Source organism: Vreelandella sp. EE27 (assembly GCF_968206495.1).
Window position 1 is genome coordinate 1290957 of sequence record NZ_OZ309109.1, and the last position, 57671, is coordinate 1348627.

At 60.6% G+C, this 57671-nt stretch carries 48 protein-coding genes, 4 tRNA genes and 3 rRNA genes (2 of these 55 cut by a window edge); 35 read left to right on the forward strand and 20 right to left on the reverse strand.

Going from position 1 to position 57671, the window contains the following annotated elements:
* Positions 1 to 245 carry the 5' portion of an integration host factor subunit beta gene (locus ACWHVV_RS06215; RefSeq protein WP_447928566.1) on the reverse strand. The gene continues 52 nt to the left of window position 1, outside the view, so only the first 245 of its 297 coding nucleotides appear in the window; it begins with the start codon at positions 243 to 245; its stop codon lies beyond the left edge, outside the window.
* Positions 246 to 450: 205 nt separating this feature from the next.
* On the opposite strand from ACWHVV_RS06215, the gene ACWHVV_RS06220 reads away from it, so the two are divergent.
* Entirely contained in the window at positions 451 to 744 is a 294-nt protein-coding gene (locus tag ACWHVV_RS06220; RefSeq protein WP_447528293.1) for an FAD assembly factor SdhE, read from the forward strand.
* A complete protein-coding gene (locus tag ACWHVV_RS06225) occupies positions 704 to 1102 on the forward strand; it encodes a hypothetical protein (protein WP_447928567.1) in 399 nt (132 codons plus the stop codon). The genes ACWHVV_RS06220 and ACWHVV_RS06225 overlap by 41 nt, the downstream gene beginning before the upstream one ends.
* A 127-nt stretch (positions 1103 to 1229) precedes the next feature.
* Here ACWHVV_RS06225 and ACWHVV_RS06230 read toward each other — a convergent pair.
* From ACWHVV_RS06230 to uvrY, 6 genes are all read right to left on the reverse strand, one after another.
* A tRNA-Leu gene (locus ACWHVV_RS06230) sits at positions 1230 to 1316 on the reverse strand.
* A gap of 48 nt (positions 1317 to 1364) precedes the next feature.
* A tRNA-Cys gene (locus tag ACWHVV_RS06235) sits at positions 1365 to 1438 on the reverse strand.
* A gap of 82 nt (positions 1439 to 1520) precedes the next feature.
* Positions 1521 to 1595 (reverse strand) — tRNA-Gly (locus ACWHVV_RS06240).
* Between the two features lie 128 nt (positions 1596 to 1723).
* On the reverse strand, positions 1724 to 2272 hold the full coding sequence (gene pgsA, locus ACWHVV_RS06245) for a CDP-diacylglycerol--glycerol-3-phosphate 3-phosphatidyltransferase (RefSeq protein WP_447528295.1): 549 nt from the start codon (positions 2270 to 2272) through the stop codon (positions 1724 to 1726).
* Positions 2273 to 2366: 94 nt separating this feature from the next.
* Complete coding sequence (gene uvrC, locus ACWHVV_RS06250; protein WP_447928568.1) at positions 2367 to 4181, reverse strand: excinuclease ABC subunit UvrC; 1815 nt, start codon at positions 4179 to 4181, stop codon at positions 2367 to 2369.
* Between the two features lie 41 nt (positions 4182 to 4222).
* Positions 4223 to 4873 (reverse strand): UvrY/SirA/GacA family response regulator transcription factor, encoded by a 651-nt coding sequence (gene uvrY / locus ACWHVV_RS06255; RefSeq protein ID WP_447528297.1) that lies wholly within the window; start codon positions 4871 to 4873, stop codon positions 4223 to 4225.
* A 196-nt stretch (positions 4874 to 5069) separates the two neighbouring features.
* Between uvrY and ACWHVV_RS06260 the strand changes: the two genes are divergently transcribed.
* A tRNA-Ala gene (locus tag ACWHVV_RS06260) sits at positions 5070 to 5145 on the forward strand.
* A gap of 92 nt (positions 5146 to 5237) precedes the next feature.
* On the opposite strand, the gene argF is transcribed toward ACWHVV_RS06260, so the two are convergent.
* Positions 5238 to 6155 carry an ornithine carbamoyltransferase gene (argF, locus tag ACWHVV_RS06265; protein ID WP_447928569.1) on the reverse strand — a complete coding sequence of 306 codons (918 nt, stop codon included), beginning with the start codon at positions 6153 to 6155 and terminating at the stop codon, positions 5238 to 5240.
* A 198-nt stretch (positions 6156 to 6353) separates the two neighbouring features.
* Between argF and grxD the strand changes: the two genes are divergently transcribed.
* The 8 genes from grxD (at position 6354) to ACWHVV_RS06305 (ending at position 12408) form a co-directional block, all read left to right on the forward strand.
* Entirely contained in the window at positions 6354 to 6710 is a 357-nt protein-coding gene (gene grxD, locus ACWHVV_RS06270; RefSeq protein WP_447528299.1) for a Grx4 family monothiol glutaredoxin, read from the forward strand.
* 136 nt (positions 6711 to 6846) lie between these two features.
* Positions 6847 to 8847, forward strand: a complete 2001-nt coding sequence (gene dnaX, locus ACWHVV_RS06275; RefSeq protein ID WP_447928570.1) for a DNA polymerase III subunit gamma/tau — start codon at positions 6847 to 6849, stop codon at positions 8845 to 8847.
* A gap of 68 nt (positions 8848 to 8915) precedes the next feature.
* Entirely contained in the window at positions 8916 to 9242 is a 327-nt protein-coding gene (locus ACWHVV_RS06280) for a YbaB/EbfC family nucleoid-associated protein (RefSeq protein ID WP_447528301.1), read from the forward strand.
* A 3-nt stretch (positions 9243 to 9245) separates the two neighbouring features.
* Entirely contained in the window at positions 9246 to 9851 is a 606-nt protein-coding gene (gene recR / locus ACWHVV_RS06285; protein ID WP_447928571.1) for a recombination mediator RecR, read from the forward strand.
* A 73-nt stretch (positions 9852 to 9924) separates the two neighbouring features.
* On the forward strand, positions 9925 to 11055 hold the full coding sequence (rnd, locus tag ACWHVV_RS06290) for a ribonuclease D (protein ID WP_447928572.1): 1131 nt from the start codon (positions 9925 to 9927) through the stop codon (positions 11053 to 11055).
* The gene (locus ACWHVV_RS06295) at positions 11052 to 11345 is read left to right on the forward strand and encodes a YcgL domain-containing protein (protein WP_447928573.1); all 294 of its coding nucleotides are present in this window, start codon (positions 11052 to 11054) and stop codon (positions 11343 to 11345) included. The genes rnd and ACWHVV_RS06295 overlap by 4 nt, the downstream gene beginning before the upstream one ends.
* Positions 11342 to 11908, forward strand: a complete 567-nt coding sequence (locus ACWHVV_RS06300; protein WP_447928574.1) for an acyl carrier protein phosphodiesterase — start codon at positions 11342 to 11344, stop codon at positions 11906 to 11908. The genes ACWHVV_RS06295 and ACWHVV_RS06300 overlap by 4 nt, the downstream gene beginning before the upstream one ends.
* 53 nt (positions 11909 to 11961) lie before the next feature.
* Positions 11962 to 12408: a YcgN family cysteine cluster protein gene (locus ACWHVV_RS06305; protein ID WP_447895601.1), complete on the forward strand. Its 447-nt coding sequence runs from the start codon at positions 11962 to 11964 to the stop codon at positions 12406 to 12408.
* A gap of 18 nt (positions 12409 to 12426) precedes the next feature.
* Here the strand turns inward: ACWHVV_RS06305 and ACWHVV_RS06310 are convergent, their stop codons facing one another.
* Positions 12427 to 12561 carry a hypothetical protein gene (locus ACWHVV_RS06310; protein WP_447928575.1) on the reverse strand — a complete coding sequence of 45 codons (135 nt, stop codon included), beginning with the start codon at positions 12559 to 12561 and terminating at the stop codon, positions 12427 to 12429.
* A gap of 210 nt (positions 12562 to 12771) precedes the next feature.
* Positions 12772 to 14850, reverse strand: a complete 2079-nt coding sequence (locus tag ACWHVV_RS06315) for a S9 family peptidase (protein WP_447928576.1) — start codon at positions 14848 to 14850, stop codon at positions 12772 to 12774.
* A 61-nt stretch (positions 14851 to 14911) separates the two neighbouring features.
* Between ACWHVV_RS06315 and ACWHVV_RS06320 the strand changes: the two genes are divergently transcribed.
* From ACWHVV_RS06320 to ACWHVV_RS06355, 8 genes are all read left to right on the forward strand, one after another.
* Positions 14912 to 15397, forward strand: coding sequence for a hypothetical protein (locus tag ACWHVV_RS06320; RefSeq protein ID WP_447928577.1), 486 nt, complete (start codon positions 14912 to 14914; stop codon positions 15395 to 15397).
* 28 nt (positions 15398 to 15425) lie between these two features.
* The gene (locus tag ACWHVV_RS06325; RefSeq protein WP_447928578.1) at positions 15426 to 16208 is read left to right on the forward strand and encodes a class II glutamine amidotransferase; all 783 of its coding nucleotides are present in this window, start codon (positions 15426 to 15428) and stop codon (positions 16206 to 16208) included.
* Positions 16209 to 16431: 223 nt separating this feature from the next.
* Entirely contained in the window at positions 16432 to 18120 is a 1689-nt protein-coding gene (locus tag ACWHVV_RS06330; RefSeq protein WP_447928579.1) for an AMP-binding protein, read from the forward strand.
* 106 nt (positions 18121 to 18226) lie between these two features.
* Complete coding sequence (gene hrpA / locus ACWHVV_RS06335) at positions 18227 to 22228, forward strand: ATP-dependent RNA helicase HrpA (RefSeq protein ID WP_447928580.1); 4002 nt, start codon at positions 18227 to 18229, stop codon at positions 22226 to 22228.
* 47 nt (positions 22229 to 22275) lie between these two features.
* Positions 22276 to 23397, forward strand: coding sequence for a beta-ketoacyl-ACP synthase III (locus tag ACWHVV_RS06340; RefSeq protein ID WP_447928581.1), 1122 nt, complete (start codon positions 22276 to 22278; stop codon positions 23395 to 23397).
* A gap of 49 nt (positions 23398 to 23446) precedes the next feature.
* Entirely contained in the window at positions 23447 to 24247 is an 801-nt protein-coding gene (locus tag ACWHVV_RS06345) for an MlaA family lipoprotein (protein WP_447895609.1), read from the forward strand.
* A gap of 8 nt (positions 24248 to 24255) precedes the next feature.
* Positions 24256 to 25449, forward strand: a complete 1194-nt coding sequence (locus ACWHVV_RS06350; RefSeq protein ID WP_447928582.1) for a PP2C family protein-serine/threonine phosphatase — start codon at positions 24256 to 24258, stop codon at positions 25447 to 25449.
* The gene (locus ACWHVV_RS06355; RefSeq protein WP_447928583.1) at positions 25439 to 25948 is read left to right on the forward strand and encodes an STAS domain-containing protein; all 510 of its coding nucleotides are present in this window, start codon (positions 25439 to 25441) and stop codon (positions 25946 to 25948) included. The genes ACWHVV_RS06350 and ACWHVV_RS06355 overlap by 11 nt, the downstream gene beginning before the upstream one ends.
* 78 nt (positions 25949 to 26026) lie before the next feature.
* Here the strand turns inward: ACWHVV_RS06355 and tal are convergent, their stop codons facing one another.
* Positions 26027 to 26965: a transaldolase gene (tal, locus tag ACWHVV_RS06360; protein WP_447528317.1), complete on the reverse strand. Its 939-nt coding sequence runs from the start codon at positions 26963 to 26965 to the stop codon at positions 26027 to 26029.
* 28 nt (positions 26966 to 26993) lie between these two features.
* Positions 26994 to 28637 (reverse strand): methyl-accepting chemotaxis protein, encoded by a 1644-nt coding sequence (locus tag ACWHVV_RS06365; RefSeq protein WP_447928584.1) that lies wholly within the window; start codon positions 28635 to 28637, stop codon positions 26994 to 26996.
* 169 nt (positions 28638 to 28806) lie between these two features.
* Between ACWHVV_RS06365 and ACWHVV_RS06370 the strand changes: the two genes are divergently transcribed.
* The 5 genes from ACWHVV_RS06370 to pstB all read left to right on the forward strand — a co-directional run bounded on the left by ACWHVV_RS06370 (position 28807) and on the right by pstB (position 34855).
* A complete protein-coding gene (locus ACWHVV_RS06370; RefSeq protein ID WP_447928585.1) occupies positions 28807 to 30000 on the forward strand; it encodes a multidrug effflux MFS transporter in 1194 nt (397 codons plus the stop codon).
* A gap of 146 nt (positions 30001 to 30146) precedes the next feature.
* Complete coding sequence (locus ACWHVV_RS06375; protein WP_447928586.1) at positions 30147 to 31163, forward strand: substrate-binding domain-containing protein; 1017 nt, start codon at positions 30147 to 30149, stop codon at positions 31161 to 31163.
* 101 nt (positions 31164 to 31264) lie between these two features.
* Positions 31265 to 32644 (forward strand): phosphate ABC transporter permease subunit PstC, encoded by a 1380-nt coding sequence (gene pstC, locus ACWHVV_RS06380; protein ID WP_447928587.1) that lies wholly within the window; start codon positions 31265 to 31267, stop codon positions 32642 to 32644.
* Positions 32645 to 32650: 6 nt separating this feature from the next.
* A complete protein-coding gene (gene pstA / locus ACWHVV_RS06385) occupies positions 32651 to 34009 on the forward strand; it encodes a phosphate ABC transporter permease PstA (RefSeq protein ID WP_447928588.1) in 1359 nt (452 codons plus the stop codon).
* A 36-nt stretch (positions 34010 to 34045) separates the two neighbouring features.
* Positions 34046 to 34855: a phosphate ABC transporter ATP-binding protein PstB gene (gene pstB / locus ACWHVV_RS06390; RefSeq protein ID WP_447929122.1), complete on the forward strand. Its 810-nt coding sequence runs from the start codon at positions 34046 to 34048 to the stop codon at positions 34853 to 34855.
* A gap of 84 nt (positions 34856 to 34939) precedes the next feature.
* Here the strand turns inward: pstB and ACWHVV_RS06395 are convergent, their stop codons facing one another.
* Positions 34940 to 36127, reverse strand: coding sequence for an acetyl-CoA C-acyltransferase (locus tag ACWHVV_RS06395; RefSeq protein ID WP_447928589.1), 1188 nt, complete (start codon positions 36125 to 36127; stop codon positions 34940 to 34942).
* 287 nt (positions 36128 to 36414) lie between these two features.
* Between ACWHVV_RS06395 and ACWHVV_RS06400 the strand changes: the two genes are divergently transcribed.
* The 7 genes from ACWHVV_RS06400 (at position 36415) to rlmM (ending at position 47793) form a co-directional block, all read left to right on the forward strand.
* Positions 36415 to 38103, forward strand: a complete 1689-nt coding sequence (locus tag ACWHVV_RS06400; RefSeq protein ID WP_447928590.1) for an AMP-binding protein — start codon at positions 36415 to 36417, stop codon at positions 38101 to 38103.
* Between the two features lies 1 nt (position 38104).
* Positions 38105 to 38872 carry an SDR family NAD(P)-dependent oxidoreductase gene (locus tag ACWHVV_RS06405; protein WP_447928591.1) on the forward strand — a complete coding sequence of 256 codons (768 nt, stop codon included), beginning with the start codon at positions 38105 to 38107 and terminating at the stop codon, positions 38870 to 38872.
* 254 nt (positions 38873 to 39126) lie between these two features.
* On the forward strand, positions 39127 to 40935 hold the full coding sequence (locus tag ACWHVV_RS06410; protein ID WP_447528327.1) for an acyl-CoA dehydrogenase C-terminal domain-containing protein: 1809 nt from the start codon (positions 39127 to 39129) through the stop codon (positions 40933 to 40935).
* A 566-nt stretch (positions 40936 to 41501) separates the two neighbouring features.
* A 16S ribosomal RNA gene (locus ACWHVV_RS06415) occupies positions 41502 to 43034 on the forward strand.
* Positions 43035 to 43323: 289 nt separating this feature from the next.
* A 23S ribosomal RNA gene (locus tag ACWHVV_RS06420) occupies positions 43324 to 46215 on the forward strand.
* Positions 46216 to 46321: 106 nt separating this feature from the next.
* A 5S ribosomal RNA gene (gene rrf / locus ACWHVV_RS06425) occupies positions 46322 to 46437 on the forward strand.
* Together the 16S, 23S and 5S rRNA genes form the textbook arrangement of a ribosomal RNA operon.
* Before the next feature lie 288 nt (positions 46438 to 46725).
* The gene (gene rlmM, locus ACWHVV_RS06430; protein ID WP_447928592.1) at positions 46726 to 47793 is read left to right on the forward strand and encodes a 23S rRNA (cytidine(2498)-2'-O)-methyltransferase RlmM; all 1068 of its coding nucleotides are present in this window, start codon (positions 46726 to 46728) and stop codon (positions 47791 to 47793) included.
* A 21-nt stretch (positions 47794 to 47814) separates the two neighbouring features.
* On the opposite strand, the gene ACWHVV_RS06435 is transcribed toward rlmM, so the two are convergent.
* The gene (locus ACWHVV_RS06435; RefSeq protein ID WP_447928593.1) at positions 47815 to 48102 is read right to left on the reverse strand and encodes an antibiotic biosynthesis monooxygenase family protein; all 288 of its coding nucleotides are present in this window, start codon (positions 48100 to 48102) and stop codon (positions 47815 to 47817) included.
* A gap of 27 nt (positions 48103 to 48129) precedes the next feature.
* Here ACWHVV_RS06435 and tusA point away from each other — a divergent pair, with 27 nt between their 5' ends.
* Complete coding sequence (gene tusA / locus ACWHVV_RS06440; RefSeq protein ID WP_447928594.1) at positions 48130 to 48372, forward strand: sulfurtransferase TusA; 243 nt, start codon at positions 48130 to 48132, stop codon at positions 48370 to 48372.
* A 30-nt stretch (positions 48373 to 48402) separates the two neighbouring features.
* Here the strand turns inward: tusA and ACWHVV_RS06445 are convergent, their stop codons facing one another.
* From ACWHVV_RS06445 to ACWHVV_RS06455, 3 genes are all read right to left on the reverse strand, one after another.
* The gene (locus ACWHVV_RS06445) at positions 48403 to 49107 is read right to left on the reverse strand and encodes a hypothetical protein (protein ID WP_447928595.1); all 705 of its coding nucleotides are present in this window, start codon (positions 49105 to 49107) and stop codon (positions 48403 to 48405) included.
* Positions 49108 to 49215: 108 nt separating this feature from the next.
* Complete coding sequence (locus ACWHVV_RS06450; protein ID WP_447928596.1) at positions 49216 to 50214, reverse strand: DUF3080 family protein; 999 nt, start codon at positions 50212 to 50214, stop codon at positions 49216 to 49218.
* A gap of 8 nt (positions 50215 to 50222) precedes the next feature.
* Complete coding sequence (locus ACWHVV_RS06455; RefSeq protein ID WP_447928597.1) at positions 50223 to 51635, reverse strand: MATE family efflux transporter; 1413 nt, start codon at positions 51633 to 51635, stop codon at positions 50223 to 50225.
* Positions 51636 to 51789: 154 nt separating this feature from the next.
* On the opposite strand from ACWHVV_RS06455, the gene ACWHVV_RS06460 reads away from it, so the two are divergent.
* Positions 51790 to 52350: an elongation factor P hydroxylase gene (locus ACWHVV_RS06460; RefSeq protein WP_447928598.1), complete on the forward strand. Its 561-nt coding sequence runs from the start codon at positions 51790 to 51792 to the stop codon at positions 52348 to 52350.
* Here the strand turns inward: ACWHVV_RS06460 and ACWHVV_RS06465 are convergent.
* On the reverse strand, positions 52347 to 52832 hold the full coding sequence (locus ACWHVV_RS06465; protein WP_447928599.1) for a hypothetical protein: 486 nt from the start codon (positions 52830 to 52832) through the stop codon (positions 52347 to 52349). The two genes, ACWHVV_RS06460 and ACWHVV_RS06465, sit on opposite strands and share 4 nt — an antisense overlap.
* A gap of 2 nt (positions 52833 to 52834) precedes the next feature.
* Positions 52835 to 53695: a TatD family hydrolase gene (locus ACWHVV_RS06470; RefSeq protein ID WP_447928600.1), complete on the reverse strand. Its 861-nt coding sequence runs from the start codon at positions 53693 to 53695 to the stop codon at positions 52835 to 52837.
* A gap of 186 nt (positions 53696 to 53881) precedes the next feature.
* On the opposite strand from ACWHVV_RS06470, the gene ACWHVV_RS06475 reads away from it, so the two are divergent.
* Positions 53882 to 55534 (forward strand): fatty acid--CoA ligase, encoded by a 1653-nt coding sequence (locus ACWHVV_RS06475; protein ID WP_447928601.1) that lies wholly within the window; start codon positions 53882 to 53884, stop codon positions 55532 to 55534.
* A gap of 89 nt (positions 55535 to 55623) precedes the next feature.
* Positions 55624 to 57540, forward strand: coding sequence for an ATP-binding cassette domain-containing protein (locus ACWHVV_RS06480; RefSeq protein WP_447928602.1), 1917 nt, complete (start codon positions 55624 to 55626; stop codon positions 57538 to 57540).
* Positions 57541 to 57584: 44 nt separating this feature from the next.
* On the opposite strand, the gene ACWHVV_RS06485 is transcribed toward ACWHVV_RS06480, so the two are convergent.
* On the reverse strand, positions 57585 to 57671 hold the 3' end of the coding sequence (locus tag ACWHVV_RS06485; RefSeq protein WP_447928603.1) for a universal stress protein. It continues 366 nt past the right edge of the window; only the last 87 of its 453 coding nucleotides appear in the window; its start codon lies off the right edge, out of view — the gene reads right to left on this strand; its stop codon occupies positions 57585 to 57587.

Consider the following 57671-nt stretch of genomic DNA (forward strand, 5'->3'; position numbering starts at 1 on the left):
GGTTTGAAGTGGGGAACATACTTGCCCTCCAGGTCCACCGGGTCGCCGGTTTTGGGGTTGCGGCCCATGCGCGGCTCGCGGTAGTGCAGCGAAAAGCTGCCAAAGCCGCGGATTTCGACCCGCCCACCGCTTGCGAGGGCGTCGGTCATGTCATCCAAAATAATACGAACCGCCGTTTCGACTTCCTTGGCGGATAGCTCCGGTTGACGCATCGCGATTTGTTCGATTAATTCAGATTTGGTCATCGGTTGGCTCCCTGCAAACGTTAAAGGTCGTAAAAGCTTACGGCCTCAATAACATCCATCTCAGCATACTGCGCATTGTGTTATAAAACAATTTAGATAAAACAAGGTACTAGGTCGAATAACAGCATAGGCGAAGCGGGGCGCTGGCGCGACCCTACAGCTCAGGTATACTGACTTTTCACTTTCGAATTCGTAGAGGTCCACGTTGAGCGACGATACATCCCCGGAGGCCATTCTCCGTAAACGGCTTTACTGGCATTCACGCCGCGGCATGTGGGAGCTGGATCTATTGCTTATTCCTTTCCTCGAAAACCGCTTCGACTCGCTCTCTGCAGAAGATCGGTCGACCTACCAGCGCCTGATCGAAGAAGAGGATCAGGACCTGTTCGTTTGGCTGATGCATCGCGAGTGGCCAGCCGACCCTGACCTTCGCCGCCTGGTTCAAATGATCGTCGAGCATGCCGAAACCACCGATAACAGTGCCTATCGCACGCTCTAACTACCCGGCCCTGATTCATTCGGCGCTGGCGGCGGGGCTTTTAGGCGTAAGCCTCGCTTTCGCTTCGCCGCTTTGGGTGCTTTGCGCTTTGCCGGTCGTGCTTTTTTTGATCGCCCATAATGCCCGCCGCCAGCCGGCGGGTACGCTTTACATCCAGCCGCTTGACGATGCGCTCTACGCGCGCTGGGTGCTCGCCAGTGGCGATCTCGACGACCAGCAGCCGCTTCGCTGCCACTACCTGGGGCCATGGCTTTTGGGGCTGGAGGTGGGAGGGGAGCGGCTCTGGCTCTGGCCGGATAGTCTGCGGGGCGAAAACCATCGGGCGCTGCGGCGGCTACTGCATCGCCCGGGCCGTTAAAGCGTGAGGCAAAAGTAGCGCAGCACAAAGCGCCTGGCGATAGGGTCTAAAGCGTTACGAGGGGGAGTGATACACAAAGAAGCCCGGCAAAGTGGCCGTGAGCGTATCGGGAAAACGAGAGAAAAGGTGGTGCCCGGAGCCGGACTTGAACCGGCACGGGGTTGCCCCCGAGAGATTTTAAGTCTCTTGCGTCTACCGATTTCGCCATCCGGGCGTATAACAGCGTCTACGATGGAGGATATCGCGACACTGTCATGGGATATGGAGGCTGGAGTCGGAATCGAACCGGCGTACACGGAGTTGCAGTCCGCTGCATAACCACTCTGCCATCCAGCCTTGGAGTCGATGGAGCGGTAAAGAGATTCGATCGGACTGGCGCACCAGCTTTCGACCCACTGCTTAAACCTGCTATCCAAAATGGAGCGGGAAAAGAGATTCGAACTCTCGACCCTCGCCTTGGCAAGGCGATGCTCTACCACTGAGCTATTCCCGCTCGACTCGAGGGCGAATTATACGCACTGACGCAGACTTGTCAATCGAAGAAATGCTCAATACGTACAATAAGATACTGCATTTACCGAGCCTGGGCGTGGGCCGCTGTGTAGGCCACGCCTTGGGCTATTACATCGAACGGCTCAGGTGTGGCCAGGCCGCGTGTAGATACTGGAGCATCGACCAGAGCGTCAAGATCGCCGCCGCGTAAAGGATGGCCACACCGACCATGGCGATGTCGTGTCCCGGTGGAAACACCAGTAGTACCAAAAGTGCCACCATCTGCAGGGTGGTTTTGAGCTTGCCGATCCAGGAAACCGCGACCATGCCGCGCTTGCCCATCTCCGCCATCCACTCGCGCAGCGCCGAAATGACGATTTCGCGCCCGATAATCACCAGCGCCGGCAGAGTCAACAGGGCGCTGTCGAAGCGTTCGATGAGCAAGGCCAGCGCCACTGCGACCATCAGCTTATCCGCCACCGGGTCGAGGAAGGCGCCGAACGGGGTCGACTGATTCCAGAGTCTGGCCAAGTAGCCATCCAGCCAGTCGGTGACCGACGCCAGGGCGAACAGCCCCGCCGCCAGCGGCATGCTCCAGCCATAGGGCAGGTAGAAGAGCACCACCAAAAGGGGGATGAAAACGATTCTTGCCAGAGTCAATATGTTGGGTATATTCATCGCAGGGCGCGATCCTTGCCGGAGAATCAGGGAATCAAACGTATGTAGGGCTATTCTATCCGCCTTGAGGCGCGGCATCCATGCCGGTGTCGGATTATCCGTTTAGCGCCTGATAGATAGTCGCCGCCATGGCCGCGCTGATCCCCGGTACTCGGGCAAGCTCATCCTTGCTTGCTTTCTGAATGCCCTGCAATCCACCAAAAAAGCGCAGCAGCTCCCGCCGGCGTTTGGGGCCCACGCCGGGTATGTCCTGCAAGGTGGATGTGCGCCGGGCCTTGTCGCGCTGAGCACGGTGGCCGGCAATCGCAAAGCGGTGCGATTCGTCGCGAATGTGCTGAATCAGATGCAGGGCGGGCGAGGCCGGGTCCATCGGGAGCGGATTGTCGCTGCTTTCCAGAAACAGCGTCTCGAGCCCGGCCTTGCGTGTCGTGCCCTTCGCTACACCGAGTAAAATGATGCCATCGACCCCGAGCTCGCCGATAACGCCCCGGGCCATATTGAGCTGCCCCTTACCGCCATCGACGATCAAAATATCCGGTGCGACGGCTTCGCCGCTTTTGACCCGCTTCAAGCGCCTCGTCAGTGCCTGCTGCATGGCAGCGTAGTCGTCGCCAGCCGCCACGCCTTCGATACGAAAATGGCGGTAATCGCTTTTGCGCGGGCCCTGCTGGTCGAATACCACGCACGACGCCACCGTTGCCTCACCCTGGCTGTGGCTGATGTCGAAGCACTCCAGCCGCTCGGGCGCTTTCTCCAGATCCAGCGCTTTCTGCAGCGCCTCGAAACGTGCCATGAGCTGCGTCTTGTTGGCGAGCTGGGAGGCCAATTGCTGCTCGGCGTTGGTCATCGCCAGTTTTTGCCATTGGGCACGGTGGCCGCGTACCTGGTGGGCTACGCGTACTCGCTTGCCGGCCTGCTGGCTCAGCGCGTCGGCAATCAGCTGGCTATCGTCCAGGGCGTGGCTGGTGATGACCTCGGCGGGCACGTTATGCGGCTGGCCGAAGTAGTATTGGCTGACGACGTTGGTCAGGAGCATCTCATCGGTTAGTTCCAGGTCGTTTTTGGGCGTGTGATGGCGGGCGCCTAAAAGCCGCCCATCGCGAATGCTCATGACCGAAATACCCTGGGCGCCGGGGCGATGGGCAAGCGCGAAAATATCCGCGTCGCCGCTTTCGTTATCCACGAACTGACGCTGCTGAAGCTGTCTGAGCTTGACGATCTGGTCGCGCAGCCGCCCGGCTTCTTCGAAGTCGAGCGCCTGGCTTGCGGCTTCCATTTGATCGCTGAGCGTTTGGGTGACGTGCTCGCTTTTCCCCTCCAAACACATAACGGCGTGCTCGACGTCGCGCTGATACTCTTGTTGAGAAATATAGTCGACGCAGGGGGCGCTGCAGCGGTCGATCTGGTACTGAAGGCAGGGCCGGCTGCGGTTGGCGAACACGCTGTCTTCGCAGTTGCGGATGCGAAAGATTTTTTGCATCAGCGTCAGGCTCTCCTTCACCGCGCCGCTACTCGGGTACGGGCCCAGGTAGCGGCCGTCACCCCGGCGCTGGCGCGCGCGCTTGTACTCAAGGGCAGGATAAGGATGGCGGTCGGTAACGAAAACGAAGGGGTAGGACTTGTCGTCGCGCAGCAGGATGTTATAGGGCGGACGCAGTTCCTTGATCAGGGTTTGCTCGAGCAGCAGCGCTTCGGTTTCGGTGCGGGTGACGGTCACTTGCACGTCGGCAATGCGCGCCACCATCGCCTGGGTCTTGGCGTTGAGTTGGCCGCGGAAATAACTCGACAGGCGCGCCTTGAGACGCTTCGCCTTGCCGACGTAAAGCGTGTTTTGCTGGTCATCGAGCATCCGGTAAACACCCGGGGAGGTGCTTACCGAGCTTAAAAATTGCTTGGCATCGAAAGTCATAGAGCGCTTAGAAGTGCTGGGGCAGGAACTGGATGGTAGGCCTATCCCTGGCGCGCGTCAAAGCCCTCCACCAGCCCGTAGCGCAGCGCTAAATGGGTGAGCTCGACGTCGCTGGCCACTTCCAGCTTTTCGAACAGCCTATAGCGGTAGGTGTTGACCGTTTTGGGGCTCAGGTGGAGGCGGTCGGAAATGTCCTGCACGCGCTGACAGTTGACGATCATCAGCGCGATCTGAAGCTCCCGCGGCGAGAGGTTTTGAAACGGGCTGTCTTCTTCGGTGAAATGGGCCAATGCCAGGCGTTGGGCGATCTCCTGGCTTACGTAGCGCCCACCGCTATCGATTTGACGGATGGCCTCGATCATCTCCGTGGCGTCGGCCCCCTTGCTTAAAAAGCCTGACGCGCCGGCCTCCAGCATACGCCTTAACGTGCTGTCTTCTACGTAGGCGGTCAGAATCAGTACGCGCACGTTTTTCATGGTGCGACAGATGCGCCGGGTTGCCTCGAGCCCGCCAATGCCGGGCATACGGATATCCATGAGCACCAGGTCCGGCTTCAGCTTGCGACAAAGCGAGACAGCGCTTTCGCCATCGTCGGCTTCGCCCGCAATATGAATATCGCACTCTTCGTCCAGCAAGTGCGCGATACTGCTCCTCACCAGGTGGTGGTCATCAGCGATGAGTACGTTAATCACGAGGGTGCTCCTGATACAATGCGCTTAAAACCTGGTATCGGCTTTGCCGTAGAGTGCCATAGCTTGTATTGAAGGAAAATTAGTATTTACTGTTCAATAAAGCGTCTTGACTTGGGTCTGGATCTGCTCTAATATTCGCCGCGCACTTGGAAGCAATTGCATCGATCCAGTCGCTATATAAGCGCTGGTTTGATAAGGGGCCTTAGCTCAGCTGGGAGAGCGCAACACTGGCAGTGTTGAGGTCAGCGGTTCGATCCCGCTAGGCTCCACCAAATTTCCAAAAGCCTCGTTTTTCAACGAGGCTTTTTTGTGCCTGTCGTTTGGCTTTATACAAAAGCGCCCGGCACCCGGCCGGGCGCGGCGCTCAGGTAATTTTACCCAGTAGTAAAAACTCCATTAGCGCTTTTTGCGCGTGCAGGCGGTTACCGGCTTCCTGCCAGACCACGGCGCGCGGGTCGTCGAGCAGGGTTTCGCTGATCTCCTCGCCGCGGTGGGCGGGCAGGCAGTGCAAAAACAGCGCATCCGCTTTGGCATTATCGAGCATTGCCTCGGTCACCTGGAAGCCGGCGAAGTCCGCTTCGCGCTTGGCTTGCTCCTCTTCCTGGCCCATCGAGGCCCAGACGTCGGTGGTGATCAGGTCAACGCCGCGGGTCGCCTCGACCGGGTCGTGGAAAATCGTCACCCGATCTCCGGCGGCCTCTAGAATGTCGGCGCGAGGCTCGTAGCCCTTCGGGCAGCAAACGTGCAGGTTGAAGTCGAACTGGCGCGCGGCGTTGATCCACGAGTGGCACATGTTGTTGCCATCCCCCACCCAAACCGCCGTGCGGCCTTCGACGCTGCCGCGGTGCTCGATCCAGGTCATGACGTCAGCCAACAGCTGGCAGGGGTGATAGTCGTCGCTGAGCGCGTTGATCACCGGCACGGTGCTGGCCGCTGCGAAGGTTTCGATGCCTGCGTGGGAAAAGGTGCGAATCATGACCGCATCGACCATTTCCGAGAGCACACGAGCGGTATCTTCGATCGGCTCGCCGCGACCGAGCTGGCTGTCCCGGGGGGAAAGAAACAGCGCGTGGCCGCCGAACTGGGTCATACCCGTCTCGAAAGAGACCCGGGTACGCGTGGAGGATTTTTCGAAAATCATCGCAAGCGTTCGGTTTTTGAACGGTGTGTAGATCGGCCCCTGGGCTTTTAGCTCGGTTTTGATCAAAATGGCGCGCTGCATCAAGTAGGCGAGCTCATCCTGGCTTAAGTCCATCAGGGTCAGAAAATGGCGGGTCGCCATGGTACGTCTCTCCACGTAAATACCCCATCCTAGCGAGGGCGCAGGGGATGCGCAACGCCATCGGCATGGGTAGAATAGGGGGATTGGTAAAGCCGAGTAGTTTACTCAGGTATCGCCATTATGTTGCGGTAGGGTTAAACAGATACTTTGAGTCGCGTAAACTAGCGCCGACCGCGCCACCGATCGAAGGAGTACGTCATGAGCACTACGGTTGAGAATATTCAGCGTCAAATCGGCGAAAACCCGATTCTTATCTACATGAAAGGCACGCCTCAGCTGCCGCAATGCGGGTTTTCGGCCCAAACCGTTCAGGCACTGATGAGCTGCGGCGAGCGCTTTGCTTTCGTCAACGTGCTGGACAACCCGGATATTCGCAGCGAGCTGCCCAAGGTTGCCAACTGGCCGACCTTCCCTCAGCTTTGGGTCGAAGGCGAGCTGGTGGGCGGCTGCGATATCGTGATGGAAATGCACCAAAGCGGCGAGCTCGAAAAGCTCATCAAGGATGCCGGTCAGCGCGCCACCGCCAACGAGGGCAGCGACGCCCCGAGCGAGTAACGCGTGCCAAGCGGCTGGCGGGCTCTCATTCAGCCGCTAGCATGGCGTTTTGCCATCGCTTGACGTTACTCGATGTGTGTTCATCCGGCGCCAGGCCGCGCCGGATGAGTTAGCCCGCCCAAGGAAGTAATGCTCAATGAGCTATCAGGTTCTGGCCCGCAAATGGCGCCCGCGTACATTTCACGAGCTGGTGGGGCAGACCCATGTTCAGCGTGCGCTGGTCAACGCCCTCGACCAAGGGCGCCTTCACCACGCCTATCTGTTTACCGGTACCCGCGGGGTCGGTAAGACCACCCTGGCGCGTATACTCGCCAAGTGCCTGAACTGCACCGCGGGCGGTGACGGCGACGAAGGCATTACCTCCACGCCTTGTGGTGCGTGCGATAGCTGCCGCGCCATCGACGAGGGGCGCTTTGTCGACCTGATCGAAGTCGACGCCGCCTCGCGCACCAAGGTGGAAGACACCCGCGAGCTTCTCGACAACGTTCAGTACGCGCCGACGCAGGGACGCTACAAGGTGTATCTCATCGATGAGGTGCACATGCTCTCGACCAGCAGTTTCAACGCGCTGCTGAAAACGCTGGAAGAGCCGCCGCCCCACGTCAAGTTCCTGCTCGCCACCACCGACCCGCAGAAGCTGCCGCCCACGGTGCTCTCGCGCTGTTTGCAGTTCACCTTGAAGCACATGCCGCCGGAACGGGTGGTCGAGCATCTGACGTTCGTGCTGGGACAAGAGGGCGTCGAGTTCGAAGAGAGCGCCCTGTGGCTTTTGGGTAAGGCCGCTGAAGGCTCGATGCGCGATGCCATGAGCCTGACCGACCAGGCGATCGCCTTCGGCCAGGGGACGGTGCGCCACGCCGACGTAGCGGCGATGCTCGGCACCCTCGACCATCGCCATATCATGGCGCTGGCCCAGGCACTGGCGGATGTCGACGTTCAGGCGCTGCTGGCACAAGTCGCCATGCTTTCGGAGCAGGGGCCGGACTTCGCCGCGGTGCTCGACGAGCTGAGCGCTATTTTGCACCGCCTGGCGGTCGCCCAGATGGTCCCCGGTGCCGTGGACAACAGCCACGGCGATCGTGACACGATTCTCACGCTTGCCAAGCGTTTCACCGCCGAGGATATCCAGCTCTACTACCAGATCGGTATTCAGGGCCGCGGTGATATGGAACACGCCCCGGACTTGCGCAGCGCGCTGGAAATGACGCTTCTGCGTATGCTGGCGTTTCGCCCTCAGGGCGTTCCCAGGCCGCCGCGTACGCCGCTGCCGCTGCGCGCCGAGCCCGCCGGCGAGCACGCCCCTGCGCTTCAAAACGAGCAAGCCAGCGCCTCGCCAGAAGCGGTCGAGCCAAAAAAGCCTGAGCCTGCACCGGCGCCCGAGGCGCCTTCGCCCGCGCCGGTGCAGGACATGCCGGTGCAGGCCACTCAAAAGAGCGAGCCTGCCGATCAGGCGCCGCCGCCCTGGGCGATGGACGAACCGGCCCCCTACGGCGACACCCCCGAGAGCGCTTTCGATGCGCAAGCCTCGCAGCGGGCAGAAGAACCCTTGCAAGAGGGTGCGCCGAACGAGCCGGCTTCGGAGGCGCCCGAGTTCGACTATCCGGATGCGCCAGAGCCAGAGCCAGAGCACGCGCCGGAACCAAAGCACCAGGACGACGTTACTCCCGAGCCCGTTGAGGCTCCCGCTGCCCAGCCCGCACCCGCGGCATCCGAGGTGCCGCTCGATGCCGATACCCGGCTCGACCACGCCCGCTGGCTGAACCTTTTCGATACGCTGGGCCTTGGCGGGCTTACGCGTAATCTGGCCGCCCACTGCCAGTTGGCCAGTGACGACGGGCAGACCATTACATTGCAGCTCGACCCAAGTCAGTCGGCAATGCAGGCGGATGTCCACCAAACCCGCATCGAAAAAGCGCTGGGCGAGCAGGGGCTCAAGCGCCGGGTCAGCTTCGAGGTGGCCGAGCTCGACAGTGGCGTGGAAACCGCGCGGGATCAGACGCTTCGCTTTCAGCGCGAGCGGCACAAAGAGGCCGTTGATCTATTGCAACGCGACCCCAATATACAGAAATTACAGCAAGCCTTCGGGGCAACGCTCAACGAATCCAGCGTCAAGCCAAAAACCCCGGAGTCGCCATGACAGCCGGACGGTTACGGCTTACGCTTATGCTGGTAACGCACTGATCTATTATCCAGGGAGAGAACGCCATGATGAAAGGTGGAATGGGCAACTTGATGAAGCAAGCCCAGGAAATGCAGGAAAAAATGCAGAAGGTCCAGGAAGAGGCGGCCAAGGCCGAGGTGTTCGGTGAAGCCGGCGCGGGCATGGTCAAGGTGACCATGAACGGTCGTCACGATGTCAGCGATGTCACCATCGACCCAAGCGTTCTGGAAGAAGACAAGGAGCTGCTCGAAGACCTGCTGGCCGCGGCGGTCAACGATGCTGTGCGCAAGGTCGAAGCTCACTCCAAGGCGCAAATGGAAGAGGCCACTGCCGGTCTTAACCTGCCGCCCGGCTTCAAGATGCCGTTTTAAGCGATGCGTTTTTCCCCGCTGATCGAGCAGCTCATCGAAGCATTTCGCGTGCTGCCAGGCGTTGGGCCCAAAACGGCCCAGCGCATGGCCATGCATTTGCTCGAGCGTGAGCGCGAGGGCGGTAAGCATTTGGCCGGGGTGATCGAGCGCGCCATCGACGAGGTCGGCTACTGCCAGCAGTGCCGTACCTTGACCGAGGCCGAGGTCTGCGCGCTATGTGAAAGCCGCCGGCGCGACGATTCTCTGCTTTGTGTGGTGGAGTCACCCGCCGACCAGCTCGCCATCGAAGAGGCCGGTGGCTTTCACGGGCGCTATTTCGTGCTTCACGGTCATCTCTCGCCGCTGGACGGCGTGGGTCCGGAGGCCATCGGCCTGGGGTTGCTCGAAAACCGTGTCAGCGAAGGTCTCATCAAGGAGATCGTGCTGGCGACCAACCCGACCGTCGAAGGCGAGGCGACCGCGCACTATATTGCCTCTCAGCTGGCCCAGTACGGGGTCGCTTTTTCGCGCCTTGCTTACGGGGTGCCCATGGGCGGCGAGCTCGAATATGTGGACGGCGGCACCTTGAGCCGCGCGTTCAACGGCCGTTTGCCGTTCGGGCTCAAGTAACACCGCCCGCCGGATTTTGTACCACTGTCACTACCGTAGCCTTCAGGCTGCGGCCCCCACAGGGAAGCCTACCGTGTCCGCTATAAGTAACCCGTCCTATCGATGGATTGAGACCGCCGATCAGCTCGATGCCGCCTGTCAGGAGGTCGAAGCTGCCAGCGTGATCGCCCTGGATACGGAGTTTTTCCGCGAAAACACCTTTTTTCCGATCCCGGCGCTGATCCAGTTCGCCGCCGGTGAGCTTGCGTATCTGATCGATCCGGTCACCACACCCTGCACGCCGGCCTTCAAAGCGCTGCTGCAAAACGATGCGGTCAAGCTGCTCCACGCTTGCAGCGAAGATCTCGAAATATTCCAGCTGTGGGCGGGCGTGATGCCAGCCCCGCTGGTGGATACCCAGATCGCCCAGGCGCTTTTGGGTGAGGTGCCCGCCATGGGGTATCAAAAGCTCGTCGAATTCTGGGTCGGAGAAACCTTGCCCAAGGAAGAGACGCGCTCAAACTGGCTGACCCGGCCACTGACGACCGGCCAGTGCGAGTACGCCGCGCTCGACGTCATCTATTTGCTCGAGGTGTGGGCGCTGCAGGCCGAAAAGCTCGAGCGCCTCGGCCGTCGGGCGTGGCTTTTCGAGGAGTGCGCCGCCCAGCTCGATCAGGCCGAGCGCAGCAGCGAGAGCGATGCGCTCTGGTACACCCGCCAGCGCCAGCTTTGGCGGCTTGCGCCGCGCCAGCTAGAGGCGTACCGGCTGATGACGACCTGGCGCGAAGGTGAAACCCGGCGACGCGATCTTCCGCGCAACTGGTTGGCCAGCGACAAGCTGCTATTTGCCATCGCCGAGGTGATGCCCAAAAACCGCTTCGAACTGGCCGCTATCGAGGGCGTCAAGCCGACGTTGGTCAAAAAAGAGGGCGATACGCTGCTGGAGCTGGTCAAAAATGCCCAGCACTGCCCGGAGACGTCGCTGCTCGAGCGCTGGCCCGACCCGGCAGAGGCGGGCTTCAAGCGTCGTTTCAAGGCGCTCAAGAAAGTGCTCAACGCCCAGGCGGCGGCGCTGGAAATTGCGCCTGAAGTGTTGATGCGCCGCCGGGATATCGAAGCGCTGGTCATGCAGCACCAGGCCAACGAGGCGCTCACGCTGCCCGGCGGCTGGCGCGGCGAGCGTTTGAACGACGATCTGCGTTTGGCCCTGGAGGAGTCGGCATGAGCGATAAATTGCTGTGCGAGATTTTCAAAAGTTCGCGCAAGGAAGAGATGTATCTCTACGTGGACAAGCGCCAGGGCCTCGAGCCGGTGCCCGAGGCGCTGCTTGCCACCTTCGGCAAGCCCGTGGCGGTGCTGACCATGATCCTGACCGCCGATAAAAAGCTCGCCCGGGTCGCTACTCAGGATGTCATCGCGGCGATCGAGGAGCAGGGCTTTTACCTGCAAATGCCGCCGGCCAAGGAAGAGCACCTGTTGGACGTTCACCGGGCCCACGTTGACCGCTTTTCATGAACTTTCTTGCCCACGCCTGGCTTGCCCGGCTGGGGGAAGATGGCTTCTTGCTGGGTAACGTGATTGCCGACGGCATCAAGGGTAGCGACCTGTCCGGCTGGCCGGATGCTGTGGCCGCGGGCGTTCGCCACCACCGCCGGGTCGATGCCTTCGTGGATAGCCATGACGTCATCAAGCGCGCTAGACAGCGCGCCCCCGTGGGTCAGCGCCGCGTGGCCGGCATCGCGCTGGATATCCTGTGGGATCACTTTCTGGCACGGTCACTGATCGGCACGCCGGAGTTCGACGCGCTGCTCGAGCGCTTGTATGCGCTTTTGGCGCGGGAGCCCGCGCCGAACCGGCTGGCGCTCATGATGCCGTCACTGATCGAGCACGACTGGCTGCGCGGCTACGCTGACTTCGGCTTTACCTGCCGGGCGATTGCCGGGCTTGGGCGCAGGCTTTCCGGCCCGAACCGGCTGGCGGAGATAACGCCCTGGCTTGCGCGCGACTATCGCTGGCTGGAAGACCATTTTCACCCCCTCTGGAACGAGTGCGCCGCCAGGCTGACCAGTGCCGGTTAGCTTTGCGTGAGCGCCTGGACCAGGCCGGGAAAGGACGACGAGACGAGGGTGCTATGCGCGAACGCTTCTGGGAACGATACGCGCTCGAAGAGCTTACCGATGACGAGTGGGAGGCGCTTTGCGACGGGTGCGGGCAGTGCTGTCTGCTGAAATTTCACGACGACGATACCCAGGAGCTGGCCGTGCTCAACGTAGCGTGCCGCCTGCTGGATACGCACAGCTGTCAGTGCAGCGATTACGAGAACCGCTTCGATACGGTGCCCGACTGTACGCAACTGACCCCGGCGTTGGTTCGCGAATTCACCTGGCTACCTGCTACCTGCGGCTACCGCCGGGTGGCGGAGGGGCGAAAGCTAGCCGGTTGGCATCCGCTTTTGAGTAACGACGCGGAACGGGTGCACCGCAAGGGCGTAAGCGTACGCAGCTTTGCGGTATCCGAGCTCGACGTGCCCGAGCGCGAATGGGACGAACACATCATTGCCGTACTGCCCATTCACTAGCGTTTTAAAGCGTGGGGCTTAGCGCTTTAGCGCAACCAGTAGGGCCGCCAGGCGCCTGGTAAACGATAGGCGCGCCGGGGCGGTCTTTTCGGACCGAGTGGCCTGGGGGGCCGGGGTATCCCAAATGGTAAGAAATTGTTCCTGATGTTTCATGGAGCTCTCCTGGCGCCGGGGCGCGTGGTGTTCTCGACCTAACCGAATGTTGGCGCTATTCATGTTAGACGTTGGTCTATACAACTAACGGCTAGTATGGCGCAACCGGTTTTTTATGGAAAGCTTTTTCACAAAATAAAAAAGCACCCGCGGTCGCCCCGCGGGTGCTTTTTTTGCGCCTAATGGCTTCAGGCCTGGGCTTTCAGCGCGTTAGTCGGCAAGCCCCATTGCCCAAAGGATGAAGGCGTCCTGGCGGGCGCTATCTTTCCAGGCCTTGAAGCGCCCAGAAGCGCCGCCGTGGCCGCTGTCCATGTCGGTGTACAGTAATACCGGGGCGCTGCCTGTTTGCACACGGCTGACCTGGGCGTAAAACTTGGCTGGTTCCCAGTAGCTCACTCGAGTATCGAACCAGCTCCCCTCGACCCAAAGCGCCGGATAGGCTTGCTCGGTGATGTTATCCACCGGCGAGTAGTCGCGTATGCGGGCCTCGACCTCGGGCTCGGCCGGGTTGCCCCATTCGCTGTACTCGGCGGTGGTCAGCGGAAGATCCGGGTTTTGCATGGTGCGCAGCACGTCGAGAAACGGCACATCCAGCACCGCGGCGCAGAATGCCTCGGGGGCGCGGTTGATGCACGTACCCACCAGCAGGCCACCAGCGCTGGCCCCATACGCCACGACTTTGTCGTCAAGGCTTAGCCCTTCATCGACCAGCGCCTGGCGGGCGGCCAAAAAGTCGTCAAAGCTGTGCTCCTTTTGTGCCATCTTGCCGTCGAGATACCAGGGCTCGCCGCGCTCGCCGCCGCCGCGTACGTGGGCCACCGCAAAGGCAACGCCGCGCTCCAGAAGCGACAGCCTGGCGATCGAGAACCAGGGGTCCAGCGGCTCGCCGTAGGCGCCGTAGCCATAGAGCAGCGTGGGTAGCGGCTGACCGATCAAATCCGCGCGGGCAACGATGGACACCGGCACCTGCTCGCCGTCCGCGCTGGTGGCCCAGAGGCGTTTGCTGGCCAGCGCCTCGGGCCGGAGCGCGCCATGCACCGGCAGGGTTTTTAAAAGCGTTCGCTCGCCGCTTTCAAGGTCCAGGGTGTACCAGCTGGCCGGTCGGGTAAACGACTCTTCGCGCAGGCGCAGGATTTGCGTATCGAAGTGCGGGGAGTCCTCCAGTAATTGCGAGCAGGGGGTTTCCGGCAGCGCGATGAGCTCATTGGTGGTGATCGTGTCGTCGCCTTCGAGCACCAGGCGCCTAAGCCGGGTTTGCGCCTCTTGATGGCTGCGCTCGGCGACCATGAGCCCCCAGGCAAAAGCGTCCACGCCCTCCAGGGTTTGCTCCTCCTGGTGGGGGATCAACGTTTGCCACTCGGCGTCTTCATCCCACGCGTGCTCGGCCAGTACGTCGAGGGCGAAGTGGGGGCCGGCCTGGTTTTGCAGCCGGTAAAACGCCCCGGGGCGGTGGTCGATACTGACTTCGACCCCTTTGCTGCGCCGGTGCAAAACCCGCGGCGCCGTGGCCGGGGCATCGGCGGGAATCGCCAGAATCTCGGTGGTGTCCTTGGCGGCGGTCTCGATGAAAAGCCAGGTCCTGGAGCGGGTTTTACCGATCCCCAACCAGAACTCGGCGTCGTCTTCGCGCATCACAAGCGTTGCCGGAGGATCGAGCGCTGGGCGGGCGAAGCTCACGTCGCAGCGCCATAGGCTGTCCGGGCGCTGGGTGGCGTCGAAGCGGGTGAAAAACAGCGTCGCGCTTTGAGGCGTTTGGTCTTCGGCCCAACAAAGGTCCGGACCGATGTCGCTGGCAAGCTTGCGCGGTTCGCCGTTGGGCAGCGCCTTGAGCCACAGCGTGTAGCGCTCGTCGCCCTGGGTGTCCTCGCTCCAGGCAAGCCACTGCTCATCCGGGGTGAGCGCCATGTCGCCGATATCGAAAAAGGCGTGCTCGCCGGCGCGGGCGACCAGGTCAAAAAAGCACTCCGGTGCGCCAGGGTCATCGATCGGCGCGCGCCACCAGCGAGGGTAGTCGTCGTGCTCGCCGGTTTCGCTCCAGATCGTAAACACGTCGAGGGTCGTGCCAAGACTTTTCACCGCAAGCTCGCGCCGCGCCAGGTGGCTTTGATAAAGCGACTCGGCAAGCGGAGCAAGGGGCGCGAACCAGCGGGCGTGCTCCTCGTTGGCGTCGGTTAGAAAGGCGCTGACGTCGGGGGAATCGCGCTCTTCCAACCAGTGCCAATCCGGGTCATCGGCGCGATAATGGCGCTTTTGAGGCGACTCTTTGGGCATGCCGGGCTGTGCTTTCATAAATTGACAGGTACCATAACGGGAAATTAACCGCGGGTGCGTCCACCCACACGAGGGTATTATGCTGTTTACAAGCTCAATGTCACTGCTCTGGCTGAGTTATTACGGGGTTTCGCTGGTCGTACTCGTGGCGGTCTACTTTGCGCTAGCGTTTTTACCACGCCTGCCAAGGCTGGTGCTGACCTGGTGCGTGGCCGGGGCGATGTGGATGCCGGCGCGCTTTAGCCTGCCACTGATCGAAGAAAACGAGTTCTACACCGGCTGGGCGCCATCGGCGATGGTCTCGGCGGTCGGCTTTTTGGAGCGCAGCGCCTCGGCCATGTGGGCCGGGCTTGTGTGGCTGCTCGTCGGTATCGCGTTAGGCGCGTGTGTGGGAGTGGCCCTTTGGTGGCTGCGCCGCCCGGTCGAACGCGCCCCGGCCAAGCGCACACCGGATGATAAACGCCCGCCGAATGGCGGTAAGCGCCAGCCCACCGCCAAACGTGGCGCCGCCAAGCCCCGCGGTGGCAACGACGAGCCCCGCCGCCGCGAGCCGGTCATCAACTAAAAGGCTCCATCAGGCAAAGGAGAGCCCCATGTGCGAGCTTTTGGGCATGAGCGCCAATGTGCCAACGGATATCTGCTTTAGCTTTTCCGGCTTTCTGCATCGCGGCGGGGGCACCGGCCCCCACCGCGATGGCTGGGGCATCGCCTTTTACGAGCAGGGCGGGTACCGCGAATTTCGCGACCCGCACCCCTCGGTCGACTCGCCCATCGCGCGGCTGATTTGCGACTACCCGATCAAATCCAACGTGGTGATCAGCCATATACGCCAGGCAAATGTCGGCGGGGTGCGTTTGAACAACACCCACCCGTTTACCCGGGAAATGTGGGGGCGGCCCTGGTGCTACGCCCACAACGGGCAACTAAGCGGTTGGCAAACACTGCCGCTGGATGTCTACACCCCGGTGGGCAGTACCGACAGCGAGCACGCTTTTTGCTGGATTTTGGGCGAGCTGCGTCGCGCTTTTCCCTCGCCGCCAGCTTCTTATGAGCCGGTCGGCGCGCTGCTCCATACGCTGTGTGAAAAACTGCGGGGGCTTGGGGTGTTCAACCTGCTGCTGTCTGATGGCGAGTCGCTTTACTGCTACTGTTCGACCAAACTTTCTCATATCACCCGCCAGGCACCGTTCGGCGAAGCCGAGCTTGCCGATGCCGACATGACGGTGAACTTCAGCGAGCATACCACGGCGTTCGATGTGGTCTCGGTGATCGCCACTGCGCCGCTTACCCACAACGAGAAGTGGACGGCCATGGTGCCGGGCGAGCTTTTAGTGTGGCAGTCGGGAAGTATAAAAGCGCAATACACACCCTCGTGAGGCGAGCGATCTACGCTATATAGGCCGATATCCAAAACGTTCGTTAACGCCCCGGGATGGCGGGCTCAGCCTGTCTTGAAGGTATCCCGTTGAAACAGCAGTTTCAAGCAGGCGTTTTACAGCGTTACCCCCCTCGTATATCGTAAGCGTTTAGCCTCATCTCAACGATCGCCAAAATAATAAGGTCGGTCCACTTATCGACACGGATAGCGGAGATTGCCCCATGAGCGAACACGCCGATGCTCCTATGCTGCATGGCCCAGCGCTTGAAGGGTTGGATCAATACGATTCGATCACTGACGTTTTTGAAACCGCGGTAGAGCGCTACAGCGACAACCCGGCGTTTAGCTGCATGGGCCAAACCCTGAGCTTTGCCGAGCTGGATACTTATTCGAAGCAGTTTGCCGCCTGGCTTCAAAACGACACCGATCTCGAGCCTGGCGATCGCATCGCCATTCAACTGCCCAACGTACTGCAGTTCCCGGTGGCCGTGTTCGGCGCGCTACGGGCGGGGATGGTGGTGGTCAATACCAACCCGCTCTACACCGAGCGTGAAATGGCCCACCAGTTCAAGGACGCCGGGGCCAAAGCCATCGTCATTCTTGCCAACATGGCGCACAAGCTCGACAAGGTGCTGGAGAAAACCGATATCTCCCACGTAGTGGTCACCGAGCTTGCCGATCTTCACGGCGCGCCCAAGCGCTGGGTGGTCAACGCGGTGGTCAAGTACGTCAAGAAGATGGTACCCACCTACCGCCTGCCGGGCGCGATCGGGTTTCGCCAGGTGATGAAGGCCGGCGCCAACCGTGAGTTTACCCCGGTCAAGCGCACTGCGGACGACGTGGCCGCGCTGCAGTACACCGGCGGCACCACCGGCCAGCCCAAAGGCGCGATGCTCACCCACACCAACCTGATCGCCAATATGCTCCAGGCGCGCATGGCGATCGGTACGCACCTGGAAAACGGCAAGGAGCTGGTGATCGCGCCGCTGCCGGTCTATCACATCTACACCTTTACGGTGAACTGCCTGTTTTTGATGGAAACCGGCAACCATTCGGTGCTGATCACCAATCCGCGGGATCTGCCCGCTTTCGTCAAGGAGCTCAAAAAGCTCAAATTCACCAGCTTTATCGGGCTCAATACGCTATTTAACGCGCTTTGCCAGCGTGATGACTTCCGCGCGCTCGATTTCTCCCGGCTGAAGCTGACCATTTCCGGCGGCATGGCGCTGACCAAAGCCGCGGCCAAGCGGTGGGAAGAGGTGACCGGCTGCCCGGTGGCGGAAGGCTACGGGCTGACCGAAACCTCGCCGGTGGTGAGTTTCAACCCCACCGACGCCATCCAGTTGGGGACCATCGGCAAACCCGTGGCCGGCACCTCGGTCAAGGTGGTCGATGCCGACGGCCACGACGTAGCGCTTGGTGAGCCCGGCGAGCTTTGTATCAAGGGCCCGCAGGTCATGAAAGGCTACTGGCAGCGCGACGACGAAACCCAAAAGTCGATTGATGCGGGCGGCTGGTTCCATTCCGGCGATATCGCCGTGCTCCAGGACGATGGCTATATCCGCATCGTCGATCGTAAAAAGGACATGATCCTGGTGTCGGGCTTCAACGTTTATCCCAACGAGGTCGAGGACGTGGTCGCGACCCACCCGGATATCGTCGAGTCCGCGGTAGTGGGCGTGCCGGACGAGAATGCCGGCGAGGCGATCAAACTCTTCGTGGTCTCCAAAAACAGCGACCTGGACGCCCAAACGCTGCGCGCCTGGTGCAAAAAAGAGCTCACCGCTTACAAGGTGCCCAAGTACATCGAGTTTCGCGACGAGCTGCCCAAGACCAACGTGGGCAAGGTATTGCGGCGCGAGCTGCGCGACGAGGAGACCTCCAGCGAAGGCGAGCAGGAGAAAGCCTGAGGGTAAGCCAAAAGGGCAGGGCGCCCGTCCGGGTTAGCCCTCCCATAACCGAAAGCGCTATACTGTTCGGCCCGCTTTTTTGGCGGGCCGAATTTTTATTTTTTGGATGGAATCTGAGCCTAACGTGAGCACTGAGACGCACTCCTTGACCGATGCCCAACAGGTGACGCAGCTCGAGCGAGCGCTTGACGAGGTAACCCTTCGCGACAGCCACCGCCTGGCACGGCGTCTTGGCGGTCTCAAGCGTCGTCTGCGTGACAACAAGCCGATCGGCCGCGGCCTCGACGAGGTCAGCCGCGAGGTCGACAAGGCCAAGCGCTTGGCGGCTAGTCGTGCCGCCACGCCGGTATCCATCAGCTATCCGCCGGGTCTTCCCGTAGTCGAGCGCCGCGAGGACATCCTCGAGGCCATTCGGGACCACCAGGTGGTCGTGGTGGCCGGCGAAACCGGCTCGGGTAAAACGACCCAGCTGCCCAAGATATGCCTGGAACTTGGGCGTGGGCGCCGCGGCCAGATTGGCCATACCCAGCCGCGCCGGCTGGCCGCGCGCAGCGTTGCCACGCGGATTTCAGAGGAACTCGACGTTAGCCTGGGCGAGCAGGTGGGCTATCAGGTGCGCTTTACCGATCAAAGCGCGCCCAACACCCTGGTCAAGCTCATGACCGACGGTATTTTGCTGGCCGAAACCCAGCACGACCCGATGCTCTGGCGCTACGACACCATCATCATCGACGAGGCGCACGAACGCAGCCTCAATATCGATTTTCTGCTCGGCTACTTGAAACGCCTGCTGCCCAAGCGTCCGGATTTGAAGGTGATCATCACCTCGGCGACCATCGACGTCGAGCGCTTTGCCGCGCACTTTGCAACCGACGACACGCCGGCCCCGGTGGTCGAGGTCTCCGGGCGCGCCTTCGACGTGGATGTGCTTTACCGCCCCCTGGTGCGAAGCGACGACGACGAAGAGGACCGCACGCTACAAGAAGGCATCGTGGGCGCGATTGAAGAGATCGAAACTTTAGAGCGCGAGAAGGGGTGGCTGCACGGCCCGCGAGACGTGCTGATCTTTTTGCCCGGTGAGCGCGAGATTCGCGAAACCGCGGACACGCTGCGCCGTGCGGACTTCAAGGGCACCGAAATTCTGCCGCTCTACGCCCGGCTCTCCAACGAGGAGCAAAACCGGGTGTTCGCTCCGCACCGCGGCCGGCGCATCGTGCTGGCTACCAACGTCGCGGAAACCTCGCTGACCGTGCCCGGCATTCGTTACGTGGTCGACCCGGGCCTTGTACGCATTAGCCGGTATAGCTACCGGGCGAAGATCCAGCGCCTGCCAATCGAGCCGATCAGCCAGGCAAGCGCCAACCAGCGCAAGGGTCGCTGCGGGCGTATCGCCGAGGGCGTGTGCATTCGCCTTTACGACGAAGAGGACTTTCTGTCGCGCCCGGCGTTCACCGACCCGGAAATCCAGCGAACCAATCTCGCCTCGGTCATCCTCTCGATGCTGTCGTTGAAGCTTGGCAACATCGAGGCCTTTCCCTTCGTCGACCCGCCGGATAGCCGCTTCGTCAAGGACGGCTTTAGGCTTTTGTTCGAGCTCGGCGCGGTGGATCAAAAAGAGCAGATCAGCGAACTGGGGCGCAAGCTCGCGCGGCTGCCCATCGACCCGCGGCTTGCGCGCATGGTGCTCGAGGGTGCCGAGCGACAAAGCCTTCGCGATGTGCTGGTGGTGGTCTCGGCGCTGGCGATACAAGACCCCCGGGAGCGCCCGGCGGACAAACGCCAGGCCGCAGACCAGGCCCATCAGCGCTGGCACGACCCGGATTCCGACTTCGTCGCACTCTTGAACTTGTGGCACGGCATCGAAAACGCTCGCGGATCGCTTTCGAACAGCCAGATGCGCCGCTGGTGTCGTGAGCACTACGTCAATTATCTGCGCATGCGCGAGTGGCACGACACCTTCCGCCAGCTTAGGCAGCTCTTGCGCGATATGGACATCGAAGTGCCCGGGCCTTTGCCGGCCAATGAAGACGAAAGCGAGGAAGAGGCACGCCAGGCGCGGCGCAAAACCTCCGGCAAGCTGCACCAGGCGCTGCTCTCCGGGCTTTTATCGAATTTGGGTAACCTTACGGAAAATCGCGAGTACCTGGGGGCGCGCAACCGCAAGTTCTTCATTCACCCGGGCTCCGGGCTTGCGAAAAAAACGCCCAAGTGGGTGATGGCGTTCGAGCTGGTCGAAACCACCAAGCTCTACGCCCGCACGGTGGCGAAAATCGATCCGGCCTGGATCGAGCCCCAGGCCGAGCATCTGGTCAAACGAAGCTACAGCGAGCCCCACTGGGAAATGAAGCGCGCCCAGGTCGTGGCCTTCGAGCAGGTGACGCTGTTTGGCCTGCCCATCGTTGCCCGTCGGCGGGTCAATTTTGGCGCCATCGACCCCAAGGAGTCCCGGGATATTTTCATTCGCCGGGCGCTGGTCGAGGGGGATTTTCAGACCAAAGGCGCGTTCTTCGCCCACAACCGGGCGCTGGTCGACGAGGTCGAGGCGCTCGAGGACCGCGCCCGCCGCCGCGACATTCTGGTCGATGAAGAAACGCTTTACGCCTTTTACGACGAACGCATTCCAGGCGATGTCGTCAACGGCAAGGGCTTCGAGCACTGGCGCAAGCAGGCCGAGCGCGAGGCCCCGGATCTTTTAAAGTTCGATATCGAAACGCTCAAGGCGCGGGAGGCCGAGGACGTCACCCGTGCCCAATATCCGGATTACCTGACGCTTGGCGGCGTGGCCTACCCGGTGAGCTATCACTTCGAGCCCCAGGCCGAGGACGACGGCGTTACGCTCACCGTGCCCGCCGCCATGCTTTCGCAGCTGCCGGTCAGCGCTTTGGAGTGGTTGGTGCCCGGGCTTTTGCGCGAAAAGTGCATAGCGCTTTTGAAATCGCTGCCCAAGAGCATTCGCCGCCAGGTGGTGCCGATTCCGGACTGGGTCGACGCCGCGCTACACGTGCTGACGCCCAACGAGCGTCCGCTGACCGAGGCCTTGGGCGAGTTTCTGCGCCGGCGCACCGGTACCCGGGTCCATCCGGACGACTGGCGGCTGGACCAGCTCGAGGCGCACCTGGTGATGAACGTGCGCGTGGTCGACCACGCCGGTCACCAGCTTGGCCAAGGGCGCGATGTACGTGCGCTGGAAAAACGCTTCGAGCAGGCGGCAAGCCTGGGCGCCCAGGCGTTGGCCAAAGAGGCAAGCCAGGCGCCAACGCTCGACGCGCTGCCCGAGGCGCCGCTTCCGGCCTCGAAAGTCACCACCCAGGCCGGTATTCGCGTGGAAGCCTACCCGGCATTGACTCATGAAGGTGAAGCGTTCAAGGTCGCGCTATTCGATCACCCGGCGAAGGCAGAGGCCGCCCACCGCGAGGGCGTGGCACGGCTGGCCATTACCCAATGTCCGGATCAGGTCAAGGCGATCAAAGCGTTACCGGCGCTCGAGAAGTGCGCGCTGCTGTTTACCAACGTGGGCAGCAAGCAGGCGTTCATAGCCGATGTGTTGCTGGCGGTATTTACCCAGGTGGTCGCGACGGCGCCGCTGCCGCGCTCGGCGGGGGAACTCGACGCGCGGCTCGCCCAGGTAGACACCGCCCTGGTCGATCACGCCAAGGCGCTTTTAAGCGATGTCGAGGCGGCGTTAAAAGGCCATCTGGAGCTTGCCAAGCAGCTCAAGGGGAATTTGAACTTCGCCCTGGCGCTGGTTTACAGCGATGTGCGCGCACAGATGCAGCGTTTGGTCTATCCTGGCTTCATCCGTGATGCGGGCGAGTGGCTTTCGGAGTACCCTCGTTATTTCGAAGCCGCGCTGATTCGTCTTGAAAAAGCCGCGCGGGAGCGCGGGCGCGACCAGATGATGATGAAGGACGTTCAGGCGCTGGAGGCGCGCTTCGACGCCCGGCGCGAAAGCGAGCGCCGCGGCCAGGTCGAAGACCCGGCGCTGGTCGCCTTCGGCTGGTGGATTCAGGAGCTTCGTGTGTCGCTTTTTGCCCAACAGTTGGGCACTAAAATGCCCGTCTCGGTCAAGCGCCTTGAAAAGCACTGGGAAGAAATCACGCGCCTTTGAGGCGCTTAGCCATACGTGCCGCTCAAGGCCGCTAAAGGAGAGTACACATGAATGACGTGGTGATTACCGGTACGGGGCTTTATACGCCGGAACACGCCATCGACAACGAAGCCCTGGTGGCGGCGTTCAATACCTACGTTGACGATCACAACGCACGCTTTACCGATGAGATTCAGTCCGGTAGCCGCGCACCGCTCGCCTACTCGAGCAGCGAGTTCATCGAGAAGGCCTCGGGCATCAAAAGCCGTTACGTGCTGAACGCCGAGGGCATTCTGGACCCCGAGCGCATGCGTCCGAATCTTCCCGAGCGAAGTAACGACGAGCCCTCGATTCAGTGCGAGATGGCAGTATCTGCCGCTCGTCAGGCGCTCGAAATGGCCCGGGTCGCCCCCGAGGACATTGAACTGGTCATCGTTGCCTGCTCGAATCTGGAGCGCGCCTACCCGGCGGTAGCGGTGGAGGTGCAGCAGGCGCTGGGAACCTCGGGCTACGGGTTCGACATGAACGTGGCGTGCAGTTCCGCCACCTTTGCGATCGAAACCGCGGCGAACGCCATCGCCGCCCAAAGCGTCAAGCGGGCGCTGGTGATCAGCCCGGAAATCTGCTCGGCGCACCTGAATTTCACCGACCGCGACAGCCACTTCATCTTTGGCGATGCGTGCACGGCGGTGGTGCTCGAGCAAAGCGAACTCGCCGTGGCCGAACAGCGCTTCGAGATACTCGGCACGCGCCTGGTGACCCAGTTCTCCAACGCCATTCGTAACAACTCAGGCTTTTTGAACCGCGTTACCGACAGCGACCCGATGGGACTGGACAAGTTGTTCGTCCAGGAAGGGCGGCGCGTGTTCAAGGAAGTGTGCCCGATGGTCGCCAAACTCATCGTCTCGCACCTACAAGCGCTCGAGCTCTCCGGCGACGACGTCAAACGGATGTGGCTCCATCAGGCCAATCAGCACATGAACGACCTGATTGCCCGTAAGGTACTCGGGTTCGAGCCAGACGAAAGCCAGGCGCCGATCATTCTCGATCGCTACGCTAATACAAGCTCTGCCGGCTCCATCATCGCGTTTCATCTGCATCGCGAGGATCTGGTAGCCGGCGATATCGGGCTGATCTGCTCCTTTGGAGCGGGTTATAGCGCCGGGAACGTCGTGCTGCGCTGCCAGTAAGGCGCGGCGTCGTCCATCAAAAGGACATACCTAAAACGAGGGAATCATCATGCCAGGGTTATTAGCTGCGTCTAAAGGCAAGGCGCTTAAAGGAGTATTGCCGGTCATGCTGCTGACGCTGGGTATGTCAGGCTGCGCGAGTACCGGCACGTCGCAGCCAGCGAACCCGGACGACCCCTGGGAGGGCTTCAACCGCCGGGTATTCGCCTTCAACGACGTGCTGGATCGCTACGCGCTGAAGCCGGTCGCCTCCGGGTATCGCACCGTGACACCGGACCCGGTGCAGACCGGCGTGGGTAACTTCTTCTCGAATTTGGGCGAGATCCGCACCGCGCTCAACAGTATCTTGCAGGGCAAGCCCGCCAACGCCGGCCTTGCCACCTCACGCTTTTTGATCAATTCGACGGTGGGTATCGCGGGGCTTCTCGATTATGCCACGCATATGGAAATTACCGCCGACGAGGAAGATTTCGGCCAGACACTGGCCGTATGGGGCTGGCAAGATTCCCGCTACCTGGTGCTGCCGCTTCTGGGCCCGAGCACCCTGCGTGACTCCACCGGCTTGCCGGCGGATCTGGCCGCATACCCGAACACCTACGTCGAGGACGACGCGGTGCGTATCAGCCTTGCGGCACTGAATATCGTCGATACTCGCGCCGGGTTGCTGGATCAGGAGTCGCTGATCAGCGGCGACCGCTACCAGTTCATTCGTGATGCCTACCTTCAGCGCCGCCAGTTTTTGATCAACGACGGGGAGTTGGGCGACGACCCCTTTGCGATGGATAGTTTCGAGTTCGATGATGCAGACTTTGACGATGCCGATTTTGGTGACGACGATTTCGCCGATTGAGACTTGATATGGATTCTTCCAAATATCTGATCGCGGTCATCGATGTGCCCGGCGCCGAGCGCGATGCGCTGACCCGTGCAATTACCTGCCACGATATGGCGGTGCTGGCCGCGGACGATATCGAACGCTTACCGGCGGACACCGCGCTGGTGGTTGCTCGGGCCGGCGTGGTGCCGCGGGATCAGTGGGCGCTTTTGGCGGCGCGGGTGCCCACACTGGTGGTCAGCGACTCCCGCGAGGACGCCGAGCTTTTCCAGGCGGTGGATAGCGGATTGCTGGATCACGTCGTGGACCCTTTGCGTCACAGCGAACTGCTGCGGCGCATGATCCGCAAAGCGGTCGAGCTACAGGCGCTGGCCCGCGAGCGCGAACGTGACCGTCGCAGGCTCGAGGAGCTCAACGAGAGTCTGGAAACGCATCTGGCGCTTTTGCGCATGGACCAGCAAAGCGGCGGACACATTCAACGGCGCTTGCTGCCGGTACACCCGAAGATCATCAACGGAGCGCGCTTTGACTACTGGTTCGCGCCGTCACTTTATTTATCCGGTGATTTTCTCGACTACCAACGCTACAACGAGCGCTTCAGCGCCTTCTATTTCGCCGACGTTTCCGGCCACGGCGCCTCATCGGCGTTCGTGACGGTGCTGCTTAAGTACTTGTTTAATCGCTGGCTCAACGAGTGGGACGGGCAAAACCCCGAGCACCTGGCCGCCAGGTCGCTTGCCGCACTCAACCGTGAGCTTCAGGATACCGACATCGGCAAGCACGCGACCCTTTTCGTCGGGGTGATTGACCGGGAGACAAAGACCCTTCACTATTCGCTCGGCGCACAGCTGCCGATGCCGCTTTTGGTGGCCGGCAACCGCCTGGTGCGCCTTGAGGGCGAAGGGATGCCGGTGGGGCTTTTCCCCGACATCGAGTATCCGTCGCTCGCCTGCGAACTCCCGTCTGACTTTCGCCTGTGGCTCTGTTCGGACGGCGTATTGGAATGCTTGCCGGGTAAAACGCTCGACACGCGGCTCACGGAACTTGAGCAATTAATAAGTGAGAGTGGCACACTTGAGCAGTTGCGCGACCGGCTCGTTCAGACCAACGCCCTGTTGATGGAAGGGGAGGCGGCAGATGAACAGGGCCAGGACCGCGACGCTTTACCCGACGACCTGACAATCATGATGGTGAGCGGATTTGGTCATGCTGATTGAGGAAGGCCGTATCAAAGCGGCGTTCGATTCCGGTGTTTTTATCTTGAAGCTCTGTGGCGACGTGCGTCTTACGCTCTGTGCCACGCTCGACGTTCAGGCTCAGCGCCTGGCGGACACACCGGGACTCGAGGCGGTGATGATCGACCTGCGCGAGGCGACCAACGTCGACTCTAGCGCGCTGGGTTTTTTGGCCAAGGTGGCGATGGCGGTGAAAGGGCGCCTCGATCACTTACCGACGATCATCGCCAACAACCCGGATATCCAGAAAATGCTCGACGTGATGGGCTTCAACCGCTTTTTCACGTTGATCGACGCGCCGCTGCAGCCAGGCCTGGAAGCCTCCCTGACCGAGCTTCCCGAAATCCCCTCGGACGAAGAGGGCTTGCGCGACCGGATCCTCGAAGCGCACCGTATTCTGATGCACATGAACGAGCATAACCGCGAGCAGTTCCAGCCGCTGGTCGAGATGCTCGAGTCTCAGGACTCGCCGGTTCACTAGGCGCGTATACGTAAGACTTTAAAAAAAGCCCCGGTCGCTCATCGAGCGGTCGGGGCTTTTGGCGTTAAGCGAGCGCGTTCATTGTTGGCGAAGATCCGCCAAAAGCGCTTCGAGTTTTTTCTGGTCGGCCATGAACTTGCGAATTCCTTCGGCAAGCTTGTCGTGGGTCATCTCATCCACGTTCGTTTCCCAGCGAAAGTCCGCCTCGCTAAGCGGTGGCTTCGCCTCGCTGCTGGCGCTTTGCGGCGTAAGCTTGCGGGTAAGCTCGCCGTGTTGTTCATCGAGCTCGTTCAAAAGCGCCGGTGAAATGGTCAGGCGATCGCACCCGGCCAGCGACTTGATTTCGTCGACGTTACGAAAGCTTGCGCCCATCACGATGGTGGCGTAGCCCTGGGCCTTGTAGTACTCATAGATGCGCTTGACCGAGGCCACGCCCGGGTCGTTGTCGCCGCTGAAATCGCCGTCCGGGGTTTGCGCCTTGTGCCAGTCCAGAATCCGCCCCACGAAGGGCGAGATCAGCGTGGCACCGGCGTCGGCGCAGGCCTGTGCCTGGGCGAAGCCGAACAAAAGCGTCAGGTTGGTGCGAATGCCGTCGCGCTCGAGCTGACGGGCGGCCTGGATGCCTTCCCAGGTCGAGGCGGTCTTGATCAGAATACGCTCCGCCGGTACCCCCTGGCGTGCGTAGCGCTCGATCAGCGAGTGGGCCTTGGCAATGGTCGCATCGCGATCAAACGAGAGCCGCGAGCTAACCTCGGTGGAGACGTAGCCCGGCACCAGTTCACTGATCTCGCAGCCGATATCCACCGCTACCCGGTCCACCGCCTCGTCGATATCGGCGCTTTCTTTAGCGATCGCGGCCAGCCGCGCGCGACGGTCCTCCTGCTGAGCGGCCTGCAGGATCAGCGAAGGGTTGGTCGTGGCGTCTTGCGGACGAAAGCGGCGAATCGTTTCCAGATCGCCGGTGTCCGCCACCACCTTGGTCATCTCTTTTAGCTGCGCCAGTAAGCTATTACTCATGAGGCCTCCTTTTTGTATTGAATGACCTCTACTCTAGCAAGGCTTCCGGGCTGTGGATATTATCCTGACGGGATACGCGGTGCGCCGGGTCGTGCTGCCAGGTATAAGCGGGCGGTGCGGCGGCGTCGATTTTGAAGCGGTTGGCGGCCTCGCGAAGCTGCTCGGCAATTTTCTCGAGCGCCATGGCATCCCGGGCGCTGCTTTCTACCTGGTCGCCGTTGGCCTGGTTGACCTGGGTCTGCTCTGCAAGCGTGGCGTTCAGCGTTTCGATATGGCGGTGCTGCTCTTCGGCCGCCTTGGCGATATGCGCCATCAAGTCGTTGGTCTTCTCGGTGGTCTCGGCGATGCCGCGCATGGTGTCGCTTGCCTGGCTTGAAAGCGAGTGGCCGTGCTGCACCTGGCGGTTGGAGTCGTTCAGCAGCGTTTTGATCTGCGCCGCGGCGTCGGCGCTGCGGGTGGCCAGCGTGCGTACTTCTGCGGCGACCACGGCGAACCCTTTGCCCTCGGTGCCGGCCCGGGCCGCCTCGACCGAGGCATTCAGCGCGAGAATGTTGGTTTGAAAGGCGATGGCATCGATCGTACTGACGATGCCGTCCACTTGCCTGGCGCTTTCATGAATACGCTCCATGGTCGCCAGAAAATCGTCCATCACCACACTCCCCTGGGCCGTTTGATCATTGGCGGTGGTGGTGAGCGTGGCGGCTTCGGTGGCGTAGGCGGCGGTAGAAGCGGTATGCGTGGTGAGCTCTTCCAGGTTGTTCGTGGTGGTTCGGTGAAACGCGTGCTGCGCCTTGGTGCGAACGGTTAGATCCTCGTTGCCCAGGGCCAGGCGCTGGGCGCTTTCGAACATCGCGCTGCTCTGTTCGTGCAGATTGGCGATGGTATCGGTAAAGGCGCAGCGCATGGTGTCGAGCTCGCTATAGAGCTGGCCGATCTCATTGCGCCCGGGGCTTGCTATTTCGGTGGCCAGGTCGCCCTGGGCCAGCCTGCGAAAGTGGGTCACCAGCGATTTGATCGGGCGCAGGCAGTAGCGCTGGCCGATATAGGCGATGAGGGTCAATAGCGCCACCGCCGCCGCGATGCCGGCGATCAGCCCCTGGCCGATCATGTGGGCACGTGCCTGGGCGCGAGCGAGCAGGGTCGTGCCTTGCTGATCCGCCCGCTGGTAAAACGCCCGAGCTTGCCCGGTAAACGCCTGACTCAGTGTTAGCGCCTCGGCGGTTAGTTGGCGGTAGCCGGCCCGGTCACCGGCGCGCACCGCGTCGAGCTGGCGGCTCATGGCAGTGATCAGGGCGCTGGCGCCGGCTTCGATGTCGGCGCGCCCGGGCTCGCCGTCAGTCGCCAAAAGAAACGCCGCCAGGGCGCTTGTCATTTCGTCGAGTTCGCGCTCCACGGCTTCCAACGCTTCCAATGGGTCGCCAAGCGATGGGCGCAGTTGGCGCTCCAGCGCCCGGTCCAGGCGGTGCAGGCCTTCAAGGCCTGCGATGTGCAGCCGGTTGAGCGACGAGGCCTGCTGTACGTTGACGCGCTCAAGTAGCGTTAAATCCTGCTGACTCTGTTGTATGACGCTCCAGGTGAGCAGCGCAAAGGCCAGGATGCACAGCGTCATCAGCGAAAGCGCCGCGGCGGCCAGCGTGCGCAGTGAAACATGTTGAAGCGATTGGAACGTCATGGTGCCCTCGGGTCACACGTAGCTAGAGTTGCCCCAAGGTTAAGCGTCATTTGTTGCAGTTTTTCGACTTTCACCTCTTAAAAGGCAGCGGTGTTGTATCATGGCCAGGCTCAATGGCCACTTACAGGCCCTGAACGACACCGCAATCGATTCGACAAAAGAGACAATCATGCAACTCACTTCCCGTCGAGTGGCGCTACTGGTCGCCGCCAATACCGCGCTGGCCCCTTTTGCCATCGATGCGTATCTACCCGCTATCGGTATGCTGGCCGACGACATCGGCGCCAGTATTCACCGCACCGAGCTCTCCATCAGCGTTTTTCTGCTGGGGTTTGCCATCGGCCAGCTCTGCTTTGGACCGCTTTCCGACCGGGTAGGGCGCAAGCCGGTACTGCTGGGTGGACTGGTCGTGTTCATGCTGGCAAGTCTTATGATCACCACCGCGGATAGCCTGTCTTCGCTTTTGACCTGGCGCTTTATTCAGGCGCTGGGGGGTGGGGCCTGCGTGGTCAACTCCGCCGCCATCGTGCGCGACTGCTTTAGCGGGCGGGAGGCGGCGAAGGTGATGTCGACCATGGCAATGATCATGATGCTCGCCCCGTTGGTGGCCCCGGCGGTGGGCAGCCTGCTTTTGCACGTAGCGGGGTGGTGGCTGATCTTCGTGTTTCTGGCGGTCTACGCCGGATTTTTGCTCTGGCTTTTGGGCAGCAAACTGCCCGAAACCCGGGATATGTCGCTGCCCGCCGCTTCGCCGCGCCAGGTGCTTGGCAACTACGCAAGCGTTTTACGCCACCGCGAGGGCATGGGCTATATCTGCGCCGTCGCCGCTTCGTTTGCCGGACTTTTTGCGTTCGTCACCGCCTCGCCGTTTCTTTATCTGGAGTATTTCGCACTGTCGCCGGGTATCTACCCTTTGGTGTTCGGGGTGAATGTGGTGGTGATCGCGCTCTCCAATCGGGTCAATATTCACCTTTTGCGCTACCGCACGCCCCAGCAGAACCTGCGTTTGGGGCTGGCCGTGCAGCTCGTCGCAGCCACCGGGCTCGTGCTGGCTACCGCTTTGGGCCAGGCCTCGCTGTTCGTGGTAGTGCCCTTGATCATGATGTTCACCGGTATGATCGGGCTGATTACGCCGAATGCGATCTCATCGCTTCTGGATCACTTCGGCCATATGAGTGCTACCGCCACCGCGCTTTTGGGCGGTATTCAGTTCAGCTGCGGAGCGCTTGCCGGCATCATGGTAGGGCTTTTCGAGGTCGAGCATTTATGGCCCATGGTGCTGACCATGCTCTCGGTGGCGCTGATGGGTAACGTGGGTGTGCGGCTGCTGACGCCGAAGCCGGTTAAAAGTGGCCTCGAATGAGCGGTAAGGTGGCGCAAAAAATTACCCGTTCGCGTGCTGCTGTCATATAACTGCAACCAAAGCGCGGCAGACTCCTCGGTGTTGAAGGCCTTAAGGCCACTGCTTCCAGCCTTACGCTGGATTTCACACCCAAGGGGAACGCGACGATGAATGTAACCAAGAAGACGCTAAGTGTTGCCGTAGTAGCCGCTCTGGGCGCCGGCGTATCCACCGCCGCCCTGGCCCGCGATACCATTCAAATTGCGGGCTCTTCGACCGTACTGCCGTTCGCCAGTATCGTCGCGGAAGAGTTCGGCAACACCTACTCCCAGTTCAACACCCCGGTGGTTGGCTCCGGCGGCTCGAGCGGCGGCCTGCGTCAGTTCTGCCAGGGCGTGGGTGAAAACACCATCGATATCGCCAATGCCTCGCGGCCCATTCGCTCGAGCGAAGTCGAAAGCTGTGGCGAAAACGGCGTCAACGAAATTCTTGAAGTGAAATTCGGCTACGACGGTATCGTATTCGCTTCGCGCCTTGACCAAAACGAGTTCGAGCTGACGCCGGAGTTCGTCTTCAAGGCCGCCGCCGCGCAGATTTCCCAGGACGGCGAGCTGGTCGACAACCCCTACACCAACTGGTCCGACATCGACGATAGCCTGCCGGATCAGGAAATCACTCTGGTCATTCCGGCCTCCAACCACGGCACCCGCGAAGTGTTCGAAGAGCGCGTGCTGCACGCTGGCTGCGAAACCGTTGCCGAAGTGGAAGAAGACGCCTGCAACAACCTGCGCGGTGACGGCCGTATCGTCGAAATCGCCGGCGACTACACCGAAACTCTGGCGCGCCTCGACGCCCAGGAGAACGCCGTGGGCGTCTTCGGTCTGAGCTTCTACGACCAGAACCGCGACCGCTTGCAAGTCGCGACCATGGACGGCATCGAGCCGAGCCTGGAAACCATCGGTTCCGGCGAGTACCCGGTATCGCGTCCGCTGTTCTTCTACGTGAAAGGCGAGCACCTGGACGTTATCCCGGGCCTGGCCGAGTACACCGAGTTCTTCCTCAACGACATGACCTCTGGCTACGGAAGCCCGCTGGAAGACGCTGGCCTGATCCCGATGGACGAAGACGAGCGTGCTGAAGCGCTCGAGCAGTTCGAGTCGCGTACCGTGGTAAGCGCCGAGTAATCCTGCGCCTGATTACATTGGTGAATTAAGTAACAGATCGCGCCGGCATCAACCTGGTTGATGCCGGCGTTTAAACGTAGAAAGTAAAAGGCGAAGACATAATGAGCAATCTTGCCTTGATCGCCACGCTTCTCATGCTGATGGCCTTGGCATATCACCTGGGATTGACGCGCAGCCGCGCGGTGGCGTCCAGCCACGATGTGCGATTGCACTCACGCCCAGGGTATTACGGCACGCTGGTCGCACTCTGGTGCGGTCTTCCCGCACTGGTCATTTTTCTATTGTGGTCGTTTTTTGCACCCCAACTGATCGATATGCTGGTGACCCAGCAGCTGCCGACGGATTTAGTGGCTTCCTTGAGCGATAGGGAGCAGCAGACATTGATGCGCCGTATTACCGCGCTTGCCGAAGGCCGCGGTGTATCCGGTGGGGGAAGCCCCGAAGAAGTAGCGGCAGCGGCCCATATGTCGCGGCTGACTACCCTCGAAAATATCGCGCTGGTCGCCGTGATGGCGGTACTCGCCGTGGCGGGGCTGGTGTTTGCGCGCCGGCGCATTTCGCCGACCTGGCGGGCCCGTAACCAGGTCGAGCGCGTCATTACCATTGCCCTGGCCGCGAGCTCGGCCGTCGCCATTTGTACCACCATCGGCATCGTGCTTTCGATGTTGGGTGAGGCGCTGCGCTTTTTCAGTTTCATTCACCCGGCGGACTTCTTTTTTGGCACCGTCTGGAACCCGCGTTTTAGCACCGCAGGCTCGAGCGGGCAGGGCGAGTTCGGCCTGTTACCGCTTCTTTGGGGCACGCTCATGGTCAGCGCCATCGCGCTGTTGGTGGCGATCCCCGTCGGGTTGATGACCGCGATTTATATGGCCGAGTACGCCTCGCCCTGGCTCAGAAGCATCGCCAAGCCGGTCATCGAGATTTTGGCGGGTATTCCGACGATCGTGTACGGCTTTTTCGCGCTGACCGTTATCGGTCCGTTTCTTTCGATGCTCGGCGATTTCGTAGGGATCAATATTCGCACCACCAGCGCCATGACCGCGGGTATCGCCATGGGCATCATGATCATCCCGTTCGTCTCGTCGCTTTCCGACGACATCATCACCCAGGTGCCCAAGTCGCTGCGCGATGGCGCGCTGGGCCTTGGCGCGACCAAGTCGGAAACCATTCGTCAGGTGGTGTTGCCTGCGGCGCTACCTGGCATCGTCGGGGCGTTTTTGCTGGCGGCTAGCCGGGCGATCGGTGAAACCATGATCGTGGTGCTGGCGGCGGGTAACAATCCGGTGTTGCACGCCAACCCGTTCGAGGCGGTGTCGACCATTACCGTGACGATCGTCAATCAGCTGACCGGTGATATGGATTTTGCCAGCCCGCAATCGCTGGTCGCCTTCGCGCTCGGCTTGACGCTTTTTGTGATCACACTGGGTTTGAACGTCATCGCACTGGTCGTGGTGCGCAAATATCGCCAGCAATACGAGTAAGTGACCATGTCTATATCGATTGAACAGCGCCGACAGCATCGGCTTGAGACGATTGAGAAGTCGCTTTCGAAACGCCACCGTAAGGAAAACGGGTTTCGGCGCATGGGGCTAGCGGCGGTATTGGCGGGCCTTACGTTGGTTACTATCCTGTTCGCCAGTATTCTGACCAAGGGTATCCCCGCTTTTTGGCAGGCAACGCTTTATACCGAGATCTATTTCGATCCCGACGTGATCGATCTTCCCCCTCAGCCCGAGCGCCAAAGCGATGAGACGCTTTTCGAGTTCGAAGAGCGTACGACCCAGTGGATGACCCAGGCGGGGCTCATCAACTGGCAGTCGTTGATCGATGCCTCGCTGGAGCGGGCGCTAGGCGAGGAGGTCGAGTCGAGCCAGCTACGCAACCTTCGCGCGCTGGTCGCCTCCGGTGAGCGCTACGCCCTGCGCGACCGCTTTATCGAGGACCCATCCCTTCTGGGCGAGACCGTTACGCTCAAGATGCTGGCCGGCGCCAATGTGGATGTGTGGGTGAAGGGCAATATCGACCGCGACCTGCCGGATGCTCGCCAGCAGCTTACTGCGCAAACCCGCACGTGGATCGATCGGCTTCAGGAAGTAGACGTACTGCGCCAGTCGTTCAGCACCTCGCTTTTCATGAATACCGATTCACGCAGCTCGCTGGCCTCGGCGGGCCTGGCCGGGGCCTTCATGGGGTCGCTGTTCATGATGATGGTGGTGATTTCGCTGTCGGTGCCGATCGGCGTGTCGAGCGCGATCTACCTTGAGGAATTTGCGCCCAAAAATCGCCTGACCGATCTCATCGAGATCAACATCAACAATCTGGCGGCGGTGCCCTCGATCGTGTTCGGCCTGCTTGGTGCCTCGATCTTCATCGGCTACCTGCGTCTACCGCTTTCGGCGCCGCTGGTGGGGGGGCTGGTGCTCACGCTGATGACGCTGCCGACGATCATCATTGCCACCCGCGCTTCGCTGCGCTCGATTCCGCCCTCGATTCGCCAGGCCGCACTCGGTATCGGCGCGTCCCGCGTGCAGACGGTGTTTCATCACGTGTTGCCGCTGGCGCTGCCGGGTATTTTGACCGGCTCCATTCTTGGCGTGGCCCAGGCGCTGGGTGAAACCGCGCCGCTTTTGCTGATCGGCATGAATGCGTTCGTGGCCAACGTGCCAGGCTCGCCCATGGATCAGTCCACCGCGCTGCCGGTGCAGATTTATCTATGGCAGGGCAATGAGCTGCGCAACTTCTTTGAAGCGCGGACCTCCGCTGCCATTATTGTGTTATTGGGCCTGATGCTCAGCTTGAACGGGCTGGCCATCTGGCTGCGTAAAAAATTAGAGACGAGGTGGTAAGTGGATACTTCTACGCACTCCCCAAAGCAAGCCCCTATCAGCAATGTCAGCGTAGGTAGCGGCGAAAACCGCGTCAGCAAGGCCACGGACAAAGTGAAGTTCAAGGCAGAGGGCGTCAATGTCTTTTACGGCGACGCCCAAGCGATCAACGGTATCGACCTGGATATTTACGAGAACGAAGTGCTGGCGTTCATTGGCCCTTCGGGCTGCGGTAAATCGACGTTTCTGCGCTGCTTGAACCGCATGAACGACACCATCGATATTTGCCGGGTCGAGGGCAAAATCACCCTGGATGACAAGGATATCTACGCCCCGGAGCGCGACGTGGTACTGCTGCGCGCCCAGGTCGGTATCGTCTTTCAAAAGCCCAACCCGTTTCCCAAGTCGATCTACGAAAACATCGCTTATGGGCCGCGCTTGCACGGGCTTGCCAGTCGCAAGGCCGAGCTCGACGATATCGTGGAAAACAGCCTACGCCGGGCGGGGCTTTGGGACGAGGTCAAGGACCGTTTGGATAAGCCCGGTACCGGCCTTTCCGGCGGCCAGCAGCAGCGTTTGTGCATCGCCCGTACCGTGGCGGTCAGCCCGGACGTCATTTTGATGGACGAGCCCTGCTCGGCGTTGGACCCGATTGCGACCGCCAAGGTGGAGCAGCTCATCGACGAACTCAGCGAGAGCTACACCATCGTGATGGTAACCCACAACATGCAGCAGGCCGCCCGCGTGGCCGACCGCACGGCGTTTTTCCACATGGGCGATTTGGCCGAGGTCGATACCACCGACAACATCTTCACCAACCCCCAGGACCAGCGCACCCACGACTACATCACCGGGCGCTTCGGCTAACGAAAACCGGGTAAGCCCTTAAAGGGGGTCGCTACATAAAAAGGCACGTGTTTAACAGCACGTGCCTTTTTGCATGGGCCGAGGTTAGTCGATGAGCTCTACCGCCACCGCCGTGGCTTCGCCGCCGCCGATACACAGGCTCGCCACGCCGCGCTTGCCGCCGGTGGTGCGCAGGGCGTGGATGAGTGTGGCGATGATGCGCGAGCCCGTCGAGCCCACCGGGTGGCCCTGGGCGCAGGCGCCGCCGAAGATATTGACCTTACCGTGATCCAGCCCCAAATCGTCGATCGCCATCAGCGTGACCACCGCGAAGGCTTCGTTGATCTCGAAAAGATCCACGTCACCGACACCCCAGCCGACCTTTTTTAGCAGTTTTTCGATGGCGCCGACCGGGGCAATGGTGAATTCGCTGGGGTGGCGCGAGTGGGTGGCGTGGCCGAGCATGCGGGCCAGTGGCGTGACGCCGAGCCTTGAAGCCGCTTGCTGGCTCGACATGATCAGCGCCGAGGCACCGTCAGAAATGGAACTGGCGTTCGCCGCGGTGATGGTACCGTCCTTGGCAAAGGCGGGGCGCAGCGTTCTGATCTTTTCCAGGTTGGCCTGGAAGGGCTGCTCGTCCTGATCGACCATGCTTTCGCCCTGGCGGGTGGTGACTGCCACCGGCGCCATTTCGGCGCTCAGCGAGCCGTCCTCGTTAGCCTTCATAGCCCGCTCCAGCGAGGCGATCGCGAAGTCGTCCAGGCGCTCGCGAGTGTAGCCGCGTTCAGAGGCGACCTCCTGGGCGAACACGCCCATCAGCTTCCCGGTTTCTGCATCCTCGAGACCATCGTAAAACATGTGGTCCTTGAGCTCGCCGTGGCCCAGCCGGTAGCCGCTGCGCGCTTTGGTGAGTAGGTGCGGGGCGTTGGACATCGATTCCATCCCGCCGGCCAGCATCACCTCTGCGGTGCCCGCCTTGATGAGATCATGAGAGAACATCGCCGCCTTCATGCCCGAGCCGCAAAGCTTGTTGATGGTGGTGGCGCCTATCGAATCGGGAATGCCTGCCTGGCGCATCGCCTGGCGGGCCGGGCCCTGTTTGACCCCGGCGGGGAGCACGCAGCCAAGTATGCCTTCCTCGATGGTATCCGGGCTGAGCCCGGCGCGCTCGATAGCCGCGCGAATGGCAACGGCGGCAAGCGCCGGGGCACTCATGCTCGCAAGGCTGCCGGACATGGCGCCCATGGGCGTCCGGGTGGCGGATAAAAAGACAACGTCGGTGGCGCTACTCATGAACAACTCCTGGTGATCTCGTTGTGGTTATTGGATCAGCACTTGCATGACTAGCATGAATGTAATGAATGCTAACGCGTGCCGCAACAAGTTGACGTGCACGGAAGCCCCAGTTTCATTGCCCACCCGACCAACGTCGTAGCGATTTAGACGCAAGTGCGCTTGCACCGGTCGGCAAATACTCTTAGCGTTGGTTCAAGGCAGGTTTCCGTTAACGTCAACCTGTGCTCGCCGTACAGGTGCGGGTCTGCCCAAAATGCTCATGCCAATAACAAAAGAGAGCCATCATGACGGTTTCTTCCTCGCTCCCTACCTACGCCGGTTATCTCGAGGGCTTTTCGCCAGATGATACGGCCGCACGCCTGGACACCCACCAGGACGGTAAGCTCAACGCTTTTGACGTGTGCTGCGCGCGCCACCTGCGCGACGGCCGAGGTGAGTCGCTTGCTCTGGTACACGAAGATACTCACGCAGAGATTCATACGCTCACCTACCGCGAGCTCGACGCGCAAAGTGCGCGTCTTGCCGGTTGGCTGAACGAGCAAGGGTTTCAAGTGGGGGATCGTATCGCTTGTATGCTGCCGCGCTCGGCGGCACTGCTGGTGGCGGTGTTGGCGACCTGGCGCATCGGCGCGGTGTATCAGCCGCTTTTTACCGCCTTCGGGTCGGACGCGGTGGATTACCGGCTGACGCGTGCCGATTCAAGGCTGGTGATTACCGATCACGCCAATCGGCACAAATTTGAAGGGGGGCGTCACTGTCCGCCGGTGCTGGCCGTCGGCGGGCCGAGCGACCGGCACGCCAGTGATTTCGACTGGCAGGCCGCGCTCGCGCATACGCCGATAACGAGCGAGCCGCCGCGCCTCGACCCGAGCGCGCCGTTTTTGCAGATGTTTACCTCGGACACCGTCGGCAAGCCCAAGGGTGTGGCGATACCGCTCAAGGCAATGACGGCATTCGCCCTCTATATGGAGCTTGCCGTCGATCTCAAGCGCGAAGACCGGTTCTGGAACATGGCCGACCCGGGCTGGGCCTACGGTCTTTACTATGCGATCACCGGGCCGCTGCTGTTGGGCGCCACCACGCACTTTTGCGAAGCCGGGTTTAGCGCCGAAGGCGCACTTGCGTTCATGAAGCGCCACGAGATCGACAATTTTGCCGCCGCGCCGACTGCCTACCGGCTCATGAAAGCCTCCGGGCTTTTCGACGATGCTCACCAAACGCTCGGTCTACGCGCGGCAAGTTCCGCCGGGGAGCCGCTCAATATCGAGGTCGTCAACTGGGTGGAAAAATCCCTCGGCTGCGCGGTGATGGACCACTACGGCCAGACCGAAACCGGCATGACCTGCAACTGCCACCACGCGCTCGATCATCCCAAACACGTGGGCGGGATGGGCGTGCCGCTGCCGGGATACCGCCTGGCCATTCTCGATGCCGAGTACAACGAGCTGCCTGCGGGTGAACCCGGCGTGCTCGCGGTGGACATCGCGAACTCACCGGTCCATTTCTTTTCAGGCTACACCTGGCAGGAAAAGGATCCGTTCGTTAACGGCTACTACCTGACCGGCGACGTGGTGGTTCGAAACGAAGACGGCACCTTCCAGTTCGCCGGCCGCGATGACGACATCATTACCACCGCGGGCTATCGGGTGGGGCCCACCGATGTCGAGAACAGCGTGATGATTCACACGGGCGTGGCCGAGTGCGCAGCAGTGGGCAAGTTCGATGAAATCCGCGGCGAGATCATCAAGGCGTTCGTGGTGCTGCGCGAAGGCTTCGAGCCAAGCGATGCCTTGGCCGAGGACATTAAAAGCCTGGTACGCGAGCGGCTCTCGACCCACGCCTTTCCGCGCGAAATTGCTTTTGTCGACGAGTTACCCAAAACGCCCAGCGGTAAAATTCAGCGCTTCAAACTGCGCGCCGAGACGCCCACCCCGGCGCCCGGTGATTCAAACAACATGAAGACAGGACACTGATGTGGAGATAAAAGAGCGCACGTTTTTAATTACCGGGGCCGCCTCAGGGCTGGGTGCGGCGACGGCCGAGCGGCTGGCAGGCCTTGGTGCCCGGGTGGTGCTTTGCGATGTGAGCGAACGCGTTTTCGATCAGGCCAAAGCCCTTGGTGAGTGTGCCAGCGCCATGACGGCCGACATCACCTCGAGTGAGCAAATGGGCGAGGTCATGGAAGCCGCCGTTGCAATGGGCGGTGAGCCAGGCCTTGCCGGGGTCGTTCACTGCGCGGGGGTGGTTAGCGTGGCCAAACTGGTGGACCGGGAGGGCGTTCCGGCGGATCTCGACGCCTACGCCAAAACCGTTCAGATCAACCTGATTGGCACCTTTAACGTCATGCGCCTGGCCGCCGCGGCCATGGCAAAAAACGCTCCCTTTGATAGCGGCGAGCGCGGCGTCATCATCAATACCGCCTCCGTTGCCGCCTTCGATGGCCAGGTAGGGCAGTGTGCCTATAGCGCCTCCAAGGCCGGTGTGGTCGGCATGAGCCTGCCCGCCGCCCGGGAACTTTCGCGCCACGCCATTCGCGTCATGGCCATCGCCCCGGGGGTCTTCGAGACGCCGATGATGAGCGAGATCCCCACCCAGGCTCACGACGCATTGGTGGCCACCGTACCGTTTCCCAAGCGGTTGGGCCGGGCCGCCGAGTTTGCCCTGCTGGCCGAGCAGATCATTACCAACCCGATGCTTAACGGCGAGGTGATTCGTCTGGATGGTGGTATTCGTATGCAGTGAGCAACGCTTTACGGGTCCGGGGGCGCCGATGCCTCTCGCTTGCTGTCCGCGGATATCTCTCCGCGGGCTTTTTGCGTGCTCCACCCTGGACCATTTTGCCCGCTTTGAGCCTCTGTTCGACTAAAGGATAGCCTTGTTGCCAGCGCCTGGTTCAAGCTGTGCTTGACTCGCTCGCATGGCCGCGCTAATTTCAAACGACTGTTTGAAAGCCGTGCTTGTGAGCGGGCTTTCAGTCCCGGTTGAGGAGACCTGCAATGCCTAGTTATCAAGCGCCCCTGCGTGATTTGCGTTTCGTGATGGACGAAATGCTCGATTACCCTGCCCACTACGCCGCGATCGGCAAAGGCGACGACGCCTCGCCGGACGTGGTGAGCGCCATTCTCGAAGAGGGCGGGCGTTTCGCGCGCGAGGTGTTGCTGCCGCTCAATCAAAGTGGCGACAGCGAAGGCTGCCAGCGCCTCGATAACGGCGATGTCAAAGCGCCCAAGGGTTTCAAGGAGGCGTATCAGCACTACGTCGAGGGTGGCTGGCCAAGCCTTGCCGCCGAACCCGAGCATGGCGGCCAAGGGCTTCCGCAGTCGATTGCGATGGCGCTGTCGGAAATGATCTGTGCCAGCAACCTGGCCTGGGGCATGTATCCGGGGCTTTCCCACGGCGCCGCCGACGCGCTGCGCCACCACGGCACCGATGAGCAAAAGGCGACCTACCTCACCAAGCTGGTGGAAGGTGTTTGGACCGGCACCATGTGCCTGACCGAATCCCACTGCGGCACCGATCTTGGCCTTATCAAGACCCGCGCCGTGCCCACTGAAGACAACGCCTATACCATTACGGGCACCAAGATCTTTATCTCTGCCGGCGAGCATGACCTGGCCGAAAACATCGTTCACCTGGTGCTGGCAAAGCTTCCGGACGCCCCGGAAGGCTCGAAAGGTATTTCGCTGTTCGTCGTGCCCAAGTTCATGCCCGACGCCGACGGCAACCCCGGCGAGCGCAACGGCGTGGTATGCGGCTCCCTCGAACACAAGATGGGCATCCACGGCAACGCTACTTGCGTCATGAACTTCGACGGTGCCACCGGCTATCTGGTCGGGCCGCCCAACAAGGGCCTGGCGTGCATGTTCACCATGATGAACGCCGCGCGCCTGGGCGTGGGTATCCAGGGGCTCGGGCTGATCGAGGCGAGCTTTCAAAATTCGCTGACCTACGCTCGCGACCGCCTGCAAATGCGCGGGCTTTCCGGCAAGCAAGCGCCGGAGAAACCCGCCGACCCGATTATCGTGCACCCGGACGTGCGCCGTATGCTGTTGACCCAAAAGGCGTTCGCCGAAGGCGGGCGGATGCTGGTGCTTTACGCCGCTCAGTTGCTGGATACCGTCGAGCACGGCAAACCCGGTGAAGAGCGCGAGCGCGCCGATACGCTGCTGGGTCTTTTGACACCGATCGTTAAAGCGTTTTTGACCGAGGTCGGTTTTGAGAGCACCAACGAAGGCGTGCAGATTTATGGTGGCCACGGCTTCATCAAAGAGTGGGGAATGGAGCAGTTGGTGCGCGATGCGCGGATCACGCGCCTCTATGAAGGCACCACCGGTATCCAGGCGCTGGACCTTTTGGGTCGCAAGGTGTTGATGAGCCAGGGCGAGTCGCTGAAGGTGTTTACTAAAGAAATCCACAAATTCTGCAAGACCGAGGCCGATAACCCCGTGCTCGGTGCCTTTATCGAGCCGCTTGCCAAACTCAACGCCGAGTGGGGAGAGCTCACCATGGGCGTAGGCATGAAGGCGATGCAGGACCGTGAAGAGGTGGGCGCCGCCAGCGTGGATTATTTGATGTACTCGGGCTATGTCGCACTCGCCTATCTCTTCGCCCGGGCGGTGAAGAGCGCGACCCCCCACCTCGAGGGAGACGACAAGGCTTTCTATCAGGCCAAGATCAACACCGCACATTTTTACTATCAGCGGCTTTTGCCGCGTACCCGCGCCCACGCTCAGGCTATCCAGTCCGGCGCTTCTAGTCTGATGGCTATTTCGAGTGAGGATTTTGGGCTCGGATTCGAGATCTAATTAAAGCCACTTGATAAGTGTAGTGAGAAGGCAGGGTAGGGCGTTTAAAGCTTGTCGTGCCGGGGCGTTTTATCGCCCCGGCGCTTTTGATTTAAAGGTGTCGTTTGTGGCTTTCAGTTAAAGCTGCGCCTTTCTTCAAAAAGCGCTTGCACTCGAGCCTTCGAGGCCGTAAAGTACGCATCCGCTGCCGGGGACGCAAGGCGTTGCCAGCGGTGAATGAGAGTGAAAACTCTCGGTTTGTCAGGAAGTTAGCGGTTTTTTTGTTCGCTCGCTTCACTCGCCAAAATCGGCGGTTGACAAACTTCAGGAAATGCGTAGAATACGCCTTCCTCGCTACGGCAACCGGCTCAGGTCATCGAGTCAAGTATCAGTCGAAGCGAAACCGCTCTTTAACAATTTGATCAGGTAATTCATGTGGGCGTTTGCCGATGAGGGTGACAAGTCACCTTATATCAAGGCAAGCGCACAAGAAGAATTTTCGAATTCTTCAAATTCGTTTGAACCTTGAGCCAGGATTGATTCGCCTCTGTTGCTTTCGAGCGACAGGCAAGAATCACAATGATTTTAAACTGAAGAGTTTGATCATGGCTCAGATTGAACGCTGGCGGCAGGCTTAACACATGCAAGTCGAGCGGTAACAGGTCCAGCTTGCTGGACGCTGACGAGCGGCGGACGGGTGAGTAATGCATAGGAATCTACCCGGTAGTGGGGGATAACTTGGGGAAACCCAGGCTAATACCGCATACGTCCTACGGGAGAAAGGGGGCTCCGGCTCCCGCTATCGGATGAGCCTATGTCGGATTAGCTGGTTGGTGAGGTAACGGCTCACCAAGGCAACGATCCGTAGCTGGTCTGAGAGGATGATCAGCCACATCGGGACTGAGACACGGCCCGAACTCCTACGGGAGGCAGCAGTGGGGAATATTGGACAATGGGCGCAAGCCTGATCCAGCCATGCCGCGTGTGTGAAGAAGGCTTTCGGGTTGTAAAGCACTTTCAGCGAGGAAGAACGCCTGGCGGTTAATACCCGCCAGGAAAGACATCACTCGCAGAAGAAGCACCGGCTAACTCCGTGCCAGCAGCCGCGGTAATACGGAGGGTGCAAGCGTTAATCGGAATTACTGGGCGTAAAGCGCGCGTAGGTGGCATGACAAGCCGGTTGTGAAAGCCCCGGGCTCAACCTGGGAACGGCATCCGGAACTGTCACGCTAGAGTGCAGGAGAGGAAGGTGGAATTCCCGGTGTAGCGGTGAAATGCGTAGAGATCGGGAGGAATACCAGTGGCGAAGGCGGCCTTCTGGACTGACACTGACACTGAGGTGCGAAAGCGTGGGTAGCAAACAGGATTAGATACCCTGGTAGTCCACGCCGTAAACGATGTCGACCAGCCGTTGGGTGCCTTGTGCACTTTGTGGCGAAGTTAACGCGATAAGTCGACCGCCTGGGGAGTACGGCCGCAAGGTTAAAACTCAAATGAATTGACGGGGGCCCGCACAAGCGGTGGAGCATGTGGTTTAATTCGATGCAACGCGAAGAACCTTACCTACCCTTGACATCCTGCGAACCCGGAAGAGATTCCGGGGTGCCTTCGGGAACGCAGAGACAGGTGCTGCATGGCTGTCGTCAGCTCGTGTTGTGAAATGTTGGGTTAAGTCCCGTAACGAGCGCAACCCTTGTCCCTATTTGCCAGCACGTAATGGTGGGAACTCTAGGGAGACTGCCGGTGACAAACCGGAGGAAGGTGGGGACGACGTCAAGTCATCATGGCCCTTACGGGTAGGGCTACACACGTGCTACAATGGCCGGTACAAAGGGCTGCGAACTCGCGAGAGTAAGCGAATCCCAGAAAGCCGGTCTCAGTCCGGATCGGAGTCTGCAACTCGACTCCGTGAAGTCGGAATCGCTAGTAATCGTGGATCAGAATGCCACGGTGAATACGTTCCCGGGCCTTGTACACACCGCCCGTCACACCATGGGAGTGGACTGCACCAGAAGTGGTTAGCCTAACTTTGGAGGGCGATCACCACGGTGTGGTTCATGACTGGGGTGAAGTCGTAACAAGGTAGCCGTAGGGGAACCTGCGGCTGGATCACCTCCTTAAACGATGCGTCACTCTCCCGGCAAGCGCTCACAATGAATTACCTGATCAAGTAGCTGCTAAATGAGCAGTGATAAGTCAATCGCCTTCGGCGATGCCTTATCACTGCTTATGGCAGTCGCTCTTTAACAATGTATATCATGCTGACAGTATCGAATGACGATACGAAGACAAAAGCCCCCGGGCTTGCGTGTTCGTGGCGTGATCTCGATACGCAATTGTTTTGTGATACGTTTCAAGCGTATCCGGCAATCGTTGTCATTGCGGGATCCAGACTCCTTCGGGTTATAGGGTCAAGCAATGAAGCGCACACGGTGGATGCCTAGGCAGTCAGAGGCGATGAAAGACGTTGTAGCCTGCGATAAGGTTCGGTGAGGTGGCAAACAACCTGTGACCCGGACATCTCTGAATGGGGAAACCCACTGACCACAAGGTCAGTATCGTATCCTGAATACATAGGGATACGAGGCGAACCGGGGGAACTGAAACATCTAAGTACCCCGAGGAAAAGAAATCAACCGAGATTCCCCCAGTAGCGGCGAGCGAACGGGGACCAGCCCTTAAGCATGTGAATGGCTAGACGAACGGATTGGGAAGTCCGGCCGTAGCGGGTGATAGCCCCGTAGTCGAAAGTCTGATCATGTGAAATCGAGTAGGTCGGGGCACGAGAAACCCTGATTGAAGACGGGGGGACCATCCTCCAAGGCTAAATACTCCTGACTGACCGATAGTGAACCAGTACCGTGAGGGAAAGGCGAAAAGAACCCCGGCGAGGGGAGTGAAATAGATCCTGAAACCGTGTGCGTACAAGCAGTAGGAGCCCACTTGTTGGGTGACTGCGTACCTTTTGTATAATGGGTCAGCGACTTATATTCAGTGGCGAGCTTAACCGATAGGGGAGGCGTAGCGAAAGCGAGTCTTAACTGGGCGACCAGTCGCTGGATATAGACCCGAAACCGGGCGATCTATCCATGAGCAGGGTGAAGGTTGAGTAACATCAACTGGAGGCCCGAACCAGGATCTGTTGAAAAAGATTTGGATGACTTGTGGATCGGAGTGAAAGGCTAATCAAGCCCGGAGATAGCTGGTTCTCCTCGAAAGCTATTTAGGTAGCGCCTCACGTATCACCACCGGGGGTAGAGCACTGTTTCGGCTAGGGGGCCATCCCGGCTTACCAACCCGAGGCAAACTCCGAATACCGGTGAGTGCAGCGTGGGAGACACACGGCGGGTGCTAACGTCCGTCGTGAAAAGGGCAACAACCCGGACCGTCAGCTAAGGTCCCCAAATCCTGGTTAAGTGGGAAACGATGTGGGAAGGCTCAGACAGCTAGGAGGTTGGCTTAGAAGCAGCCATCCTTTAAAGAAAGCGTAATAGCTCACTAGTCGAGTCGGCCTGCGCGGAAGATGTAACGGGGCTCAAACCAGGTACCGAAGCTACGGGTTCATCCTCTGGATGAGCGGTAGAGGAGCGTCGTGTAAGCCGATGAAGGTGGATCGAGAGGTCTGCTGGAGGTATCACGAGTGCGAATGCTGACATGAGTAACGATAAGGGGAGTGAAAAACTCCCCCGCCGGAAGACCAAGGTTTTCTGTTCGATGCTAATCAGAGCAGAGTGAGTCGGCCCCTAAGGCGAGGCCGAAAGGCGTAGTCGATGGGAAACGGGCTAATATTCCCGTACCGGATGTCATTGCGATGGGGGGACGGAGAAGGCTAGGTGAGCCAGGCGTTGGTTGTCCTGGTGAAAGCGAGTAGGCCTGGGTCTCAGGTAAATCCGGGACCCTTTAAAGCCGAGACGCGAGACGAACGGACCAAGGTCCGGAAGTCACTGATGCCACGCTTCCAGGAAAAGCCTCTAAGCTTCAGATGACATGCGACCGTACCCCAAACCGACACAGGTGGTCAGGGTGAGAATCCCAAGGCGCTTGAGAGAACTCGGGTGAAGGAACTAGGCAAAATGGTGCCGTAACTTCGGGAGAAGGCACGCCGGATTAGGGTGAGAGGACTTGCTCCTTTAGCCCGAACCGGTCGAAGATACCAGGTGGCTGCAACTGTTTAGTAAAAACACAGCACTCTGCTAACGCGCAAGCGGACGTATAGGGTGTGACGCCTGCCCGGTGCCGGAAGGTTAAGTGATGGTGTTAGCCCTCTGGGCGAAGCTCTTGATCGAAGCCCCGGTAAACGGCGGCCGTAACTATAACGGTCCTAAGGTAGCGAAATTCCTTGTCGGGTAAGTTCCGACCTGCACGAATGGCGTAATGATGGCCACGCTGTCTCCACCCGAGACTCAGTGAAATTGAAATCGCCGTGAAGATGCGGTGTACCCGCGGCTAGACGGAAAGACCCCGTGAACCTTTACTATAGCTTCACACTGGATACTGATGTTGCCTGTGTAGGATAGCTGGGAGGCTTTGAACTCCGGACGCCAGTTCGGAGGGAGCCAACCTTGAAATACCAGCCTGGCATCATTGGTGTTCTCACTCGGGTCCGTTATCCGGATCGAGGACAGTGTGTGGTGGGTAGTTTGACTGGGGCGGTCTCCTCCCAAAGAGTAACGGAGGAGCACGAAGGTACCCTCAGCACGGTCGGACATCGTGCAATGAGTGCAAGAGCATAAGGGTGCTTGACTGCGAGACAGACACGTCGAGCAGGTGCGAAAGCAGGTTCTAGTGATCCGGTGGTTCTGTATGGAAGGGCCATCGCTCAACGGATAAAAGGTACTCCGGGGATAACAGGCTGATACCGCCCAAGAGTTCACATCGACGGCGGTGTTTGGCACCTCGATGTCGGCTCATCACATCCTGGGGCTGAAGTCGGTCCCAAGGGTATGGCTGTTCGCCATTTAAAGTGGTACGCGAGCTGGGTTTAGAACGTCGTGAGACAGTTCGGTCCCTATCTGCCGTGGGCGTTGGATGTTTGAGAAGGGCTGCTCCTAGTACGAGAGGACCGGAGTGGACGCACCTCTGGTGTTCCGGTTGTCACGCCAGTGGCATTGCCGGGTAGCTATGTGCGGACGGGATAACCGCTGAAAGCATCTAAGCGGGAAGCCCCCTTCAAGATGAGACATCCCCGAGGCCTCGAGCCTCCTGAAGGGCCCAGCGAGACCAGCTGGTTGATAGGCACGGTGTGGACGCGCTGCAAGGCGTTGAGCTAACGTGTACTAATGGCCCGTGAGGCTTGACCCTATAACACCCAAGGGGTCTGGTCCTGCAGTGACAACGACGCTCGACAGAGCACCGGATACATTGAGACGATCACAAGACAGTCAGCCGATATACATTGAAAGTTACGCCTGACGACCATGGCTTGCGTGAACCACCCGATCCCTTGCCGAACTCGGAAGTGAAACCGCAACGCGCCGATGGTAGTGTGGGGTCTCCCCATGCGAGAGTAGGTTATCGTCAGGCACCTCTTCGAAAAAGCCCCGAGCACTCTGTGTTCGGGGCTTTTTTATGCGTGCAGGAAAAGGAAAACGGCTCGAATAATGCCCGCCGCCACCCCGGCGGCGCGGTGCGCCGCATCGCGGGCTGAAGCCTGCTCCTACAAAAACGGGGGCACACCAGGGGCATCGGAGTCTTCGCGCTCCCGGCAACGTGCCCGACATCCGTTTCGGCGCCCGTGCCGGCACGGGCGCCGTTTGGGACGATAAATGATATGATGCGCGCACGATGACGCGACCGTTAAATGGAGTAACCGTGAGTGAAATAGCGCCCACAACGTGGCTGGTGTACTGCCGCCCAGGCTTTGAGCCCGACGCGCTGGCGGAGTTGCAGTATCACGCCGCTCAGAGTGGCGTTGCCTGTACGCCAACGCTGGGGGAGGGGTGGGTGAGTCTGACGCGTATTGACGAAGAGCCGGTCAATGCGCTGCATCGTGAGGCCCACTTTGAAAAGCTCATTTTCGCGCGCCAAAGCCTGGCCGCGTTGCCACCGCTGACGCTTTCAAAAGACGACCGGCTTACCCCGATTCTCGAGCAGGTCAAGCTAAGCCGCTGGAGCTTCGAGGAGATCTGGCACGAAACGCCGGATACCAATGACGGCAAGGCGCTGGCCGGGCTGATCAAGGCGTTGACCAAGCCGTTGGAAAGCCTTTTGAAAAAACGCGGCGCGCTGCGGCGTAAGGCCGGTGGTCGGCGACTGCATATTTTCTGGACCGACGGTGGCCGAGCGCAGCTCGGTATCAGCTTTCCAGGCAATCGCAGCGAGCTCAAAAACGGTATTAGAAGGTTGCGCTCTCCGTCGCGGGCGCCGAGCCGCTCGACGCTCAAGCTCGAAGAGGCCTGGCACGAGTTCATACCCCGGGAGGAGTGGGATGAGCGCCTGGCCGAGCACATGCAGGCCGCCGACCTGGGCGCGGCTCCGGGCGGCTGGACCTGGCAGCTAGTGCAGCGGGGCATGTACGTATACGCGATCGATAACGGCCCGATGGACAAGGCGTTGATGCAAAGCGGCCAGGTCGACCACTTGAAAGAGGATGGCTTTATCTGGGCGCCGGAGAGGCGGCTGGACTGGCTGGTGTGCGATATCGTCGACAAGCCGGTTCGCGTGCTGACCATGGTCGAGCGCTGGCTGACGCAGAAGTGGTGCCGTGAGGCAATTTTCAACCTCAAGCTGCCCATGAAAAAGCGCTGGGATGAAGTGGTACGCTGTCTGAGCAGGCTGGAGGAGTCGCTTGCAAAAGCCGGCGTACGCGCGCAGATTCGCTGTCGCCATCTTTATCACGACCGGGAGGAAGTCACGGTACACGTAAGGCTTTTATCCTGACGCCTTTGAACCGGGCCGAAATCAGGAAACCAACTCGAAAATCTGCACGGTTTCATCCTCGGTAAGAAGGGGTAAAATACGCGCCATGGCGTCTGCCCGCGCTTCGCTTTGATGCCACTCGTTCCAGGCACGTAGATCCCGCCATTTGGTGATCATCAAGCGGCGGTCCGGTTGGCCGATTTTAACGAGGGTTTCGCCACCGACGAAGCCGCGTACGCCGAGCGAGACGCGCATCGCTTGGCGGGCGGCCTGCTCGTACTCCTCCTCCAGGCCGGGCATGATGCGTCGTTCGATGATAACTTTAACCATGTGCCTACTTCCTTGCCGAGACCAGAAATGACCGATACCACGCCAGCGTTTGACGCTACCCTGGATACTACAGGCCTCTACTGCCCCGAGCCCATTATGCTTATGCATAACAAGGTAAGGGATATGGAATCGGGACAAACCCTTGAGGTGATTGCCACGGATCCCGCGACCACCCGAGATGTGCCCAAGTTCTGCCAGTTTTTGGGCCACGAGCTGCTAACTTCCCAAGAGCACGAAGGCGAGTATCGCTACTTTATACGCCTGGCGTGAGCGGCCAGGCGCCAGGCATGTGAACGCCCTTTAATAGGGCTCGTCGCCGGGGACGACCATCATCGCCAAGGCCTCGAGCGTGGCCGGGTCCTCTTCGAGAATACGGTTGGCGATATGGCGCTGAAAGAAGTAAACGGTTTGATGTCGGGTGTGGGCGTCGTAAAGGCACTTGTCGCCTAGAATGATCGGCGTCATTTGCGCCTGCTCTTCATCGGCAAGCAGCGCCTCTACGCCTCCATTGCTATATAGACGCCAGCCGTACACGGGTTTCATGTGCCAGGGGGCGTCGGGGTGGTTCATGCACAGGGCATGAGTGCCCAGGGTGTCGGGGATTTGCTGGATCAGCGCCACTTCTTTGGAGGCTTCGTACTCGAAGTACTCTGCCGCCGCGGTAAGCTCGGTATGTTTGTGCTCCGGCGGCGTGTCGAAAATCTCTTCGGTTTCCGGATCGCGATAGCCGATAAAGTGGCCGTTTTCCTGGCTATTGAGCTCGTTACAAGCGCTTAGCGTGTCCATCCACGGGACAAGGCCCACGACGTTGCCGTCATCGCGCAGCCCCCAGGCCAGAATAGGCAGGCCGTAAAAGGTGTCGGGACTCGCAGCGAGCTGGTAAACCATTTCGAGACCGTCAAGCTCCGGGGCGAGACGGATCACGCACTTGCGCGCCTGATGACGTTGGCGCGCGGTTTCCAGGTCGATGACCTGGGCAGAGTGGGTTGAATGGGGTGTACCCATAGTATCCCTCCTGGTGCTGCGTGGTCACGACGTTGATAGGCACTGCCTACCGCGTAACTAAACCAATAGCACAGGTTGGGCGTTAATTTAAGAGGGCTCAGCCGATTTTTAGTCAACGGCTGACTCAGAGGAGCAGACGGGGTAAACGCTGCGCAGGGCCAGGTGCTCCAGCCGGGCGATTTGAAACCGCGGCCAGGGGGCATCGGGGCTTTCGAGCGAGAGCCAGCGTTGCTGATACGCGGCGACGGCTTGGGGCGGCGTTACATCGTGCGCGTCGATGAGATTGTTGATTGCGCCAAGCCAGTGCTGGCTGACCTTTGAAGCTCGATCCAGCCAGGCCTGATCCCAGGGGGGCAGGCATTGGCTACTCCCGAAGTTTTCGGCCAGCAAGCGGTTGGCCTCGGTCAGGCGCTGGCTACCCAGCTGCAGCGTGCGAAGCACCTCGGCGGTCAGCGGTCGCTCTTGCAGCGTTTTTAGATGGTTCTCGAGGGTGGCGGAGTCGGCTTGCCACTCGAGGCTATAAGTGTTCTCCACCATCGTCGTGAGATAGCCAAGCGCCTCGAACGCTTGGGTCATATCCGGCAGCGCGCGAAGCTCTAATGGCTGGCTCGCGCGGGAGAAGCTTTTCTCCCACTCGTCGGAATCGAACAGCGCATTCCAGCCGACGGCGGGGAGTTGGGCCGTCTTGAGCTCGCTCAGCGTTGCCAGACGGGCCTGGTCGGCCTCGCTGAGCGAATCGGTGACCCCGTTACCGGCGCAGCGCTCGAGGCGCTGCCAAAGTTCACGCTCGTAAAGCCAGTGCTGACTGGGCGGCGCGACACGGCCCAATTGATTGTTGCGCGCCGCGACAAGGGAGGTGATATCGCACTCGCGCAGCGCATAGACGTTGAGCATGCTTTCGCGCACATCAATAATATCGATCAACCGCTCGCGCTGGGCCACGAACGCGCCAATGTTATCCGGGTCCCGGCGCTCGATGGGTTCAACGTCGAGGGCGCGCGCAAGCGTGCGGTGGTAATCCACCCAGGCCGGGTCATCGGCGCTGCCACAGCCGGCCAGCAAGCTCGTCAAGAGCCCCGTTGCCAGGGCCACTAGAGTGCGCTTCATACTCCCCCTTAACGACTGATCCATTTCAAGCGCCAGCCTAGCAGCAGGGCGGCGGTGCTGAGTCCGGCGATCAGGCCGATCCAGTAGCCGTGAACGCCGAGCGGTTCGGTGAGCGCAAAAAGCCCATGGGTGCCCAGCCAATGGCCCCCACCTAGCCCCACGATCCAGTAAGAGAGCACGGTGATCACCATCACGATACGGGTATCCTTGTAGCCGCGCAGCGCCCCCGCCAGGTTCACCTGCAGCGAATCCGATAGCTGAAATATGACCGCCAGCGACACGATGGTCAGCGTCAGTGCCTGAATCTCGGGGTTGGACGTGTAAAGCGCGATGACCGGTTTAGCGGTGACCCATAAAAATGCGCTGTTCATGGCGGCGATGATCACGCTGATCGCAATGCCGTTCCAGGCGACGTGGCGGGCATGGTCCGGGCGCGCCTGGCCCAGCGTATTGCCCACGCGCACGGTGAGCGCCATGCTCAGCGATAGCGGTAGCATGAACAGCAGCGACGTATAGCTCAGCGCGATCTGGTGCGCGCCGACGGTAACCTCGCCCAGGCTTGCGATAAACAGGGCAATCAGCGTGAAAAGCGTCACTTCGACGAAAATGGCCACGCCGATCGGCATGCCGACCACGATTAGCTCGCGAATCCCCGGCCAACCGGGGGGGTAGATACGCTGCCAAAGCGAAACGTTTTGGTAACTACGACTGCGCGTCGTGTAGTAGGCCATGGAAAGTGCCATACACCACATGGAAAGGGCCGTGGCGATACCGCAACCAAGCGCCCCCAGCGCTGGAAGCCCGCTAATGGGCGCGGGAAGCCAAGGCCCGAACATGCTCACCAGGCCCTCGCCACCATAGATCAGCACGTAGTTGCTGGGCACGTTGATCGAAAGCCCCACCAGGCTAATCCAGAGCGCCGGGCGCGTATGGTTCATGCCGTCCGAGAAGGCCCTAAGCGCCTGAAAGAGGGCGATGCCCGGCATCCCGAAGGCCACCGCCCCCAAATAGCGGCTGGACTCGAGGGCGACATCCGTGGGCACGTCCATACGCTCGAAAATGGGCAGGGTGATGGTGCGCAGCAAAAACGCCGCCACTAGCCCCAGCGCCAGCGCGACCCAGAGCGCCTGATGCACGGCCTTGGGAATGTCGGCGTCGCGCTGGCCGCCCAGCAGGTGCGCAACGATCGGCGTCAGCCCCATTAGCGTGCCGGTCATGAAGAGCATCAGCGGGGTCCAGAGGCTCGAGCCGACCGAAACGGCGGCAAGCGAGGTGGCGCTGAAGCGCCCGGTCATCATGGTATCGACGACGCCAATAGCGGCCTGGGCAAGCTGCGCGCCTACGATGGGCAGAGCCAGCACGATCAGCACGCGTGTTTCAGGCCAATAGGTGGATTTGATACGATACAAGGCGGCGCCCACGATAAGGCTCCTCTAGGGTGAGGGGGTCATGAAAGGGCGCTAGCGTAGCAAATTCCGCTGAAATTTGCGCCTGAAGAAGGCGTTTAAAACACCGGCTGCGGCGGCGCCAGTATTACGTTTACCTGCCTCTTTTAACCATGAAAGCGAAGCGATAGTGACAAAGACTCTTGAGCGTTGGACGCTTGCGGATATGACGGCGCTGTTCGATGGCGTGTTCGCATCCACCTACCACACCCGGCTGATCAAGGGCGGTGACGAGCCACTGTATCTACCGGCAAGCGCTACCACACCGTACCACCAGATCATTTTTGCCCATGGCTTTTTCGCCAGCGCCCTGCACGAAATCAGTCACTGGTGTATCGCCGGCGAGAAACGCCGCCAGCTAGAGGACTATGGCTATTGGTATCTACCCGACGGGCGCGACACCGACCAGCAAGCGGCCTTCGAAAAGGCCGAAATCGCTCCCCAGGCGCTGGAGTATCTGCTTACCCGTGCCTGCGGACGAACGTTCAACGTAAGCGTCGATAACCTGGGTGGTGAGGCGGAAGTCGACCGTCAAGCGTTCGAAGCAAAGGTGTTGGCCCGCGCCGCGCGCTATGAAGAGGAGTGTCTGCCAAAGCGCGCCAACGCTTTCCGCCATGCCCTTACGCGCTTTTACCAACACGGCGCGTCGATCCCCGGCGCCATCGAAGCGGGTATCGAGGCGCTCGATTAGTCTTCGTCGCGCTCGTTAAGGCGCTGGTGCATAGCGAGCATCACCTCGACTTCATGCTCGGCGCGCATGGGTTCGAGGCCCCGGTCACTAAAGGTGTCGGTGCGCAGGCGATGCCACTCGCCGTTGGTCAGCCGGTCGTAGAGCACATGCGCCGGGGCGAGCTCGACAAAGGGGTCGAGCCCGTAGGTATCGAAAAGCCGGGCAAGCGCGGCCTCGTCTTCGCCGTTGTCGCTTGTATAGAGCGTGGACGAGAAGTGGTCGGTCTCGAGCTCGCGGATAACGTCCAAGGGGCTTACGCCCAGGCTTTCGAGTTCTTCGATGCTGTAAGCGCCGGAGACGTTGGAATCTTCGTCGATCCAGCTGTCGTCGGGCTGAATCAGCGTCTGCTTGATGCGCCCATCTTTTAGCGACCAGGCAATGGCTAGCGGCAGGCCATCTTCTTCGCCGGTTTCGATGGCGATAAATCCAGGTAAATCGGCCACTTTTACGTCTCCTTCGGGGCGCTGTCGAGGTTGAAAAAGCGCTGGGCGGTACGGGTGGTTTCGAGAGCGAGGGTGTCTTCGTCGACGCTATGCCAGTGGGCGATCTCTTTGGCGATCCAGGGCAGCAGCGCCGGCTCGTGGCGGCGGCCTTTAAGCTTGGCCGGCAGGTTACGCGGCAAAAGGTACGGGCAGTCGGTCTCGATCATCAGCCGGTTGAGCGGAATGTCTTTCACCAGCGCTCGAAGGTGATGGCCGCGGCGCTCGTCGCAGATCCAGCCGGTCAGGCCGATGTGCAGGTCGAGATCCAGATAGCCGTAAAGCGTTGCCGCCTCACCGGTAAAGCAGTGGATCACCGCTTGGCTGATATCGTCGCGCCAGGCCTTGAGGATCTCGCGCATGCGCGGGCCGGCGTCTCGCTCATGAAGAAACAGCGGCAGGCCGCTTTCCGCGGCAAGCCCTAGTTGGGCCTCGAACGCTTTCTCCTGGGCCTGGGGCGTGGAGAAATTGCGGTTGAAATCCAGCCCACACTCACCGACCGCGACGACGGCGCGCTCTTTGTGCAGCGCCGCCATTTGCCGAGCAATGTCCTGATTCCAGCGGCTGGCATCGTGAGGATGGACACCGGCGGTGGCGTACAGGCCGGGAAAGCGCTCGGCCAAGGCAATCGCCTGCTCGGCGTGGGCCACATCGGTGCCGGTGACGATCAGGGTGGTCACGTTGGCGGCCCGGGCGCGGCTAATCACCGCCTCCAGGTCGCGCTCGAAGCTTTCGTGGGTGAGGTTGGCTCCGATATCCACCAGCGCCTCGCGAGGGCGAAACTCGAGCGCCTCGGGTAATAACGACTCCGCATGGGTGGCTGTCAAACCAGACTCCTCTTTGCTCATGGGGTGATCTAATCAAAAGGCGGGCAATGGCGCATTGTAACGTTTTAACGGCGAAGGCGGCTAATACCAAAGGGGAGGGCGAGATGTATTGCGTCAACATCGGCGGCCATCGACACTAGTGTCGACAATCCGACGTTTGACAATACCCTATAATGGAACGCGCCGATGACCACGATCACGCCTAAAATCCTTCCGTCGACTCCCTCGGCCAGCACTCCTTCGCTACTGATCAAGTCGCTTCTTGAAGCCGGGGTACGCATGGCCGGGGACAACCAGATCGTCTACCGCGATCAGGGGCGTCACGACTACCGCCGCTTTAGTGAGCGCGTTCATCAACTGGCTCACATGCTCAAGGCCCAGGGCGTCGAGGCGGGCGACGTGGTGGCGGTGCTGGACTGGGACAGTCACCGCTACCTGGAGTGCTTTTTCGCCATTCCCATGATCGGCGCGGTGCTGCATACCGTGAATATCCGCCTGGCGCCGGAGCAGATTCGCTACACCATGGAACACGCCGAGGATGTCTTCGTCATTGTTCACGAAGATTTCGTACCCCTGCTGGAGCCGCTGGCCGACAAGCTCGAGAAGGTGCGCGGCTACGTGCTCTGCCAGGAGACACCGCGAGAGATGAAGACCACGTTGAACCTCGCCGGCGAGTTCGAAGCACTGATCGCCGACAAGCCGGGTCACTACGATTTTCCGGATTTCGATGAAAACGCCGTGGCCACGCTCTTTTACACCACCGGGACGACGGGCAACCCCAAGGGCGTCTTTTTTACCCACCGCCAGCTGGTACTGCACACCCTGAACGAGGCAAGCCTGTTTCAGGCATCGGGTGTCGAGCTTCTCAGCCGGGACAAGGTGTACATGCCGATCACCCCGATGTTTCACGTTCACGCCTGGGGCGTGCCCTATACCGCGACCCTGTTGGGCGCCACCCAGGTCTACCCGGGGCGCTACGAGCCCGAGATGCTGGTCCGGTTATTGGTGGAAGAGAAGGTCGATTTCTCCCACTGCGTGCCGACGCTTCTCAATATGGTCGTCAGCACCGAGGAGGTCGCCTCACAAAAGGTGGATCTAAGCGGCTGGAAAGTACTGGTCGGCGGCAGCGCCTTGACCCAGCGCTTGGCAGCGCGGGCCTGGGATTTGGGTATCGATACGCGAAGCGCCTACGGCATGTCGGAAACCTGCCCGCTGTTGACCGTCGACGTATTGCCGCGTCACGTCGAACGAGCCTCATTCGAAACCCAGCTGCCCTGGCGCTGCAAGGCGGGCCTGCCCACGCCCTTTGTCAGCATTCAGGTCGTCGATACCGATGGCAACCCGCTTGCCCAGGATGGCAAAAGCGTGGGCGAAGTGCGGGTCAAGGCGCCCTGGTTGACGCAAGGCTACTACAAGGAAGAAGAGCGCAGCGAAGCACTCTGGCGGGATGGCTGGCTCTACACCGGCGACGTTGGCTCGCTGGACGAAGCCGGATTTCTGTCGATTAGCGACCGTATCAAGGATGTCATCAAGACCGGCGGCGAGTGGCTTTCATCGCTGGATCTTGAAAACCATATCAGCCAGAGCCCGGAGGTCGCGGAAGTGGCGGTCATCGGGGTGAACGATGACAAGTGGGGCGAGCGCCCCGCGACCTGGATCGTACCGCGGGATGTCGATAATCCGCCCACGCCCGCCTCGCTCAAGGCCTTTTTAACGCCGCTGGTCGAGCAGGGCAAGCTCAATCGCTGGGCTATCCCGGAAGAGGTGCATGTCGTCGACGAAATTCCCAAGACCAGCGTCGGCAAACTGGACAAAAAGCGTATTCGCAGCGCGCTCTAAAGGGCGCTCTTAACATGCGGTGATTCGATTTCCCCGTTCGCCAGGGCCATGCGTTACACTGTGCGCCACACGACGATGGAGGATACTGCGTGACCCTGTTACGACTTGAACAGCTGCAACTGGCCTATGGCACACAAACCCTGCTGGACCGCGCCGAGCTTACGGTAGAGAAGGGCGAGCGGCTGGCACTGGTGGGTCGCAACGGCACCGGTAAGTCGACGCTTTTAAAGCTGGTGGCCGGCGATATCCAAGCGGATGACGGTACGGTTTGGCGCGCCCCGGGCTTGAAAGTGGGCGTGCTCGCCCAAGAGCTGCCGGAATCTTCCGGTATGACGATTTTCGATGTGGTGGCCATGGGCTTGCCCGAGGCGGGCGAGCTGCTCTCGGAGTATCACCAGCTGATCAACGCCCCGGACCCGGACATGAACCGGATGGCCAAACTGCAAACGCGCATCGAGGAAATCGACGGCTGGTCGTTTCACCAACGTATCGATGTAGTGCTCACCCGCCTGGGGCTGCCGCCGGAAGCCGAGATGAATGCGCTCTCCGGCGGTTGGCGCCGGCGGGTAGCGCTGGCCCGGGCGCTGGTCTCCGAGCCGGATCTACTGCTTCTGGACGAGCCCACCAACCACCTGGACCTGGACACCATCGCCTGGCTCGAGGAGCAGCTTCTCGCCTTCAACGGCGCCGTGTTACTGATTACCCACGACCGGGCGTTCTTGTCCAAACTGGCGACCAACATTCTGGAGCTCGACCGGGGCAAGCTTGGCCGCTACCCGGGCAAGTACGAAGAGTACCAGGCGCGCAAACAGCACGAGCTCGAAGTGGAGGCGCGCGAGCACGCCGAGTTCGATAAAAAGCTCGCCCAGGAAGAGACCTGGATTCGCCAGGGCATCAAGGCGCGACGTACCCGTAACGAAGGCCGTGTGCGCGCGTTGGAAGCCATGCGCAACGAGCGCAGCCAGCGTCGCGAGCGCCAGGGCAGCGCGAACCTTTCTGTGGACAGCGGCGAGCGTACCGGTAAGCGCGTGGTCGAGCTCAAGGGCGTGACCCAGCGCTTTGGCGCCGACACCATTCTCGATGACCTGAACCTCGAGATCATGCGCGGCGATCGCATCGGCTTTTTGGGCCGCAACGGCGCGGGCAAGACGACGCTGTTGAAAATCCTGCTGGGCGAGCTCGAGCCGACCGAGGGCAGCGTTCAACTGGGCACCAACCTCAAAGTCGCTTACTTCGATCAGCTGCGCGCCGGGCTCGAGCTCGAAAAAACCGTTTACGACAACGTGGCCCAGGGCAGCGACCGGGTCAGCGTTGGCGGGCGCGACCGCCACGTGATGAGCTACCTTCAGGATTTCCTGTTCACCCCGGACCGGGTGCGCCAGCCAGTGAAGGCGCTCTCTGGCGGTGAGTCCAACCGGCTGCTGCTGGCCAAGCTCTTCACCCAGCCGGCCAACGTGCTGGTGCTCGATGAGCCGACCAACGACCTGGATATGGAAACCCTGGAGCTTTTGGAAGAGCTGCTGCTCGATTTCGACGGCACGCTCCTGCTGGTTTCCCACGACCGAACCTTCATGGATCACGTGGTGACCAGCATGTTCGCCTTCGAGGGCGAAGGCGTGGTACGGGAATACGTGGGCGGTTATACCGACTGGATCCGCCAGGGCGGCAAGCTCCCCCCGGCGCCCTGGGAAGGCGCGGCGCGTCAGCATACCGAGCCGACCAGCAAAGAGACGCCAAAAGACAGCGAAAAGCCAAAAAGCGAGCCTCCCAAAAAGCAGGCCAAGCTCTCTTACAAGCTACAGCGCGAGCTGGATAGCCTACCCGGCGAGATCGAAAAGCTGGAAAGCGAGGTGGCGGCGCTGGAGCAAACCGTGGGAGATCCTGGGTTTTATCAAAAACCCGCTACCGAGGTGACCGCGAAGCTCCAGGAAATGGAGGGCGTTCAGGCGCGCCTGGAAAGTGCCATGGAACGCTGGATGGAACTCGAGGCGATGGCCAACGGCTAAGCGGTTCAGGCGAAGGCAGGGCGCCCGAAAGGGCGCCCGATTGCTTACTCGTCGGTCTGTTCGCCTTTGTGGCCTACGCGCACTGCGAGCACGTCGCAGGGCGCACCGTGCAGCACCCCGGTCGAGGTGGA

Coding starts and splice junctions, on each gene's coding strand:
- ACWHVV_RS06315 (WP_447928576.1), bottom strand. CDS start 14,850: ATGAAAGCACAGCCCGGCATGCCCAAAGAGTCGCCTCAAAAGCGCCAT.
- ACWHVV_RS06225 (WP_447928567.1), top strand. CDS start 704: ATGCCGAAACCACCGATAACAGTGCCTATCGCACGCTCTAACTACCCG.
- tusA (WP_447928594.1), top strand. CDS start 48,130: ATGACCGATACCACGCCAGCGTTTGACGCTACCCTGGATACTACAGGC.
- ACWHVV_RS06355 (WP_447928583.1), top strand. CDS start 25,439: ATGCTGATTGAGGAAGGCCGTATCAAAGCGGCGTTCGATTCCGGTGTT.
- ACWHVV_RS06310 (WP_447928575.1), bottom strand. CDS start 12,561: ATGAAACATCAGGAACAATTTCTTACCATTTGGGATACCCCGGCCCCC.
- ACWHVV_RS06395 (WP_447928589.1), bottom strand. CDS start 36,127: ATGAGTAGCGCCACCGACGTTGTCTTTTTATCCGCCACCCGGACGCCC.
- ACWHVV_RS06300 (WP_447928574.1), top strand. CDS start 11,342: ATGAACTTTCTTGCCCACGCCTGGCTTGCCCGGCTGGGGGAAGATGGC.
- hrpA (WP_447928580.1), top strand. CDS start 18,227: ATGGAATCTGAGCCTAACGTGAGCACTGAGACGCACTCCTTGACCGAT.
- ACWHVV_RS06450 (WP_447928596.1), bottom strand. CDS start 50,214: ATGAAGCGCACTCTAGTGGCCCTGGCAACGGGGCTCTTGACGAGCTTG.
- uvrC (WP_447928568.1), bottom strand. CDS start 4,181: ATGACTTTCGATGCCAAGCAATTTTTAAGCTCGGTAAGCACCTCCCCG.
- ACWHVV_RS06305 (WP_447895601.1), top strand. CDS start 11,962: ATGCGCGAACGCTTCTGGGAACGATACGCGCTCGAAGAGCTTACCGAT.
- ACWHVV_RS06400 (WP_447928590.1), top strand. CDS start 36,415: ATGACGGTTTCTTCCTCGCTCCCTACCTACGCCGGTTATCTCGAGGGC.
- grxD (WP_447528299.1), top strand. CDS start 6,354: ATGAGCACTACGGTTGAGAATATTCAGCGTCAAATCGGCGAAAACCCG.
- argF (WP_447928569.1), bottom strand. CDS start 6,155: ATGGCGACCCGCCATTTTCTGACCCTGATGGACTTAAGCCAGGATGAG.
- recR (WP_447928571.1), top strand. CDS start 9,246: ATGCGTTTTTCCCCGCTGATCGAGCAGCTCATCGAAGCATTTCGCGTG.
- tal (WP_447528317.1), bottom strand. CDS start 26,965: ATGAGTAATAGCTTACTGGCGCAGCTAAAAGAGATGACCAAGGTGGTG.
- dnaX (WP_447928570.1), top strand. CDS start 6,847: ATGAGCTATCAGGTTCTGGCCCGCAAATGGCGCCCGCGTACATTTCAC.
- ACWHVV_RS06330 (WP_447928579.1), top strand. CDS start 16,432: ATGAGCGAACACGCCGATGCTCCTATGCTGCATGGCCCAGCGCTTGAA.
- ACWHVV_RS06280 (WP_447528301.1), top strand. CDS start 8,916: ATGATGAAAGGTGGAATGGGCAACTTGATGAAGCAAGCCCAGGAAATG.
- ACWHVV_RS06350 (WP_447928582.1), top strand. CDS start 24,256: ATGGATTCTTCCAAATATCTGATCGCGGTCATCGATGTGCCCGGCGCC.
- pstA (WP_447928588.1), top strand. CDS start 32,651: ATGTCTATATCGATTGAACAGCGCCGACAGCATCGGCTTGAGACGATT.
- ACWHVV_RS06325 (WP_447928578.1), top strand. CDS start 15,426: ATGTGCGAGCTTTTGGGCATGAGCGCCAATGTGCCAACGGATATCTGC.
- ACWHVV_RS06375 (WP_447928586.1), top strand. CDS start 30,147: ATGAATGTAACCAAGAAGACGCTAAGTGTTGCCGTAGTAGCCGCTCTG.
- ACWHVV_RS06295 (WP_447928573.1), top strand. CDS start 11,052: ATGAGCGATAAATTGCTGTGCGAGATTTTCAAAAGTTCGCGCAAGGAA.
- ACWHVV_RS06475 (WP_447928601.1), top strand. CDS start 53,882: ATGACCACGATCACGCCTAAAATCCTTCCGTCGACTCCCTCGGCCAGC.
- ACWHVV_RS06410 (WP_447528327.1), top strand. CDS start 39,127: ATGCCTAGTTATCAAGCGCCCCTGCGTGATTTGCGTTTCGTGATGGAC.
- ACWHVV_RS06345 (WP_447895609.1), top strand. CDS start 23,447: ATGCCAGGGTTATTAGCTGCGTCTAAAGGCAAGGCGCTTAAAGGAGTA.
- ACWHVV_RS06340 (WP_447928581.1), top strand. CDS start 22,276: ATGAATGACGTGGTGATTACCGGTACGGGGCTTTATACGCCGGAACAC.
- pgsA (WP_447528295.1), bottom strand. CDS start 2,272: ATGAATATACCCAACATATTGACTCTGGCAAGAATCGTTTTCATCCCC.
- ACWHVV_RS06435 (WP_447928593.1), bottom strand. CDS start 48,102: ATGGTTAAAGTTATCATCGAACGACGCATCATGCCCGGCCTGGAGGAG.
- ACWHVV_RS06445 (WP_447928595.1), bottom strand. CDS start 49,107: ATGGGTACACCCCATTCAACCCACTCTGCCCAGGTCATCGACCTGGAA.
- pstC (WP_447928587.1), top strand. CDS start 31,265: ATGAGCAATCTTGCCTTGATCGCCACGCTTCTCATGCTGATGGCCTTG.
- ACWHVV_RS06365 (WP_447928584.1), bottom strand. CDS start 28,637: ATGACGTTCCAATCGCTTCAACATGTTTCACTGCGCACGCTGGCCGCC.
- ACWHVV_RS06370 (WP_447928585.1), top strand. CDS start 28,807: ATGCAACTCACTTCCCGTCGAGTGGCGCTACTGGTCGCCGCCAATACC.
- ACWHVV_RS06320 (WP_447928577.1), top strand. CDS start 14,912: ATGCTGTTTACAAGCTCAATGTCACTGCTCTGGCTGAGTTATTACGGG.